This window comes from Micromonospora sp. NPDC049060 (assembly GCF_040649055.1).
In the GTDB taxonomy this organism is placed as follows: domain Bacteria; phylum Actinomycetota; class Actinomycetes; order Mycobacteriales; family Micromonosporaceae; genus Micromonospora; species Micromonospora reichwaldensis.
In genome coordinates, this window is the sequence record NZ_JBEZEV010000002.1 from 113,633 (window position 1) to 171,303 (window position 57,671).

The following is a 57,671-nucleotide window of genomic DNA, read 5'->3' on the forward strand; positions in this document are numbered from 1 at the left end:
GCGGTGGCGATCCGCGGCGCGGAGGTGCACCGCTACCTGATCTCCGGGGTCGAGGCTCCCTGACGGGGCCGGCCGGGCGTCACGGCGCCCGGCCGGCCCCGGCGGGTCAGGCCCCGGGGTGAGGCGGTGCCCTACCGCTTCGGTGGTGCCGGTGCCGGCGCCGGGGTCAGGCCCGGGGCGAGGCGGCGCAGCGAGGTGAACGTGGGAACCAACGCGTCGTAGAGCCCGGCGAAGAGTGGCAGCAGGGCGGCGTAGGTGGCGGCGGCGGCCGGATCCGGGCGTGCCGTCTCCTCGATGTGCACCAGGTGGGCGGCGACCTCGATGGAGGGGATCAATCCCAGCGCCTCCATGCCGAGCAGCGCCGCGCCGAAGCCGGAGCCCTCCCGCGTGGCGGGGAAGTGCACCGGCACGCCGAGCACGTCGGCCAGCATCTGCCGCCACAGTGGGCTGCGCGCGAAGCCGCCGCTGGCGCGAATCTCCCGGACCTCGTTGCCGGCGGCCCGCACCGAGGCCAGCACCAGCGCCAACTGCTGGCAGACGCCCTCCAACGCGGCCCGCACCAGGTGCGCCCGGCGGTGCCCGTGGGTCAGCCCCACGTACGCGCCGCGCGGCAGCGCGCTCCAGTGCGGGGCGCGCTCGCTGAGCAGGTACGGCAGCATGATCAGCCCGCCGGAGCCGACCGGCGCCAGCGCGGCCTGCGCCAGCAGCTCCTCCTCGGCGTCCTCGCCCAGCTCCGGGGCGAGCGCGTCGCCGGTCCACTCCAGCACGACGCCGCCGTTGTTGATCGCCCCGCCGACCACCCAGCGTTGCTCGGTCAGCGCGTAGCAGAACACCCCGCCGAGGGGGTCGACGCCGGGGCGCTCCACCATGACCCGCATCGCGCCGCTGGTGCCGATCGTGCAGGCCATCACGCCCGGGGCGACCGCGCCGAGCCCGAGGTTGGCCAGCGGGCCGTCCCCGGCGCCGACGACCACCTTCGTGTCCCGGGGCAGCCCGGTCGCCGCGGCGGCCTCGGCGGTGAGGCCGGGCAGCACGGTGGTGGTGGGGACCAGCTCCGGCAACTGCTCCGCGGTGATCCCGGCGACGCCGAGCGCCTCTTCGTCCCAGGAGAGCTGGTGCATGTCCATCAGGCCGGTGGCGGAGGCGACCGAGTGGTCGGTCACCAGCGCGTCGCACAGCCGCAGCAGCACCCAGTCCTTGATGCCCACCCAGTACGCCGCCCGCCCGAACAGCACCGGCTCCTGCTCGGCGAACCAGAGCAGCTTGGGCAGCGGCGCCATCGGATGGACCGGGGTGCCGGTGCGGCGGTGCAGCGCCAGCCCGGACGGGACCGCGCGCAGCCGTTCGGCCTGCCGGCTGGCCCGCGAGTCGGCCCAGGTGACCGACGGGGTGAGCGGGCGGCCGTCCGGGTCCAGGCCGATCAGGCTGTGCATCGCCGTGCCGAAGGAGAGCCCGGCGACCGGCCGGTCCAGCTCCGCCACGACCACGCGCAACGACTCCAGCACCGCCGCGTGGATGTGCCGCGCGTCCTGCTCCGCGTAGCCGGGGAAGGGTTCGTCGAGGGGGTAGCCGACCGAGTGGTGGGCGAGCAGGGCGCCGTCCAGGTCGTACGCGACCGCCTTGGTGCTTGTGGTGCCGATGTCGACGCCGATCATCACCGGGCGGAGCGGGTCGCCCACCGGTCCCACCCCCTCGTCGGCCCTGGCTGCCGCCGACGTTACCCAGCGTCCGGGGGGTCCGTAGGGGGAACAACCCGGTTTCCCGGTCGGGTCTTCCTCGGCACGCCCGCGCCCGGCGAGAATGCCGGTCGTGTGAACTTCTCACACGTCCACCGGACGGGAGGAAGTCCCGATGAGGCCAAGGCCGCTCTGCGCACTGGTCACCGCCCTCGCCACGGTCGCCACCACAGCGGTCGCCGGCGTCCCGCCGGCCGCCGCGCGGCACCATGACGGCGGCTACTCGGCGGAGATCCGCCGGGCGTCGTACGGCGTCCCGCACATCACCGCCCGCACCTTCGCCAGCCTCGGCTTCGGCGTCGGCCACGTCCAGGCCGAGGACAACATCTGCGTCATCGCGGAGAAGACCGTCACGGTCAACGCCGAGCGGTCCCGCTACTTCGGAGCGGCGGGCCCCACGGACGCGAACGTCCGCAGCGACCTGTTCTTCCGCAAGGCGATCGACGACGGCACGGCGGAGCGGCTGCTGCAGGGGCCCCGCGACGGCGTGCACTCGCCGTCCGACGAGGTCCGTGACCAGATCCGTGGCTTCGTCGCCGGCTACAACAGCTATCTGCGCCGCACCGGCGCGGCGAACCTCACCGACCCGGCCTGCCGGGGCAAGCCGTGGGTGCGTCCGCTGACCGAGCTGGACATGTGGCGCGCGAGCTGGGCCAGCATGGTGCGGGCCGGCTCGCGGGCGGTGCTCGACGGGATCGTCGCCGCCGCCCCGCCCACGGCCACCGGCCCGGCCGCCGCCCTCGACGCGCCGGGCGCCGCGGCGGTCGTCGCCGCCCGCGACGGCGCGCCCGCCGGCGTCGGCAGCAACGCGTACGGGCTGGGCGCGCGGGCCACCACGCACGGCGGTGGGATGGTGCTGGCCAACCCGCACTTCCCGTGGGAGGGGGCGGAACGCTTCTACCGGATGCACCTCAAGGTCCCGGGCCACTACGACGTGGAGGGCGCGGCGCTCATCGGCGACCCGATCATCGAGATCGGGCACAACCGCACGCTCGCCTGGAGCCACACCGTCTCCACCGCCCGCCGCTTCGTCTGGCACCGGCTCGCGCTGGTCCCCGGCGACCCCACCTCCTACTACGTGGACGGCCGGGCCCGGAAGATGACCACCCGCACGGTCACCGTCCAGGTGCCCGCCCCGGGTGGCGGCACGGTGCCGGTCAGCCGCACCTTCCACGACACCCACTTCGGTCCGGTGGTCGTCGTCCCCGGCACCTTCGACTGGACCACCACCGCCGCGTACGCGATCACCGACGTCAACGCGACAAACAACCGGGCGTTCGACGGCTGGCTCGAGATGGGCCGGGCGAAGACGGTCCGCGAGCTGAAGCAGGTCCTCGACCGGCGCCAGTTCCTGCCCTGGGTGAACGTGATCGCCGCCGACGCCCGTGGCGAGGCGCTCTACGCCGACCACTCGGTGGTGCCCCGGGTCACCGACGAGCTGGCCGCCGCCTGCATCCCCGCGCCGTTCCAGCCGCTCTACGCCAGCAGCGGCCAGGCCGTCCTCGACGGCTCCCGGTCGGCCTGTGCGCTGGGCCGCGACCGCGACGCGGCGGTGCCCGGCATCCTCGGCCCGGCCAACCTGCCGATCCGGTTCCGCGCCGACTACGTGACCAACTCCAACGACAGCCACTGGCTGGCCAACCCGGAGGCGCCGCTGGAGGGCTTCCCGCGCATCGTCGGCAACGAGCGCACCGAGCGCAGCCTGCGTACGCGCCTCGGCGTGGAGCAGGTGCGGGAGCGCCTCGCCGGCACCGACGGGCTGCCCGGGCGGGGCTACACCACGTCCCGGCTCTGGCAGACGGTCTTCGGCAACCGCGCGTACGGCGGCGAACTGCTGCGCGACGACCTGGTGGCGTTGTGCGCCGCGCAGCCCACCGCGACCGCCTCCGACGGGAGCACTGTCGACCTGCGGGGGGCCTGCGCGGCGCTGAAGGGCTGGGACCTGCGCGTCGACCTGGACAGCCGCGGCGCGCACCTGTTCACGGAGTTCGCCCTGTCAGGCGGCATCCGGTTCGCCGACGCGTTCGACGCCGCCGACCCGGTGCGCACCCCGAGCCGGCTGAACACCGCCGACCCGCGCGTGCTCACCGCGCTCGCCGACGCCGTCCGCAAGCTCGCCGGCATCCCGCTCGACGCCCGCCTGGGCGACATCCAGACCGAGCCGCGCGGCGACCGGCGCATCCCGATCCACGGCGGACGCGCCGAGGCCGGCGTGTTCAACATGATCATTGGTCCGTTGGCGCCGGGCGTCGGCTACCCGAAGGTGGTGCACGGCTCGTCCTTCGTGATGGCCGTCGAGCTGGGCCGTAACGGCCCCTCGGGGCGGCAGATCCTCACCTACTCGCAGTCGAGCAACCCGAACTCGCCCTGGTACGGCGACCAGACCCGGCTCTACTCGGGCAAGGGCTGGGACACGATCAAATACACGGAGGCGCAGATCAAGGCCGACCCGAACCTGCGCACCTACCGGGTGGGGGAGGGCCGCCGCCACTGACCCGCGATCGTTCGCGCCCGTCCGGTCACCGCGACCGGGCGGGCGCGACCGCGTTCACGGCCGGGGCAGCCGGTCCCTGCCGCCATTGGTCGGCACGCGACGCGCCGTCGGGCCTGCCCCGCGCGCCGTCGACACGCCCGACGACGCGAATCGACTCGACGAAATCCACCTATCGCCCGTTTTCGCCCGTCGTTCGGCCATTTTGCCCGTTGCGGCGTGTCCCCGTCGGCCGTTGTCACCGTTGACGGTTGTGACACCCCGGTTGGTGGCCTGCACGGCGAAGGAGTCGGCATGGCAAGGACTGATTCGACGGGTTCCACGTGGCGGTACCGGTGGGTGCACCGGCAGAACGAACGGCGGCGGCGGGAGTTCCGCAGCGCCGACAAGGCATGGCGAAGACGCGACGACGAACTGCGCCGCCTGCGTACCCTCGCCGAGGAGTTCCAGGGCTCGGCCGCGGCGGGCGCCGGCCTGGCGCTGGAGCTCGCGCCCGACGAGGTGGTGTTCTGGGTGCTGCCGGCCGCGCAGCTGGTGGAGGTGCGACACACCACCGTGCTGCCCGCGCCCGACCTGACGGTCGCCCCGGCGGCCGCGCCGCCGCGGCCCCGCAGGCCGGACGGCGTCCGGGTCGCCGACGCCGGCATGGCGGTGATCACCAACCGCCGGCTGGTGCTGCTCGGCGGTCGCGGCCGGCGCGACTGGGCGTACGGGAGGATGACCGGCCTGGCCCACGACCCGCACGCGCCGGTCACCCTCATGCAGGTGCTGGACCGGCGGCGCACCTCCGGGCTGATGCTCCCGGCGGACGTCGCCGCCGACTTCCGGTTCAAGCTGACCCTGGCCTTCGCCGACGCCATCGAGCAGCGCGGCGCGGTGCTCGACCAGCTCGACGAGGCGATCGCCGAGCACGCGCAGCTCAAGCCGTTCCGGCCGCAGATCGCGACCCCGGCGCAGGCCCAGCCCTTCGCGTTCGTGCCCGGCGGCCGGCGCACCGTGGCCGTCGCCGCCGGCATCGCCCTGCTGGTGCCCGCCGCCCTGCTGGACACCGACCCCGCCGACCCGACCGGCTCGGAGGTCGCCGTCGCCGCGACTCCCGCGCCGACCTTCGTCGCCCCGCCGGTCGCCCTCCCGGCCGCGCAGGCGAAGGTGCCGCCCGCCGCCTCGAAGCCGCGACGTGGCACCACCGCACCCACACCGACGCCCGCCCGCGAGCGGCTCTGCGGCGCCCCGACCAACCCGATGGGGTACGACTTCTGCGGCGGCGAGCGCATCCGCAGGCCGGCCGTCGAAATCTGCGACTGGTTCGACTGCGTACCCGAGTTCTGGGCCGGCCGCGGCCACCTGGTGCAGTGCGGCGACGGCTCGGTCAGCCTCACCGGCGGGCGGCGCGACGCCTGCGCCGGGCACGACGGAGTGCGCCGCACGGTCTGGCGCTGACGGCTCGGCGGGTGTCCGCACCCGGCTCCGCGGCACCCCGCGGCTCCGCGGCACTCCCGGTCGGGGCGAGGGCTCACGTGCGCAACGCTGTCGAGCTGATGTCGTAGACGATTCACCGCCCTCTGGTGGCATCAGCGGGCCGGACACCACCACCTGATGTCACAGCCGACTCAGCTCGACAGCGTCGTACGGTCCCTTCGCTGGCGGACCGCCTCGGCGCTGACCACCGAGCCGGCCACCACCGAGGCGAAGGCACGCCATCCGAGAGATTCGGGGTGGCGCGGAAGTCGCATGATGTTCCCTGTGATCTACCTGAAGAGCGACCAGCGTCGCAAGAAGAAGAGCCGTTTCGACAACTGCGACGCCTGCAACTGCGACATCCCCTGCTGCGACCTGGGGCTCTTCTCCACCCTGCTGACCCTGGGCGCGCTGGGCGCCCGGCTCGTGTCGCCCGGCCGGGCCTCGGCACCGCCGACCGTCGCCGCCGGGCGGGCGCCGCTGGTGGACCGGGCCGGGCGGGCCGCGATCCTTGGCTACCGGCGCTGGCTGTCGCACCGCTGGCCCGGGCAGTGCCGCTTCACCCCGACGTGCAGCGCGTATGGGCTCGCCGCCGTGGAGCGCCACGGGCTGGCCGTCGGCGGGCGGATGGCGGCCGACCGGGTGCGCCGCTGCCGGCCCGACGTGCCGTGCGGCACCCACGACCCGGTGCGCTGACCGGGGCGCCGGCGCCCCGGACCGCTGTTCGCCGGGGCGCCCTGAGCTGCGGGGATACCCCCATCGGCGCCTCGGGATCGGTCATGATGACAGGATGGAGATCCGCTCCGACGACGGTGCCCGGGTGAGGATCCGGCCGGTGGGCTACCAGCCCGGGGTCGGGCCGCCGGACGACCCGGACGAGGCCGCGGACTGGGACGACTGGCTGCTTGTCGAGACCGACGCCCGCACCGCCGACGGGCAGGCCTGGTCGCACCTCGAACCCTGCCTGACGGTGGCCGAGGCGTACGCGCTGGCGGGCTGGCTGCGGCAGCAGGCGGAGACGACCGGTGACCCGGCGGAGCCCCTGGCGGTGGCCCGCTTCACCGAGCCGAACCTGGCCTTCCGCGCCCGGGTGCTGCGCCGGCGCCGACTGGCGCTGACCGTCGAGTTCTCGTACGAGTCGCTGCCGCCCTGGATGCGGCGGCAGCCGCTCGGCGCGGTCTACCCGTTGACGCTCACCGTCTCCGCCGACGCCCTCTCCGTGGCCGCCGAGCAGTGGGCGCGCGAAGCCGACGCGTACCCCCGCCGCGTCGCTTCCTGACCGCTCAGTCCGGTGGGGTGAGGTCGGGGACGGTGAGTGAACCGTCCGGGCCGAGGGGGAAGCCCGGGTTCCAGGCGATCTCCCAGACGTGCCCGTCGGGGTCGGCGAAGCAGCCGGCGTAGCCGCCGTAGAAGGTCTCGCGTGCCGGCACGGTCACCTCGGCCCCGGCGTCGGCCGCCGCCGTCAGCAGCTCGTCGACCTCGCCCCGGGAGCGGACGTTCTGCGCCAGCGTCGTCCCGCCGAACCCGCCTGCGCCCCGGTCGTGCACGCCCGCGTCGGCTGCCAGCTTCTCCCGGCTCCACAGCACCAGGGCCAGGCCGCCCGCCTGGAAGAAGACGGTCTCCTCGACCTCCTGGCCGCGCCAGCCGAGCCGCTCGTAGAAGGCGCGTGCCCGGGCCACGTCGGCGACGCCGAGCGTCACGAGACTGATCCGCTGTTCCATCACCCGACGACCCTCCACCCACGACCCGGCACCGTCCACCGTCACCGTAGCGGCGAAGCCGCCGGCCGTTCCGGTTCCGGTGGCTCAGCCCCGTCCCGTCATCCGGTCGGCGAGGCGGCGCAGCGCCGGGGCGGCGGCGAGCAGCGTCTCGCGGTCCGGGGCGTCCAGCTCGGCCAGCGCGGCGGCGAGCAGGTCGCGCCGGTGCCGCCCGTACGCGGCCATCCGCTCCCGCGCCGCGTCGGTCAGCTCCAGCCGGATCGTGCGCCGGTCGGCCGGGTCCCGCTCGCGGTGCAGCAGCCCGGCGGTGGTCAGCTCGCCGACGAGGGTGCTGACCGTGTTCGGCGCGGTGCCCAGCCGCTCGGCGGCCTCGCGGACGCCGATCCCCGGGCGCCGCTGCACCAGCCGCAGCACCTCCACCTGGGCGTCCGGCAGGGCGGTGCGGCCGACCCGCTGGGTGGCCGTCCGGCGCAGCATCCGGTGCAGGTCACCGAGCGCTCCGCCGAGCAGGTCGACCGTCTCGTCCGTCACAGTCAGGCCTTCCGACGCCGAAATGGCTCTGTAGTCAGAGCTATCGTAGCCGGGCCGAGCCGTCAGTGAGGGGACCGCCATGCCGCACGCCACCGCGCCGCCCGTCCGACCGGACGAGCGCGTCGCCGCGCCCACCGGGCGGGCCGCCGTCGTGCTGCTGGTGCTGCTCGGCACGCTCACCGCGTTCGGGCCGCTCTCCCTGGACACCTACCTGCCGGCGTTCCCGGAGATGACCCGCGACCTGTCCGCCAGCCAGGCGCAGATCCAGCTCTCGCTGACCACCTGCCTCGTCGGCATGGCGCTCGGCCAGCTCGTCACCGGCCCGCTCAGCGACCGCTTCGGGCGGCGCCGGCCCGTGCTGGTGGGCGTCGCCGCGTACACCCTGCTGTCGCTGGTGTGCGCGGCCGTGCCGACCGCCGAGACCCTGGCCGCGGCGCGGCTCGCGCAGGGCTTCGCCGGCGGCATGGGCGTCGTGGTGGCCCGCGCCGTCGTGCGTGACCTCTACGCCGGCCGCGAGGCCGCCAAGTACTTCTCCCGGCTCACCCTGGTCTTCGGCGTCGCCCCGATGGCCGCGCCCGCCTTCGGCAGCCTGGTGCTGCGCTACGGGGACTGGCGTACCGTCTTCGTCGCCCTCGCGGTGATCGGCGCGCTGCTCGCCGCCGCCGTCGCGTGGCGGCTGCCGGAGACGCTGCCCGCCTCGCGGCGCAGCACCGGCGGCCTCGCCGCCACGGCCGCCGCCGGCCGCTCGCTCTTCACCGACCGGATCTTCCTCGGGTACGCGCTGGCGCAGGGCCTCGCCTTCGCCGCGCTCTTCGCCTACATCTCCGGGTCGTCCTTCGTCTTCCAGGACGTCTTCGGCGTCTCGGCCGGCGCGTTCAGCCTCATCTTCGGCGTCAACGCGCTCGCCCTGGTCGCTGCCGGCCAGCTCAACGCCCGCCTGCTGGACCGCTTCGCGCCCCGCACCCTGCTGCTGCGCCCGCTGGGCGTGGGGCTGCTGGCCGCCGCCGTCCTGCTCGCCGGCGCGCTGCTCGGCAGCCTGCCGCTGGTGGCGGTGGCGCTCTTCGTCTTCATGGGATCCCTCGGCATGGTGATGCCGAACGGCACCGCGCTCGCCCTGGACCGGCACCCCGCCCACGCCGGTACGGCCGCCGCGCTGCTCGGCACCATCCAGTCGCTGGTGGGGGCGATGGCCGCCCCGCTGGTCGGGCTGGGCGGCGAGGGCAGCGCCGTGCCGATGGCCGTGGTGCTCGCCGGGGCGGCGGTCGCCTCCCTCGCCGTCGTCGGCACCCTCGCCCGCACCCGCCGCCCCTGACCGCCGCCCCTGATCGCCGTTGCCGTCGCTGTCGGTGCGCGCGGGACACGACGGATGCGGCGGCTGAGTTGGCCGGGCGACCGGCCCGGCACCGATTGGCGTCGGGCCGGTTGCGCCGTGGCACCGGGTCACCCTCGCAGGTGCGGGATGTTCAGTAGTCGATGTTGATGGCGGCGATCTGGCGGGTGCCGTTCCAGACGATGGCGGGGCCGGCGAAGCGGGAACTGGCGTAGGTCAGCGCCGTCTTGTGGCCGGGGCTGTTGAACCACGCCTCGATCATCTGCTCGGGTGAGGAGTTGCCCGAGGACGCAAACAGGACCTCGTGGCCGCAGTGCTCGAAGGTGCCGGCGTCCAGGTTCTGCTTCACGCAGGCCTCCGCGGCGCGTTGCTCCGTCGTGCGCAGCCTGACCTCGGGCAGCCCGAGCGCGCGACGTCGCTCGTTGAGCAGCACCAGCAGACGCTGTTCCGCCGCGGACACGCCGGTGGACGTGCCGGCAGACCTGGCCGGCGACTTCGTGGTCGGCGACTTCGTGGGCGTCGGCGATCTGGTCTTCGGTGATCTGGTCGGCGTCGGCGTCGGCGTAGTGGTGGAGGCGGAGCGCGAGAGGGTCGGGGACCGGTCGAGCGCCGTCGGGGAAGGGGACACGAGCGCAGGCTCGGTCGTCCCGGAGGCCGGTGCGGTGACCGCTGTCGAGGACCGCGCGCCTGTCGCGCTCAACGGCTGCCTGCTCGGCTCGGCGGCGTAACCGGCGAGGATGAAACCTCCGCCTCCGACCACGGCGACGGCCGCGAGGACGCCGACCAGGGCCTTGGGCAGGGACACCGCTGCGACGCGGGCCTGCTGGAGCAACCCGGCGGTCTTCGCGTGGCCGCCCGCCGACGCGGCGCCCCGGGACGTGCCGGCGGTGGTACGCACCCGCTGCGTGACGTGCCAGGCGAGACCGGCCGGGAGCGGCGTGAGCGCCAGGCCGGCCAGCAGCCGCTCGGCCGGGACCAGGTCCGACGTGACGTCCGGGCAGTACGCGCAGGTTCGGATGTGCCGCGCCAACCGCTTACGCCACACCGGCGCCGGTCGGCCGTCCCAGTCGGTAGCCGTGTCGAGCAGGCCGGCGCAGCCGGGCCGGGCGGCGAGGGCCCGCACCACCAGCCGAGCGGTGTCCAACTGTGCCTTCATCCGGGCCACGCGGACGGTCACGTGGTGCGGGTCCAGTTGCAGGGCGTCGGCGAGGTCGGCACGGGAGAGGTGGCCGGCCTCGACCAGCCACCACAGGGACAGCAGGTGGCGGTGGTCGTCGTCCAGCCAGCGCGTGGCCAGGGCGACCTCGCGGCGCTGGTCGGAGAGACGGAGCCGGGTCAGGGTCAGATCCTCGAAGTCGGAACCCGGATCGATCACGCTGTCGATGTCCTCCGGCGACGCCGGTGCGGTGTGCCGGTACTGGCGGGAGGTGCGAACCTCGTTCATGGTGACGGCCACCAGCCACGACCGGAAGAGCCGCGGGTCGCGCACGCCCGCCAGCCCCCGCACGACGCTCAACATCGTGTTCTGCACGACGTCGTCGACATCCGCCGACCGGTTCAGTGCCCGGCCCACGATGTTGTAGACAAGTGGCAGGTAGTGCGAGACGAGTTCGTCCATTGCCGCCGGGTCGCCGCGACGCGCGGCGTCCACCACCGCCGACATGTCGGTCCTGACCGGGTACGCGTGATCGGTCACGCTCACAACCTCGCCTTCACGAGACATTCTCGTACCTACGTGGAGACTGGTTCGCACCTGTCCAGGTCACACAAACTCACGTCGTCGTCGGGGCGCCTCTGAAAGTACCGGCCACCAGCGCGCCCCCGGCATGCCACAGCGGCCGGTGCGACGTGGGGTGTTAACCGGTCGCCCCGGCCCGGCGGGCGCCGGTAGCGTGCCGGCGTGTCCCACCGCATCGTGACCCTCGCCCTGGTCGATGCCGCCGGCGCTGCGCTGGGCGCACTGCCGCCGTTCGACGTCCCGTCGCCCTGGTGGCAGGAGGCCGCCCCGGTCGTGGCCGAGGCCCGCCAGCGGTACGGCGTCGAGGTGGCCGTGCTCCGCCTGCTGACCGGCGACGCGCCGCAGCCGATGGGCGGCACGGTCACGTACCTCGCCCAGGTCGACGGGCCGCCCGCCACGCCGCTCGTACCGGCGAACCTCGACCTGTCGGCGGACCCGCTGCGCGCCCCCTACGCCGAGCCCGGCGGCCCGGCGCGCAGCCTCGCCTGGGCGACGGCGGAGCTGCGGCGGCTCGGCCGCCCGGCGGAGACCGTCACCCAGCAGCGCACCTGGAACCTGTCGGCGGTCTGGCGGCTCGACGGGCCGGGCGGCACGGCCTGGCTGAAGCAGGTGCCGGTGTTCTTCCGGCACGAGGCCGCGGTGCTGCGCTGGCTCGGCCGGGCCGCGCCCGGGAGGACGTCGACGCTGCTCGCCGACGACGGCGACGGCCGGATGCTGATTGAGCACGTGCCCGGCGAGGACCGCTACGGCGCACCCGTCGAGGAGCGGCTGGCGATGGCCGCCGACTTCCACCCGGTGCAGGTGCGCTCCGCCCCCGATGTGGCGGAACTGGTCGCGGCGGGCGTGCCCGACCTGCGCGCCGACGCCCTGCCGGGCTGGATCAGCGACCGGCTGGTCGGCTGGGACACCTCGCCAGTGCAGTCCCTGCTGGCGGGGCTGGAGGCGCGGCTCGACGAGGTACGCGGGTGCGGGCTGCCGGACACCCTCGTGCACGGGGACCTGCACCCCGGCAACGTGCGCGCCGACGCCGGGCGGCACGTGGTCATCGACTGGGGCGACGCGTTCGTGGGACACCCGGCGTTCGACGCGCTGCGGCTGGTGGAGGGCCTCGCCGACGACGTCGCCGCCCCGGTGCTCGCCGGGTGGTGCGCGCGGTGGCGGGCCGAGGTGCCGGGGTGCGAGCCGGAGCGGGCCGTGGAGCTGCTGCGGCCGGTCGCGGCGCTGCGCCTGGCGGCCGTGTACGCGATGTTCCTCGACGGGATCGAGGCGAGCGAGCGGGTCTACCACGCCACGGACGTCGACACCTACTTCACGAAGGCGCTCGCGTTCGTTGCCCCCTGACTCCACTGTGGTGGCGGATGCGGGACACCCGCACGCCGGCTGAGCGGGGCGGATCCGGTGGTGGGACGGCGTTCACTCAGCTTTGGCGCCCTCGCCACCCCAGGTCGCCAGCACGGCGGAAAGCTCCTCCAGCAGCGCGTCGACCTGTCCGCAGTCGTAGCCGCGCGTGGCCCTGGGCAGGTCAGTGCGCGCCTCGTCAAGCTCGGCTTTGACCTGATAGCGCTGCAACGTCCGGCCCGAGATCAGCGCGTCCTGGCCGCGTCGGATCAGCTCGTCCACCCGCGCCGGGTCGTAACCGCGCAGACCGATGGCGAAGTTGGGCGAGTCGAACCGCTCTCGGCGTAGTCGCCGGACATCCGTGAAGCGGCCTCCTCCGAAGCGAGCGAGGGCTGCCGCCACCTCATCCGCCGGCTGTCGAACCCTGTCGAGGTCGAGGAGGGTCAGGCTCGCTCGTTCATCGACCGGGCTCCGGGCGGTGAGAGGGCGATCGATGGTCGACCCGGCGGCCGGCACCAGCAACAACGACGGGGAGGCGGGCTTGCTGCCGCCAGGCGACGGCACCGATTCATCAAGGACAATCGCGTCGATCTCGGCCCACGGCACCAGCCGGTTGAGCCCGGCAACCCGCAGGGTCAGCCCCTCGGGCCCGATGAGGAACCTGAACGGCTTCAGCTCGCTGACGACGAATACGCCACCCAGCAGGGCCGTGATTCCACCGAAGAGCAATGCACCAACCGAAGGGGACGAACTGGCCGCGCTCCCGCCCAACAGCACGAGCACACCGATCGCCAGGAGAAAGGCGCTGAAAACCAGCAAGCGCCGACTCTTACGCAGCTCCATGCCCATACCTCGATCTCACGCGGACCACCGTGGGAAGCATGGCACGGGGGCACAAACGACCAGCCGCTGTGATCATCAAGGCGATGAGTTGCGCCGAGATGGCTCGCACGGTGGCATACACGGCGGCGGGAAGGATGTGTCAGCCGCCGGTTGAGCGCACAGGCTCGTCGCTGGTGTTCTTTGACAGGTCACGTGAGCTCGTACAGACACACCTGCACGCCCGGCAGTTCGGCGAGGGCCGTCTCGACGAGGGGCCGAACGTCGGCCCAGTCGAGGCCGCCGTTGCCGCAGCCGAGAGCCGGCACCGCCACCGAGCCGATGCGGTTGTCGCGCAGGACGCGTACCAGATCGGGTAGCCCGGATTCGATGTCGGCGAGGCGGGACGGCGAGCGCCAATGGCCCTTGGTCGGGAAGTTGACGACGTAGCGGTGCCGGCCCGGCGTGCCCGAGTCGTACACGAACATCCGCCCGAGACGGACGGTGCCGGCGGCGCAGGCCGCGCGGTACGCGGTGAAGTTCGCGGGATGGGCCCTCTTGAAGGCCAGGGCGAGCCCTTTGCCCATCACCCCGACGGTGTTGACCGGGTTGACGAGCGCCTCGACGTCCGCGTCGAGCAGGTCGCCGTGCCGAATGCTGATCACGAAGCCGTTGCTACCACTCGGTTGTGACACCGGACATCTGACGTGCCTCGGCTGTCAGCGCGGTTTGGGCTGGCCCTCACTCAGGCGTGGTGTCCTGCACCGCGCCGACTGTCGCGTGTCTGACACTGCCGCTCCGCCCGGGTGCCTCAGCTCGCTGGCGACGGGCGCCGCGCCGGGTGCCGACGCCGGAGCCGCTGTTTCCGCTCAGCAGGGCGAACGCCGGATTGCCGGCGAGTAGTTGCGCGTGCGCAATATCGACTTCGTAGGTTATTGACGGCGGGAACAGGTGAGCCGAGGCCGGCCGATCGGTGGAACCTCGGGGGTCCCGCTGGTAGGACTCTTGTGGGTAGGGTCCGGGGACCGCCAGTGGGGAGGTGGGAGCCGTGCGTCAGCGCGGAGGTGACCGACTGCTCGTACGACGAGCCCGCCTACCGATCTCCTGACGACAGGTCGATCCGTCCCGTCCTGGCCGGTCCACCCAGCAGAACCAAAGGTGCCGCATGCTTTCCCGCTCCACGTCCTCGACGGAATCGCCCGCACTCATCCGGGACCGGGCCACCTCCCTGGTCGAGTACCTGATGGCCGTGCGGGCGCAGCTGGAGAAGCCGGCCCGGACGGTTCCCACCGCCGACGCCTTCTGGCAGCACGACTTCCCCGCGCACGCCGCCTGCGAGGTGGGCGTCTCGACCGACGGCGCCAGCTGGCTGCGGGTCGGCCTGCCCGCCGCCACGAGACCGATCAGGACGCCCGCCGAGTTCACGCCGTACCTGGCCGGGGCGCCCTCGTACGCGGCCGAACCCCGGCTCGTCGGCGACGAGGAGACGGTCGAGAGGCTCCAGGAGCGGTTCGCGCAGTGGCGGGAACGGGAGTGGCGCCCCTGGGCCGACCAGACCCGGCGTACGGAGGCGACGCGGCAACTGCACCGCAGCCTGTTCGACCTGAAGCACCGCGTCGACATGGACGCCGCCACCCACGAACTCGTGTGGGGCCACGGCGTCATCCGCACCGACGTCGCCGGGCACCGGGTGCAGTACCCGCTGGTGGTGACCCCGGTCACCATCGAGTTCGACGCCGACCGGTCGATGGTCACGGTGGCGCCGCAGGGCGCGCCCCGGCTCCAGACCGACCCGCTGACCGGCCTCGACGAGCGCTACCTCAGTCAACTGCTCGCGCTGGCCGGCTCCGGCGGTCAGCTCGACCTCGACGTCTGGCACGACCTCGACCGCGTCGAGTTCTTCGAGCGGGCGCTGCGCCGGCTCGGGCACGACCCCGTCGTACGGGACAGCGGCGCGGCGGCCCCGGCCGGCCCGCACGTGCACGACACGGGCGTGCTCTTCGTCCGGCCCCGGCAGCGGATGCTGCGCCGCTTCCTGGAGGAACTGCGCGCCCGGCTGCTCGCCGGCGACACCGCGAGCATCGGCTCGCTGGCCGCCATCCTGGCGCACGAGCCGAGCCGGCTGGAGATGCCGCAGGACCAGCCGGCGCGGTGGGCGCCGCTGGGGGAGCGGCTGCTCATGCCGCTGCCGACAAACGAGGCACAGGAGTCCATCGCGCGCCGGCTCGCGCAGCACCGCAACGTCGCCGTGCAGGGCCCGCCCGGCACCGGCAAGACCCACACCATCCGCAACCTGATCTGCCACCTCATGGCGCACGGCAAGCGGGTGCTCGTCGTGGCGCAGAAGGAGGACCCGCTGCGGGTCCTGCGCGACGGCCTGCCGAAGGAGATCCAGTCGCTGTGCCTGGCGGTGCTGGGCCGCTCCACCGACCAGCTCGTGCAGCTCCAACTGGCCGCCCGCGAACTCTCCGACCGTGGGGCGACCCTCGACAAGCGGGGCGAGCAGCAGCGCGTCGACCGGCTGCGACGGCAACTGGAGGAGGCCGAGCGGGACCTCGGCCAGGCCCTCGGCGGCCTGCGCACCATGGCCGAGAACGAGTCCGCGCACTACGAGATCGACGGCATCCGGCTGTCGCCGAGCGACGTCGGCAACTGGCTGCGCGAGCGGGCCGACCGCTACGGGGACATCCCCGACGCCCTCGCGCCGGACGTGGCCGCGCCGCTGGGCGTGGAGGAGTTCACCGAGCTGCTCGACATCGCCCGGCGTACCGTCCGACAGGACCGCACCCAGGCGCTGCGGCACCTGCCCACGGCCGCCGAACTGCCCGCGGAGGCCGCCGTCCTCGCCGGCCGGCGCGAACTCGCCGCCGCCCGCGAGGAACTCGACCGGCTCGCCGCCGCCGGGGTCGTCCTGCCGGAGGTACGCGCGTTCGGCCGGCCGGCGCTCGACGACCTCGTCGGGCAGCTGCGTCAGGCGCTGACCCTGCTCGCCGGCCGCGAGGGGGCGTGGACCGACCGGCTGGCCACCCTGCTCCAGGCCGACCCGAACTGGCAGACCAGGTGGCAGGACCACGTCGCGGCCTGCCAGCGCGCGCTCACCGACCTGACCGCGGCGACCCGGACCCTCGCCGGCCACCAGGTGAGCGTGCCCGAGGCGCAGCGCGCCGAGCCGCGCCGCCTCCTCGCCCAGCTCGGTGAGCTGCGGCAGCGGTTCGCGACCGGCAAGGGCGTCAACCGGCTCTTCCAGAGCACCCTCGCCCGGCTCGCCGCCGAATGCCGCATCGACAGCGAGCCCCTGCGCACCACCGAGGACGTCGACATCGTCGTCGCGTACGTCACCCGGCTGCGGCTGCGTCAGGAGCTGAACACCCGGTGGACCGAGTGGCGGCAGCTGCTCAACCTCCCCGACGACCTCGGCGACCAGCCCGACCTGTGGGTGGGTCGGCTGCTCACCGACGCCGCCACCGCGCTCGACTGGGACCGCCGCCGCTGGCCCACCCTGAACGCCACCGTCCGCCGCCTGGTCCCCCGGGCCGAGCAGGCGGTCGACGTACGCCGGCTGACCGCCCTCGCCGACCTGGTCTCCCGGTGCGCGACCGTGTTCGACCACGACCAGCTCGTCGCCGACGAGCGGGCCCTCGGCACGGTGCTCCAGGAGGGCATGTCGCGCACGGACGCCAGCGAGCTGTGGCGGCTGCTCGACCAGAGCCGCCAGCACGCCGACCTCGAAGGGTGGGACGGCATCCTCGCGGAGGTACGCCGGCTCGCCGCCCTGCGCCCCGACGCGCAACGCTTCGCGCAGCTCACCGAGCGGCTGCGGCCGGCGGCGCCCGGCTGGACCGCCCAGATCGACGACGGCACCGCCGTCGCGATCGGCGGCACCGGGGCCGACTGCCCGCACCGCTGGCAGTGGCGCCGCGCGCAGACCTGGTTCGACACCGTCGTCGGCAGCGTCGACCCCGTCGCGCTGGGCCGCCGGATCGAGCAGACGCGGGAGCGGATCCGCCGGCTGACCCAGGAACTCGTCGTCGCCTCGTCCTGGCTGGAGGTGTCCAAGGCGCTCGACGACCGGCGCCGGGCCGCCCTCGCCGACTGGACCACGGCCCTGCGCAAGATCGGCAAGGGTACGGGCAAGAACGCCGCCCAGTGGCAGGCACACGCCCAGCGGGCCATGAACTCCGCCGTCGACGCCGTGCCCGTCTGGGTCATGTCCGTCGACCGGGCCATCGAGCAGTTCGCCGGCGGCGCCCACTTCGACGTCGTGATCGTCGACGAGGCGTCGCAGGCGGACATGTTCTCCCTGCCGATCCTCAGCCTCGCCGAACGGGCCGTCGTCGTCGGCGACGACCAGCAGATCGGCCCGCAGCTGTCGTTCGTCGGCACGGTCACCGGCCTGATCAACTCGCACCTGGTCGACGTGCCCTCCGCCGAGCACTTCGACCCGGAGAGCAGCCTCTACGACCACGCCGTACGCCGCTCACCCGAGCGGATCCTGCTCACCGAGCACTTCCGCTCCGTACCGGCGATCATCGGCTTCTCCAGCCAGACGTACTACGGCGGCGAGATCGAGCCGCTGCGCACCGACCGGCCCGCCGGCATCGGCGAACCCGTCATCGCCGTGCACGTGCCCGAGGGCATCCGCCAGGACCTGCCCACCTACGGCAACGTCAACGTCGCCGAGGCCGAGGCCCTCGTCGATCGGGTCGCCGCCATCGTCGCCGACCCCGCGTACGAGGGACGCACCATCGGGGTGGTGAGCCTGCTCAGCACCAGCGGGCAGGCCATCTACCTGCTCACCCGCCTGCGCGAGGTGGTGGGCGAGGAGGAGATGGAACGGCGCCGGCTGCGCGTCGGCGACCCGTACACCTTCCAGGGCGACGAACGCGACATCGTCCTCGTCTCCACGGTCGTCTCGCCGCACAACGGCATGGTCTCCGCCTTCACCAAGCGCGACCACCACCGGCGGGTCAACGTCGCCGCCTCCCGCGCCCGCGACCAGCTCTGGGTCTTCCACTCCGTGCAGCCCGCCGACCTGCGCGAGGACGACGCCCGGGGCCTGCTGCTCACCTACTGCCAGAACGTCACCGCCGCCGACGAGGCGTACGACGACCTGGAGAGGCGCTGCGACAGCGACTTCGAACGCGCGGTGCTGCGCCGCATCCTGACCCGGGGATACCGGCCGCTGCCGCAGTACCGCATCGGCGGATACCGGATCGACTTCGTCCTCCCTGCACCCGACGGGCGGCGGCTCGCCATCGAGTGCGACGGCGACGCCTACCACGGGCCGGACCAGTGGGAGAGCGACATGCGCCGGCAGGCGGTGCTGGAACGGGTCGGCAACTGCGTCTTCGTCCGCATCCGGGGGAGCGTCTTCAGCCGGGACCCGGAGGCGGCCCTGGAGCCACTGTGGGAGCGCATCGCCGAGCTGGGCATCACCGTTCCGCCGGAACCGCCCGCCCCACCGACTCCGCCGGTTCCGCCAGTTCCTCCGGTTCCACCCCGGCCAAACGGCAGTGCGGCCGTCGCAGGGAGGTCGGACACGCCCGCGCCTCGTGTCATTGCGGTTGTTCCTGTACCGCCGTATGCGCGGGCGTCGCCACCTCCCATGCCCAGGGTCGAGCCCTTCGAGCATGTCGCTGTAGCGAATCCGGACATGTCGGTCCCGGTCGTCGAACCCCTCAGAGCGGCGGTCGACGAACCATCTGTGACGCCGGTCGAGGCGACCGGTGAGCCGTCCACCCCAATCTGGCCCTCCGTGCGGTTCAACGAGCCGCTTCCCAGGGAAGTCGTCTTGGCCGGTGCGGTCGAGGAACTTGCTCCGCCTACTCCTGCCGTGGTGCTCGGCCGGCCGGCGCCCGACCCGGAGCAACTCCCGGCCCCCGAACCGGCCCCCACTGGGGCGTCGGTTGCCGTGCCGCCGTCGCCCCGTGTCGCTTCGGCCCCGGTCGTCGACGACTCGGTCGCAGAGCCTGCGCCTGTGGTAGAGGCATCGGTCGTCGTGCCGCTGTCCTCACCGACCGCCACCTCAGAGGTCTCCGTACCCATTGCAGATGCCCTGGTGGACGAGCTGCGCACCAACCTCGACCGCCGTGGTTCCCGGTCGCCGCAGTCGGTCGTAGCCGACTTCGTCGCCCGGCACCGGTTGACCCACCGCCAGATCGATGCACTGGTGGTCGCGCTGACCCGAAAGCCGTCGCACGCAGCACCTCGGGAGGACCCGCCTGCCACGATGGGCCCGGCCGTCGAGGGCGCACCAACGGATGGTGCGGAGGAGACTGCCGAGCCGGCGGAACTTTCGGAGGACCAGGCCGACGCATTGGACGTCGAGGCGGCACAGGCCGAGGACGATGCCCCCGCGGACGACGACCTTGCATGGATGTTCGGAGACGACTCGCAGGCGCCGGCAGCGAGAGCGGTCGACGACGTCGTGGGTCAGACGCTCGACGACCTCCTAGGTGACTGGGCACGTAGCGGCCAGCTGAGCCGTGCCGACGTCGCACTGCTGGCCACGAAGCGGAAGCTGTCGTCGGCGCAGCACGGCGAGTTGCTCAGCCTGTTGGAGGACGCAGGCGTCGACCTTCCACGGTCAGCGGACGTTCGTCCGAAGCAGGCTGCGCCCAAGGGGTACGAACATGACGGTGACTCGGTCGGCCAGTACCTGCGGGCAATCAGCCGTTACCCCCTCATCGGCGCGTCACGCGAGGTCGAACTGTGGTCGTTGATCTCTCAAGGCGTCACTGCTCAGGATGAGTTGGAGGCAAGAGGTGAAGAGCTGGCGCCGAGCGCCCGCTCGAGTCTCGAACGCCGCGTAGCGGACGGTAGGCGCGCACATGCGGAGCTGGTCTGCGCGAACCTGCGATTGGTGGTCTCGATCGCCAGGCAGCGCCACTACGACCGCAGCGGTGTCGAGTTCGCCGACCGGATCCAGGACGGCAACGTCGGCCTGATGCGGGCCGCCGACAAGTTCGACGGATCGATGGGAAACAAGTTCTCGACCTATGCGACGTGGTGGATCAGGCAGAGCATCGATCGGGGCATCGCAGACCGAGGAAGGACGATCCGCATCCCGGCTCACCTGCACGAGAAGATGCAGAAGGTGCGCCGGGCGATCTCGCGACTGACATTGAAGCTCGACCGTGAGCCCACCTTGGCGGAGATCTCCGAGGAGACGGGCGTGGAGCCTGGATCAGTGCAGGCGATCCTCGATCTCGATCGTCCGCTGATCAGCATCGACATGCTACTGGGAGACGAAGGTGACCTACGCCTGTCGGACATCCTGCTCGACGACGACAACCGCGACGGGCGTACCGATCCCGCCGAGATAGTCATCCACGCGATGTTCCGTACGGACGTTGCCCATACCTTGAGTTCACTCTTGCCGGACCGGGCTGTCCGCATCCTCGAGCGCAGGTTCGGGCTCAAGACCGGCGACGAGGAGACGCTGGACGCCATCGGCGCTCACTTCAACGTCACCCGTGAACGGATCAGACAGATCCAAGGCAAGTCGTTGGCGACGCTGAGGGAGAGCGAGGAGGTCGTCGCGTTGCGGTCGTACCTGGTCGACGATTCGAAGGCCGGCGAGTTCGGCGTTCCCGTGAGGAGGAAGGCGTCATGAGCGGCGTGGGGGACCAGTCTCTGGAGCAGGCCTGTGAGGCGTTCGTCGACTGGCTCGACCGACGAGTGGTGGCGGCGGGCCGTGGCGACGGCTTGAGCCGGCTCGAGGTGGCACCCTCCGGCACGTTCTGGTTGGGCCGGCTCGCCTGCGAGGACGAGGTGCGCAAGGACGTCTCCGACGACCGGTCGGAGCGTCTCGACCCGTGTGCCATCGCCATTCGGCTCCGCCCTGCGGCGGCGCCACCGTGGTCGATGACGGTGACCGTACGGGCGCGGGCGTGGGTGAAGGATCCGAAGGACGGGCCGGACCCGGACCGGCGCTGGTGGCGGACGGGCCTCGTCGAGGAGGTCGTGTCGGTTCTGGCATCCGGCGAGGGCGGAACGTTCGGCGGCAAGCAGCTCCGGGATGCCTTCGCCGCGGTGGGTGCCCCCGGTCTCTCCGCCGAGGTGCGGGTGGACGTGGAGGACTGGCATCGGCAGACCGAAGTCGTGGTGCAGCTGGTCAACACGAGCCCGGAGAAGAAGGTATCCGACCTGACCGACTCCCATCTGTACGAGACGCAGCTCGACGTCTCGGGCCTACCTGCTGTGCCATTCGAGCTGGAGGCGCTGCCGGACAGCTTCCGATATGACCGGAAGGTGCCGGCGTACGGTGTGAACGTCGGTGTCGAGGAACTGGCGGCCGGCGTGTTCCGCACGTCGGACAGCGTCAGCGTGCGGACCTACCGTCCCGACTACTGGAGTGGATCGGCCCCGCAGCCGGACCTGTCCTTCATGAGGCTCGCATCCGACCCGCTTCCTCAGCTCCAAGCCTTGGTTGACGCGCTCCACGAGTACGACCACGCCCACTGGTCTTCGAAGACCCTCGACGCGCGGCAGGCCGCCGAGGGCTGGACGCTGGACATGCGAGCCAGGGCCGACGAGTCTGCCGAGCAGGTGTTCGCGGAACTGGCGAGGCTCCGGGCCGGTCTCGCGCTGCTACGCGGTCGCTCTGAGATCCTCCGCGCCTTCCAGTTGATGAACAAGGCGATCTCCCGGAGCGCCGAGGGACGCGGGTACACCTCCTGGCGGCCCTTCCAGGTCGGATTCCTGCTCTCAGCCATTCGCTTCCTCGCCGAGCCGGAGGAGGAGGCCCGCTACGTCGACACGGTCTGGTTCGCGACCGGTGGCGGCAAGACGGAGACCTACCTCGGATTGCTCCTGACGGCGGCGTTCTTCGACCGCCTCACCGGCAAGACGATGGGGGTGACGGCGTGGTCGCGCTTCCCACTGCGGCTGCTGAGCCTCCAGCAGACCCAACGGTTCGCGGATGCCCTTGCCGGCGCGGAACTGGTGCGCCGGGATGAGGGCGTGAAGGGCGCACCATTCAGTCTCGGCTTCCTCGTCGGGCGGGCAGGCACGCCGAACAGGATCGTGCCGAAGACTGAAGGCGACGAGATCACCCCGGACAGCCCAGGCATGCCGGACAAGTACCGGGTTCTATTGCACTGCCCCTTCTGCCGGGACGAGAACCTCCAGATGCGCTTCGACCGCCAGCGGTGGAAGCTCGAACATCGCTGCACGAGCGGGAACTGCCCCTGGAAGGGGCAGGCTCTGCCGATGTACGTCGTCGACCAGGAAGTGTTCCGGTTCCTGCCGACCGTCGTGGTCGGCACTCTCGACAAGGCCGCGTCGATCGGACTGCAGCAGGCGATGCGCGGTCTCGTCGGCCCGCCGCAGAAGCTGTGCCCAGTCGAATGGCACGGCTTCACGTACGCGGAACGGTCCAAGAACCCCAACGGCTGCCTGGTTCCGGACTGCCAGGGCGGCAAGGCCCTCAAGCCGCTGCCGATGGACCCGAAGCGGTTCGGCCCCTCGTTGCGGCTGCAGGACGAGCTACACCTGTTGCGGGACAGCCTCGGCGCGGTCGACTCCCACTACGAGAGCCTGCTCGACCATCTCCAGTTCGAGCTCTGTGGCACTCGGGCGAAGATCGTGGCGAGCAGCGCGACGCTCACCGGCTACGAACACCAGGCCAAGGTCCTGTACCAGCGGGAGGGGCGCGTCTTTCCGCAGCCCGGTCCACGGGCGGGTGAGTCGTTCTGGACCGTCCCGACAGAGAAACCGCTACGCCGGTTCGTGGCCGTCGCGCCGCGCGGCGTCACGTTGGAGCACGTCAGCGACCGGACGCTCGACGCCCTGCAGCGCTGCGTCCGGCAACTCAAGGACGACCCCGCGAGCGTCTGCGCCGAAGCCGGCATCGACCGGAAGCACGTGGACATGCTGGTCAGCCTGTACGGCACCGACGTGGTCTACGGTTCGACGCTCTACGACGTGGAAGCCGCCGGGCGAAGTCTCGGAAGCAACAACACGGTCGAGGGCATCAACGTCGAGCAGCTCACCGGGCAGACCGAGTTCGACGACGTCCGGGCGATCCTGGACCGGTTGGAGAAGCCGGAGGAGGACTTCGCCGAGCGGATCCACGTCGTGGCGGCGAGCTCGATGCTCTCGCACGGGGTCGACGTGGACCGGCTGAACACCATGGTGATGTTGGGTCTGCCACTGACGACCGCTGAGTTCATCCAGACCACGGCGCGGGTTGGCCGCAGGCACCCTGGCCTGGTCTACGTCCTGCACAAGATCGGTCGTGAACGCGATGCGCAGACGTTCCGGCAGTTCACGCAGTACGTCCGGCAGGGTGACCGCTTCGTCGACGCCATTCCGATCACTCGTCGTAGTCGCCGGGTACTGGACCTCACGGTCGCTGGCGTGGTGGGCGCGCGGACGCTGATGATCCGCGAGCCGGCCAGCAAACAGCGGCTCAGCACGCCGGCGAAGCTGCGTCAGTACGCGCGTGACTCCGGGATGACGCCCGCGGCCGAGGCAGCCGCGGTGGCTTCGGTCCTCGGCCTCGACGGAGCGGAGGACTCCCTGCATCGGGAACAGATCGCCGAATGGTTGCAGGCGTGGTTCGCCGATCTCGAAGACCCCGCCACCAGGGCCACGTTCGTCAGCGAACTCGGCCCTCGATCACCGATGACCAGCCTCCGCGATGTCGAGGCCAGCGCTCCCATCCACGACTGACAGGCGGACGACATGACGGTCCTTGGATCCCGCAGCGGCAGCCAGATCCTGCGCACCTTCCTTCCCGACCAGACGGTCGACCTACGCGGCGACATCTACCGGGTCGCAGAGTGGTCCGCGCCCAGTCCCATCCAGGTCGACACCGACCTCGTACGACGCCACCTGCTTCATGAGGTCAGCGCGTGGTCGAAGGAGTTCGACAGCGGCGTTGTCGACGACCTGATGCGGAGAGCTCCTGTCGAAGTGGTCGAACTCGACGAGCGACGCGGCGTCACCGTCGAACGGTATCCGCAGGTGTGGCTCTGCCGGGCGTGCAAGCGCATCGGAAAGTCCATCGACCGGCCGTGTAAGTGCGGCCAGCGCAACAAGTGGGGCCAGCTGCACTTCGTCGGCGTCCACGAGTGTGGTGCAATCGCCGAGCCATACATCAAGAGGTGCCCGACGCACGACGATGTCAAGGTCGTGATTCCCAAGAGTGCCAAGGCTGCCGACATCACGTTCGTCTGCCCAGTTTGTAGTGCGCAGACCATGCAAGGGCTCGGCTTCAACAAGCCCTGCGGATGCGGGAATGGCAAGATCCGCTGGAACGTGCACAAGGCCCGCATGGTCTACACGCCGCGGGGCATGGTACTGATCAATCCGCCACGACCCGAGCACCGGGAGGGTCTCAAGCTCGCCGGTGGTGCTCGCAAGGCTTTGGTCTGGGTGGTCGATGGCTTGACCGTGCCTCGGCCTGCCGACGTGGTCTCCCCGCCGACCCTCGAAGAACTGATCGAGCAGCTCATGCGCACCGGTCTTCCACGGGAGATTGCGGAGGTAGCCGCGAAGAGCGCCGCCGATCAGGGAGGACTGGCGAAGGCCGGCGATCACCCGATCGACGGGCTCTCGGGCGAACGACGCGAGGAAGCAGAGCGGGAGGCGGTCGACATCGCCATGGCGCTTGCGGAGAGCCGCACGCCGACGACGGCACTGCGCAGTGCGACGCCCGGTGATGCCCTGGACGTGCGTTACCAAGACCGCTACCCGGCGGCGCTCGACCGGGCCGGGATCGACGGCCTGGACCTCGTCGACCGGTTCCCGGTGCTGAATGCGATGTACGGCTACACGCGCGGCGATGACGACCCGTCGAAGTGTCGCCTGGTGCCCTTCCGCCGGAAGAAGGGTGGCTACCGGCTCTACGGCAACCTCGCCGAGACGGAGGCGTTCCTGGTCCGCCTGGACCCGGTACGGGTCGCCACCTGGCTGATCGGGAGAGGACACCAGTTGCCGGGATGGAGCCGGGGAGACGGTGCGGTCGCGGCGCGGGTCGCGATCCTGCAGGAGGTGAGGGTGCCCTCCAAGCGTGACGATCCATCGGTCGAGTCCGCTGGCACCGACCTGCTCAAGCTGGTGCACACCTACGCGCACAGGTTCATTCGGCAGGCGGCCGTCTTCTCGGGGATCGAGCGGGACGCGTTGAGCGAGTACCTGGTGCCCGGTCACCTGGGCTTCTTCGTCTACGCAGCCGCTCGCGGCGACTTCGTGCTCGGCGGCATGCAGGCGGTGTTCGAGTCGAACCTGGACGAGCTGCTCGACGCGTTCGTCGATGCAGAGCACCGCTGCCCATTGGATCCTGGGTGTGCTCGCGGCAGCGGCGCGTGCAGCGCTTGCGTCCATCTGGGGGAGCCGTCGTGCCGGTTCTTCAACCGCTTCCTCGACCGGAAGGTGCTCTTCGACGCAAACGGCTACCTGCGTACACCGGTCAGGGCGTAGCAGGAGGCAGCCGGCGCCGCCATTCGGCCTCCACGCGGTCGGCGGCGGCGTCGGTGGCCTCGTGCTCCCAGACGTGCAACACCGTCCAGCCCAACTCGGCCAGGGCGGCGTCCTTCGCATGGTCGCGGGCGACGTTGCGGTCGAGCTTCTGCTGCCACCAGTCCCGATTGTTGCGCGGCAGGGTGCCGTGCTCGGGGCAGCGATGCCAGAAGCAGCCGTCGACGAAGACCGCCACCTTCGCGCGGGTGAAGGCCAGGTCCGGCCGACCGGGCAGGCCGGGATGAGTCACCCGAAACCGCAGGCCGCGGCGGTGAAGCTCGCGACGTAGCCGCAGCTCTGGCTTGGTGGAGGCACGAGGCATCCGGCGGAACCGAGCGGACGTTGCGGCATCGAGGGGTCTTGGCAAGGTGGACTTTCGGTCCATCTCTCCAGCCTATCCGGGTACGTCATGAAAGGTCATTCATAGTTAGGCTCTGAGGGAAACAAGCCTCCCTCATATTAGGTGCCCGTTTAATGAAGAACGTACAGGTCGCTCGGCCGTTGACCATGAAGGCCGACCATAGGGGTGCATACGCTCCAGGCTCGGTCGTGGTGGTCCGTGACGAGGAGTGGCTCGTGCGGGCGACGGAGGAGACCACCGACGGCACCTTGCTCCACGTCCAGGGCCTCGGCGAGCTGGTCCGTGACACCGCCGCCTCGTTCTACGACAGCCTCGACGTGGTGACTCCTCTGGAGCCGTCGGCCGCCCGGGTTGTCGCCGACGGTAGTCCGCGGTATCGGACCGCCCGGCTGTGGCTGGAGTCGACGATCCGCAAGACTGCCATACCGCTCGGGGAGAGTTCGCTCTCGGTGGCGACCCGCGGACTCGCCGACGTGCTCAGCTACCAGCAGGCGGCGGCCCGCAAGGCGCTGGACCGCCAGAACCTGCGCCCACGGATCCTGCTTGCCGATGCAGTCGGCCTCGGCAAGACCCTCGAGATCGGCATGATCCTCGCGGAGCTGGTCCGACGTGGCCGTGGCGACCGGATCCTGATCGTGACGCCGCGCCACGTGCTCGAGCAGATGCAGCACGAGCTGTGGACGCGCTTCGCGCTGCCGTTCGTCCGCCTCGACTCGGCCGGTATCCAACGGGTGCGGCAGAAGCTCCCCGCCACCCGCAATCCGTTCACCTACTACAAGCGCGTCATCATCTCGATCGACACCCTGAAATCGGATAGGTACGTCGCGAGCCTGCGAAAGCATCGCTGGGACGCCGTCGTCATCGACGAGTCGCACAACCTGGCGAACGCCACGACGCTGAACAACCGGCTGGCGCGGCTGCTGGCGCGGAACAGCGAGGCGCTCGTGCTCGCCTCAGCGACTCCGCACAACGGCCGAGCAGAGTCGTTCGCCGAGCTGATCCGCCTGCTGGACCTGTCAGCCGTCAGGCCGGACGGAGAACTCGTCGCGGACGAGGTGCGGCGACTGGTGGTGCGGCGGCATCGGCACAGCCCAGAGGTCGCGCAGGTCGTCGGCGCCGACTGGGCGGAGCGGCAGGAGCCGAACAACGTCCTCGTGCCGGCGACGCCAGCGGAGAACGCCGTGGCCGAGGAACTGGAGCAGACGTGGCTCTGGCCCGGTAAGGGCGGCAGCCCCTACTCGGGGAAGAACGCCTCACTCTTCCCGTGGACCCTCGCCAAGGCCTTCCTCTCCTCGCCGGCGGCGCTGAAGGAGACGATCGAGGCGCGGCTGGGCCGGCTTCGTAACGACGAGAAGGGAGACCCGGAGCGGCAGGCGCGCGAGTGCGAGGCGCTGGAACGACTGGCCGCGCTCAACGAGAAGACGCTGAAGCAGCCCTCTGCGAAGTACACCCGACTGGTGGCGCACCTGAAGGAGTGCGGGGTCGGCCGCGGCTCTCCCGCCCGCGTGGTCGTGTTCGCCGAGCGCCTGGCGACGCTGAGCTGGCTGCACCGGAACCTGCCGAAGGACCTCGGCCTGCCCGCCGAGGCCGTGCAGATGGTACGCGGTGGGGAGGACGACGAGCAGCAGCGCATCGTGGAGGAGTTCAAGCAGGAGCAGGCGCCGGTACGCGTTCTCGTCGCTGGTGACGTGGCGTCCGAGGGCGTCAACCTGCACGCGCAGTGTCATGAACTGGTCCACTACGACATTCCCTGGAGTCTGATCCGGATCGAGCAGCGCAATGGCCGTATCGACCGGTACGGGCAGAAGCACCCGCCGCGGGTGACGGCCCTGCTGCTGGACCCTGCGAGCCGGCGCTTCGCCGGTGACGTGCGGATCCTCGCGAAGCTGGTGGAGAAGGAGGACGAGGCCCACACCGCGCTAGGCGACGCCGCCTCGCTGATGGGCTGCTACGACGTCAAGGGCGAGGAGGACCAGATCCGTGACGTCCTCGCCGGCAACAAGCAGCTCGACGACGTGGTGCGTCCGGTGGGAGCGGTGGCGGCCGGCAACGATCTGGCGGCCATGTTCGCCCAGATTTTCGAGGGGTCGAGCGGGCAGCCCGCCGCCCAGCCGGCCGAGGACCAGCCGGATGAGGGCCTCGACCTCGACTCGGGCCTCTACGCCGACGACGTCTCCTACCTGGAGGACGCGTTGCGGGAGGCGTTCATCGACCCGACGGCGCAGCCGAGCCGCGGTGGTGTCGGCTGGCGTCGAGACGAGGCCTTCGGCACGGTAGAGCTGAGCCCGCCGCCGGACCTGGCACAGCGCCTGGAGGTGCTGCCGCAGGCGTATCTCGCTGAGCGCAAGGTCACCGAGCGGCTGGTGCTCGCCACGACCCAGGCACGCGGCAAGGATCGACTGGCCGCCGCACGCCGAGAAGACAAGATCTCCTGGCCGGACGCCCACTACCTCAGCCCTTTGCACCCCGTGCTGGACTGGGCAGCCGACCGGGCACTGGCAGCGCTGGGTCGGAACGAAGTCTTCGCCGTACGCGGCACCGTCGAGGCTCCGACGGTGCTGCTGCTGGGCACGCTGACCAACCGGCGCGGCCAGGTCGTCTCCACCGCCTGGCTGACAGCGGAGTTTCCGACACCGGCGAACCCGTCCTTCACGCTGATCTCCCCCCACGAGTCGGCTCGGGCGGCCCTGTGGGCCCTTGGCTGGGACATCGCACGTAACAACCCCGCGCCTGTCACGGCCGTCGAGGAGCTGAGCAAGCTGGTGGCTCCTGCCGTCCATCAGGCGGAGAGCCATTTGCTCAACGTCTTCGAGGCGGCTGAGCGGGACGCGGCACAGCGGGTCGAGGACTGGACGCGGCGGCTCGACAACTGGGACGCAGAGGCCGACGTGCTCATCCAGCGCAGCGACCTCAAGCAGCGCAGGACGAGCGTGGAACAGGAGAAGGCGCTGGTGCAGGCGATGGCCCCCGACCGGCAGCTCGTACGGCCGCTGCTGGTGGTCGTGCCGGACATGGAAGGTGGCAAGCGGTGAGCGGGTCTGACGCGATCATCGTCGGTGAGGGTTGGATCTCGGAGCACTACTTCACCACCGAGGCGAAGGGCGAGTCGTTCCGCGCGGAGGTCAAGAAGCGCCGGGACGAGTGGGACGCCGAGGCGAAGGCGGGCCGGAAGACGCCGCGGTCGCGGTTCGTCGACGCACGCCAGAAGCTCGAGGCCGAGCTGGCGAAGCTAGCCGAACTGCTCGACCCGAGCGAGCGCAGAGAGGTACGCGAGGGCCGCGACACCGACGGCCGCAGCCCCGACGCGGTGGCGGCAGGGGTGCACCGTCACCTGCTCGACGTACTGGAGTTGCGGGGACACGGCCTCGTCCTCGACCAGGGTGGACCGCTGTGGCGGGTGTCGTCACCCGGCATCACCGATCGCGCGCCGCTGGTCGTGGTCTCCGCACGACCGGTCACCACCGTCGAGGAACTGCTGGTTCGCGACGCAGTGACGCTGCCCGAGTCAGTAAGGCTCACCGACGACGGGGACGAGCTGAAGTCCGCGGCCCGACTGGTGTCGGCGCTCTTCGTCGCCGACGACGCTCCCGACCTGATCCTCGTGCTCGCCGGCCGATGGGCGCTGCTCGCCGAGCGGGAGCGCTGGGCCGAGGGACGCTACCTCGCCGTCGACGTGCAGCTCGTCTGCGAGCGCAACGACGGCAAGAAGGGCGGTGAGATCGACCGTGCCCTCACCTGCCTCTGCGCGCAGTCGATCGCACCGGACGCCGACGGCAAGCTGTGGTGGCACAACATCCTCGATGCCTCCGTCAAGCACACCGTCGGCGTCTCGAAGGACCTACGCGACGGTGTTCGCCTGTCCGTCGAGATCATCGCCAATGAGGTCGTCAACCGCCGGCGTGACCAGGGGCTCGACCCGCTGCCGGCAAGCGAGGCCCAGCCGCTGGCGAAGCAGTCACTGCGTTTCCTCTACCGCATCCTGTTCCTCCTGTACGCCGAGGCGTCACCCGAGCTGGGCGTGTTGCCGGTGGGTGCGCCGGAGTACGACCAGGGCTACAGCCTGGACCGGCTACGGGAACTGGTCCAGGTGGAGCTGGCCACGCCGCGCGCCCAGAACGGCACCCACCTCTACGACTCCCTCGGCGTGCTGTTCCGATTGGTCGACTCTGGCCATCCCCTGGTCGCGACTGTCGTTCAGGACGAAGACAGCGAGGGATCTGCGATCGCGCAAGGCCTGATATTCAACGCCCTCAAGGCGGACCTGTTCCGGCCGGAGGCGACCGCGCACATCGACGCTGTCGGGCTGGGTAACCAGGCGATGCAAAAGGTCCTCACCCACCTGTTGCTCAGCAAGGAGGCGCGGGGCAAGGACCGGGGCTTCATCTCGTACGCGGAGCTGGGCATCAACCAGCTCGGCGCGGTCTACGAGGGTCTGATGTCGTACACCGGGTTTTTCGCCGAGACCGATCTTTACGAGGTCGCCAAGAACGGCGACGATTCCAAGGGCTCGTGGGTGGTGCCGGCCGAACGGATCGAGGGCATCTCGGCGGCCGACTTCGTGAAGAAGCCGCACCCGGTGACCGGCGAGTTGCAGCCGGTGGTGCACGAAGAGGGCTCGTTCGTGTTCCGCCTGGCCGGACGTGAGCGGCAGCAGTCGGCGTCGTACTACACGCCTGAGGTGCTCACCCGCTTCACCGTCGGGCAGGCTCTGGAGGAGCTGCTCGACCAGGGCGGGCAGTCGACCAGGGCCGCCGAGATCCTGGAGATGACCGTCTGTGAACCGGCGCTCGGATCGGGCGCGTTCGCCATCGAGGCCGTGCGGCAGCTCGCCGAGGAGTACCTGAAGCGCCGCCAGGACGAGCTGAAGGAGCGGATCGACCCGGACGATTACCCGCGCGAACTCCAGAAGGTCAAGGCCTACCTCGCGCTGCACAGCGTGTACGGGGTCGACCTCAACGCCACCGCCGTCGAGCTGGCCGAGATCTCGCTCTGGCTCGACACGATGGTCGAGGGCCTGTCGGCACCGTGGTTCGGGCTGCACCTGCGCCGCGGCAACTCCCTGGTCGGCGCACGCCGCGCGGTGTACCAGCGCAGCCAGGTCAGCGGCAAGTCGTGGCTGGGCGAGGTGCCCCATGAGGTGCCACTGACCGCACTGGTTGAGGACGTGCAGGCGGGCCGGGTCGCCAGCGACGGCATCCACCATTTCCTGCTGCCCGCCGAGGGATGGGGTGCCGCCGCCGACGCCAAGGAGGCTGCCGCGCTCGCACCCGATGCGGCCAAGCGCCTCAAGGACTGGCGACGCGGCGTGAAGGCGAAGCCGACCAAACAGCAGGTCGACGCGCTCGTCGAGCTGGCGCATCGGGTCGAGATGCTGTGGCAGATCGCCTACCGCCGCCTACAGATCGCCGAGCAGGAGATCTGCCGCGCCATCCCCCTGTGGGGCGCGGAAGAGCTGTCGTCGGGTGGTGCGGTGCAGCGCGACCAGATCGAGGCGGCGCTTGCCGACGCCGATGGCGCCTACCGGCGGCTGCGCCGGGTCATGGACGCGTGGACGGCCCTTTGGTTCTGGCCACTTACCGACGAGCCGACCAGGGTCGACGGGGTACGGCTCGGGCCACCCACCTTGGCGCAGTGGATCGCCGGCTTGCAGGCACTGCTTGGCCGCAGCCCAGAGTTGCGTAAGCCATCGCTGCCGCGGCAGACGCTGACGGGCGGCGCGGCGTGGAACGAGCTCAATACCGCTGAGAAGCTCGAAGTCGGCTTCGCCAATGCCCGTCCGGTAGCCGACGCGCTGCGCGAACATCCGTGGCTCGTGGTGTGTGAGCGGGTTGCAGAGCAGCAGGGCTTCTTCCACTGGCACCTGGACTTCGTGGCGGTGTTCGCCAAGGGCGGCTTCAATCTTCAGGTCGGTAACCCGCCGTGGGTGCGCCCCGACTTCGACGAAAAGGCTGCACTCGCCGAGATCGACCCTAGGTGGGAATTGAGTGGAAAGCTTTCTCAGGTAGCCGAAGCCCGGATGCGAGCAGAAGCGTTCTCCTCGCCCGTTTCTCGAGAATTCTACATAGACACGGCCGCCAGCCTCATTGCGGCCCGGGATCTCGTATCGGCTCCAGTGCAGTTCCCGTATCTGCAAGGACTGCGTCCCGATCTCTACCGATGCTTCATGGAGCAGGCATGGCGCAATGCTTCCCGCCGAGGAGTTGTCAGCCTCATCCACCCCGAGTCTCACTTCACGGATGAGAAGGCGGGCCGCCTACGCGAGGTGACGTATGGGCGGCTGCGCCGGCACTGGCATTTCGTCAACGAACTCCAGCTTTTCGATATCCACCATCTCGTCAGCTATGGCGTACATGTCTACGGTGAGGGCCGAAGTGCGCCTCGTTATCTTACGGCTAGTTCCATGTACCACCCCGACACGGTCGCCCGGTCGCTCGAACATGACGGCTCCGGACCGGAGCCAGGGCTTAAGGATCCAGATGGCAAGTGGGACCTACGCCCACACCGAAGTCGGATCACCGTCGTCTGCGATGAAACCTTGGCTAGCTGGCATGCGATCTTGGAATCGCCCGACGTTCCGGTCCGGCAGGCGCGGATGGTCAATGCCGTAAACCGCTCTACTGCCGCCGTGCTCGACAAGCTGTCTCACTCCCGCCGTATCGGCGAATTGAAGATCCACTTCTCTGCAGGGTGGAATGAGAAGAACGACCGTACCAAGGGTTACTTCGAGTTGGAGTGGGGTGTGCCCGACTCGTGGAGTGACGTAATCTTGCAAGGGCCGCACCTGTTCGTGGCCACGCCCTTCTACAAGACGCCGAACAAGACGATGCGGCACAACCAGGACTGGTCAGCGGCCGACTTCGAGAAGTTGCCGCCAGATGCCGTCCCAATTACGGCCTATAAGCCGGTCGGTGACCGGCATCGCTACGATCGCGACTATACCCATTGGGGTGACGCCGATCCGCGTCCAGCCCGCGACCTCTACCGCATCGCCTGGCGCCGTATGGCCGCCAACACGGGGGAGCGGACTTTGATCGCTGCAGTTGTGCCGCCGGGAAGCGCACATGTCAATCCCGTCCATACCCTGGCTTCACAGGACGGCGACCCGATAAAGCTCGTGGCCATCAGCGCCTTCACGTCGTCGCTAGTGCTCGACTTCTTTGTGCGCAGTGCCCCAAAGTCCGAGATCCTCTACGGGACGATTGGCAACCTTCCGATTAACATCGGTCACCCGCTTGTCGACGGTCTCGTTGCACGTGCGTTGCGACTGAACTGCATTACTTCCGCCTATGCTGACCTCTGGCGTGACTGCTACTCGTCCGACTTCATGGACGACGGATGGGCAGGTGGCTTTGAGCACGCGCGGCGCCGGCCCCTCGGCGGCGTCGGGCCAGTGTGGAACGCCGAAACTCCGCTTCGCATCGCCGCCGATCGGCGGCAAGCGCTCGTGGAGATCGATGCGCTCGTCGCGCTCATGCTCGGGTTGACCGCCGACGAGCTGTGCACGATCTACCGCACCCAGTTCGCCGTGCTCTACGGCTACGACCGCAACGTCTACTACTACGACGTCAACGGGCGGCTCGTGCCCAATTCGGTGTTGAGCGTGTGGCGGAAGAAGGGGGACCGGATCACCGAGGAGGAGCGCACCGCGACCAACCAGGCGGGGAACGCGTACACCTACGAGCTACCGTTCATGACGCTGGATCGGGAAGCGGACATGCGGGAGGCGTACGCCCACTTCGAGCGGCTGCTGAAGGAGCGTTCGTGACCGCTCTGCTCCCCACGCTCCAGGCGAGCAGTATCCGGCAGAGCCTCGTCGACTACCTGACTACGACCTTCGGGCTGACCGACGGGGATGCCCGCGACAGCCTGGACCGGTTCCTGTCGGATCCCGAGTCCGGCATGTTCAAGGGCCCGTACGTGCGGCTGCGGCTGCCGTTCCGTCCCGCCGACGAGGGTTGGCGCGACACCCTGGAGTGGTACGAGGGCTACCCGCCCTACGGCCACCAGGCGGCAGCGTTCGCCCGGCTCGCGTCGTCGGCTGGCGGTCAGCCGCGCCGGCCTCTGCCGACCCTGGTCACGACCGGCACCGGTTCGGGTAAGACCGAGGCCTTCCTGTACCCGATCCTCGATCACGTCCTGCGCGCCCGCAGCCAGGGCGTTAAGGGGACGAAGGTGCTGATTCTCTATCCGATGAACGCGCTCGCCAACGACCAGGCGGCGCGACTGACGAAGCTGCTCACGACCCACGCCGAACTGGCCGACGTCACCGCCGCCCTCTACACCGGGCAGTCCGGTCCGACCCGCACCGCCGTAACGCCCGACGGACTCATCACCGACCGGGGGATCATCCGGGACACCGCGCCGGACATCTTGCTGACCAACTACAAGATGCTCGACCAGCTGCTGCTGCGTGCTGAGGACCAGGAGCTGTGGCGACAGTCGGCGACGAGCTTGCGTTATCTCGTACTCGACGAGTTCCACACCTACGACGGCGCGCAAGGCACCGACGTGGCGATGCTGCTGCGCCGCCTCGGACTGGCACTTAAGAGTCACTGGAACGACGACGACCCGCAGCTCGACGGGGCCACCCGCAACCGCCCGCTTGGGCTGATCACCCCGGTAGCGACGTCGGCGACGCTCGGCGACAAGGGCGACCCAGCGGTGATGCTCGACTTTGCTCGCACCGTGTTCGGCGAGCGGTTCGACGCCGACGCGGTGGTCACCGAGACGCGGCTCAGCCTCGACGAATGGACGGGTGACGCCGCCGAGGCCGTGGCCGCGGCCGGCTTCACCCCCGCCGACATCGGCGCGCTCGACGTTGCCGCCGCAGTCGAGGCCGTCACGGCGCTCGGACACAACCCGACCGGAGAAGAGGTCACCCCCACCGTCCTCGGCCTCCTCTACGGCGTAGAGCCCGAGCGGTTCGCCGACGCAACCCCGGAGCTGCTCTTGGCGCTCTGTCGCGCGCATCCCCTCGTCAGGGACCTCGCCCAGGAGGCGGAACATGCCGTCGCGCTCGACGCCCTGATGGCGCGCGGGCTCGGCCACGTCAACGGCAACACCGCCCGGGCCGAAACCCTGCTGTCGTACCTGCTCGCCATGCTCGGCCATGTCCGGGCCGTCGTCGGTCGTGACGCCCTCTCCGTGGACGTCCACCTCTGGGTGCGCGAACTCACCCGTATCGACCGCGCCGCCGCTGCGACCACCCGGTTCCGTTGGAGCGACGACGGACCGCCGGTCGCCGGCACCGACGCCGAAGAAGCCCGGCCGTCGTTTCCTGCGATCTACTGCCGGCACTGCGGTCGCTCTGGCTGGGGGATCGGTCTCGCCCCCGTAGGCCACAGCCTCGCGGCTGAGGACGACGGTATCCGTCGCAACCACGCGTCCAGGGAAGGGCGCTTCCGGCCGCTGCTGTACGCCCCCGCCGAAGCCGCCGTCCACATCGACGAGGGTAAGAAGATCGAGGGACTGGTCTGGTTCTCCGTACGCAACCGGGAACTCCTCGGCGACGTAGCCGAGGACGACCGGGACCTCCGGGACGGTTGGGTGCTGCCGGTACTCACCAACCCCGGGCAGGACGCCGACGAGCAGAGCCGCAAGGACACCTGTCCGTCCTGCGGACAGGAGGACGGCATCCGGTTCCTCGGCAGCGCCGTCGCCACTTTGCTGTCGGTGTCGCTCTCGACCTTGTTCGGCTCGCCGGCCATCGACGCCAGCGAGAAGAAGGCCCTGGTCTTCACCGACTCCGTGCAGGACGCCGCCCACCGGGCCGGCTTTGTACAGGCCCGCTCCCACACCTTCACCCTGCGCTCGGTGCTACGCGAAGCAGTGGCGGAGGGCGCACTCACGCTCGACGCGCTCGTGAACGAGGTGATCCAGCAGGCGGGCGACGACACCTTCACCCGATACCGCATCATCGCCCCCGACTGTGCCGACCGCGAGTCGTTCACGCCCTTCTGGCAGGCGAAGACCCTGCGGTCCGTGCCCCCGGAGGTGCAGGCGCGAGTCCGCAAGCGTATCGCCCTCGACGCCGCACTGGAGTTCGGTCTCAACTCGCATCTCGGCCGCACCCTCGAACTCACCGGTTCCGTCGCGGTCGAGGTCGAAGCAGGTAAGGCGGCGCGGATGGCCCGGATCGCCCGCGCCGCGCTACAGGCCGCGTCCTGGCAGGACAAGCTCGGCTCCGAAGGCACCGATGACGCCGCGCTGGTGCAGTGGGTCCGTGGCGTGCTGGAACGGATGCGGGCCCAAGGCGCCATCGATCACCCGTGGTTCACCCGGTATCGGATGGAAGACGGGCGCCGCTGGTCGATCTGGATCGGACGCCCCCGTAGCGACGGCATGCCGGCGTTCCCCCATGGCCGCCCCGCCCCGGCATACCCCAAGGTGGGGGGTTCCAACGAACCGGTCCGCGGCGGCGGGCTCGACGCGGTCACCTCGCCGAAGTCTTGGTACGCCCGCTGGACCTCCCGGGTGCTCGACATCTCGCCGCTCGACGGCGGACGCCTCGCCCGCGGCTTGTTCGATCGACTCGCCCGGGAAGGCCTGCTCACCACGACGACGAGTGACTCCGGCGCGACCGTGTACGCGATTCCACCGTCAGGGGTCGTCGTCGCTCCCACCAGCGAGGCCGATCTCGACGAAGGGCGGCATCTCCTCATCTGCGGCACCTGCCGTGCCGCTACGCCGGGTACGGTCGCTACTGTCGAACAGCTAGTCGGAGCCCCCTGCCTCAACGTCCGCTGCGGTGGTCACCTCGAGACCAGCAAGCTGCCCGACAACTTCTACCGGCGTCTCTACGCCTCACCGGACATGCGCCGGATCGTCGCCCGCGAGCACACCAGTCTCCTCGACGACGAGACCCGGTTGAAGTACGAGGACGGCTTCCGGGACGCCGCCACCAGTCCGCAAGCCCCCAACGTGCTCGTCGCCACGCCCACCCTGGAGATGGGCATCGACATCGGCGACCTGTCTGCGGTGTTCCTCGCCTCGCTGCCCCGCACCGTCGCCTCCTACCTCCAGCGCGTCGGGCGTGCCGGGCGTCTCTCCGGGAACGCGCTCAACCTCGCCTTCGTCGCCGGCCGCGGCGAGCACCTTCCCAAGCTCGGCGACCCGCTCTCCGTCGTCGACGGCGAGGTCCGGCCGCCCGCCACGTACCTGGCGGCAGAGGAGATCCTGCGGCGGCAGTACACGGCCTACCTGGTGGACGGCTTTGCTAGGAAAGCCAGCTGGCGAACTCCGAGGTCGGCGGTTGGCGCCATCGGATCGTGCGCACCGGGCACGTTCCTCGGCGACCTCGTGCTGCACGCCGAGCAGACTGTGGACCAGAACCTGCCCCGGTTCCTCGCCACCTTCAATGAGCTGCCGGAGGAGGTCGCATCCGGGCTGCGCGACTGGTTACGTCCCGCCAACGGCCCGAGGACCAGCGGTTTCGCCGACCACGTTCGGTTGGCCAGTCGGCGCTGGCAGGCCACCGTCGAGACCCTGACGCGCCGCCAGAAGGACATCGACGCGCTCCTGCCCGAGCTGGAGGCACGCTTCCAGTCACCAGCCAAGACCGACGACGACGAGCAGGCCCTGCGATCTGCCAAGGCCACCCGGAAGCTCACCGCAGGCCAGCTCGCCCACCTGCGGAGCATCTACTGGATCAGCGTCCTCGAAGAGTACGGGCTGCTGCCCAACTACACCCTCCTCGACGACACCGTCACCCTCGACGTCGGGCTGTCCTGGACCGATCCCGACAGCGGCACCCACGAGTACGGCAGCGCCCGATTCGAGCGCGGCTCCGCACAGGCCCTCGTCGAGTTCGCCCCTGGAGCGACCTTCTACGCCCGCGGCTGGGAGATCGAGATCGACGCGGTCGACCTTGGCCTCGACGGTGCCTCCATCCGCACCTGGGCCTTCTGCCCCGACTGCGGATATGCGGTCGACGTTGCGGAGTCCGGCCGAGAACTGCCGGTCTCCTCGTGCCCGCGCTGCGGCAGCACCGGAATCGGTGACACCGGCCAACGCCTGGACGTGGTCGAGCTGACCCGCGTGTCGGCAGAAGTGCGGCGCGACGAGGTAGCGATCTCCGACCGCAAGGACGAACGCGGAAGGGTCGCCTTCCAGATCGTCCCGACCGCCGACGTCGATCCCGCCAACGTCACCCGTCGCTGGTTCGCCGAGAGCACCGGCCTCGGCTGCACCTACCTGCGCACCGTCGACCTGCGATGGCTCAACATGGGCCCGTCCGGCCATGGAACGACCCGCACCATAGCCGGCGCAGAACGGCAGGGCACGCTCTTCCGTGTCTGCGCCGGCTGCGGCAAGAAGGACACCGAGTCCGGGCGAAACCGGCCCCACGAGCACCGGCCCTGGTGCCCGTACCGGAAGTCGCCGAAGGAGACGACCAAGACCGTTGCGCTGTCCCGGACGCTGCGCACCCAAGGCCTGCTGATCCGGCTGCCGCAAGCGGTCAGCCTCGGCGACGACTTCGCCCTGCCCAGCCTCTCCGCTGCACTCCTGCTCGGCCTGCGTGAGCAGATGGGGGGCCACCCCGACCACATCCGCGTCGAGCACGTCGTCGATCCGACGCTCTCGGACGGCAGCGACAACCACGAAGCACTCCTGCTGCACGACGTGGTTCCGGGCGGCACCGGTTACCTCGCCGAGACCGCCGACCCGGCACGCCTGCGCGATCTGCTGGTCCTCGCGTGGAACCGGGTTCGTGACTGCGAATGCCGGCACGAGGAGCGGCTCGCCTGCCATCGATGCCTGCTACCCTTCACAGCTCCGGGCGCCATCCGGCGGGTCTCGCGGGCGTCGGCAGAGCGGCACCTGCGTACCCTCCTCGGCTTGGCTCCCGACGCGGAGACCGCCGAAGGAACGACCTGGACGGTGACCGAGGTGCCACCCCACGAAGAGCCCGAATCGCACCTGGAGCGCGCGTTCCACCGGCTGATCGTCGGCCGGCTGCGGAGGAACGGCGCGGCGGTCACGGAGGTGCCCGGACCGAGCGGAAACATCGTGCGCTTCACGCTGCCGGGCGCACACCGCCAGTGGACGCTCACCCCGCAGGTCAACGTCGCCGGCTCCCGGCCCGACTTCCTGCTCGAGACGAACGACATGAACGTGCCCGAGGTCGCCATCTTCACCGACGGCCGGGCCTACCACGCCAGTGTGGCGGTGAACCGGCTAGCAGACGACGCCCGGAAGCGCGCAGACCTGCGGGACGAAGGGCTAATCGTCCTCGGTGTCACCATGCAGGACGTCGCCGCCGAGGACGGCAGTGGATCCGCCCCGGACTGGTACAACCCCGGACTGGCCGGCAACCTGATGAACATCCCGCAGTTCCAGGCACCGCCCGAGGCCTACAAGTCGCTCGGGAGGGGGCCCGTCGACTGGCTCATCGACTGGGTCGTCGATCCGAACCCGGCGGCGGTGCGGGCCGTGGCCCGAGCGGTACCCATGTTCGTCTCCAGCAAGGCACAGCCCGTCCAGGTCTCCGAGACGGTGACGCTGGAGGAGGTCGGCCGGGCGGTCCTGGTCGACGAACACCTGCCGGCCGGTGACCGACGTGTGTTCGTCCACCGCGCGGGCGGGCTCGCTGTCGTGGTCGAGATGTCGTCGACCATGGTCGTGCAGGTCGCCGCCGTCCTCGACGACCGTGACGAGGTCCTCGACGACGCCCACGCGAAGGCGTGGCGGGCGTGGCTCCGCTTCTCCAACGCCCTCGCGCTTCGCGACTGGCCGACCGTCGTCACGACGACGAGCCTGGTCGCTGGACCATCGGGCACCGCCTCCCTCGAAAACCTAGCCGGACCTGGCCGTCCGATGGGTGCGTGGGCGGACGTCTACGACGCATCCGCCCCCGGCGACGAACGCAACCTCGTCGCCGCCCTCGCCGCCCAGGCCGGCCTCGCTCCGCCCGTGGTCGGTGCCGAAGGCCCCGACGGCATCCCGCTCGACCTCTCCTGGCCCGACCAACGGGTCGCGGTTGCGTTCCCGCACATGCCACGCCAAGATCGAGTCGATCTTGCCGCTGCGGGTTGGCGCGTCCTCGATCCCTCGCCCGACCTCGTGGCCGCCACCCTGGCCAGCGCCGCCCCTGAGAAGCACGGAGACGGTTGATGCCGACGATCATCATGGGCAAGCTCGCCAGCAAGATCGACGGCTCGATCCGCGGCAAGGCGATGACGTTCCTGCAGAAGCTCGGCGCCGACGACACGACCCCGGGCTTGCACGTCGAACCAATCAACGACTGCGTCGACCCTCGGGTGCGTACCGGTCGCGTTGACGACTTCTGGCGAGCGGTCATGTTCCGGCTCGACGGGGACGGCGAGACCCACTACGTCATCCACGGCATCTGGGCGCACGACGACGCGATCGCCGTCGCTCGACGTGTACGGCTCAAGGTCAACCCCATCAACGGCCTACCGCAGATCGACGAGATCGCCCCGCCGACCGCGGCCTTGCCCGCCGCCCCGTTGGCGGCGGAACAGCCGGCGAAGCCGCTCTTCGTTCGCCTGGGGCACGATTCCGTCGATCTCGTCGAGACCCTCGGCCTGCCCGACGACATCGTCGATCGGGCGATGGCTGCCACCGACGAGGACGCCGTGCTCGATCTCGCCCAACGTCACGAAGGGTGGATCGGCAGCATCCTGGTCGACCTCGCCGCCGGCGACACGGTCGGCTCGATCGTCGCCCGCATGCAGCTCGAGAAGACCGCGCCGTCCGGCGACGCCGACGCCGACGTCCTCCAGTCCCTCAGGCGACCCGCCGCTGCGCTGCAGTACGCGTTCATCGACGACCAGGACGAGCTTCGCAGGGTCATCGAAGGGGGTGACTTCAGTGCGTGGCGGATCTTCCTGCACCCCGAGCAGCGTCGCTACGTCGACCGCAGCTACAAGGGCCCCTTCCGTCTCTTCGGTGGGGCCGGCACCGGTAAGACGGTGGTGCTCATCCACCGCGCTCGCGCCCTCGCCCAGCGCGGCCCTGGTGCGCGCATCGTCCTGACGACCTTCACCACGAATCTCGCCGAAGCTCTCGGCGACGGTCTCACCCAGCTCGACCCGCGCGTGCGCCAAGCCAAGGCGCTCGGCCAGCCGGGCGTCCACGTGGCTGGCGTCGATGCCCTTGCCGCCGCGGTGCTGCGCGCTGCTGGCAGCGGTCTCAGCGCGGCGATGCGGGAAGTGCTCGGCGAGGATCGCGCCGCCCCCCTGGCACGTACGGTGGGCACCCGGTGGCGGGAGATCGTCGAGTCGACCGGCACCACCCTGTCGCACGAGCTCTGCAACGAGACGTTCTTGTCCACCGAGTACGCCCACGTCGTGCTGCCGAACAGGATCCACGACGAGGCGGGCTACCTCCGGGTACGCCGTCCCGGGCGCAGCGTCGCCCTCGACCGCGCAAAGCGGTCGGCCGTGTGGGCGTTGATCTCCGCGTATCGATCCCAGAGCCGTATCGACGGAAGCCTCGACTTCACCGAGGCCGCTGCCGTCGCTGCCACCTACCTGGCGCAGCAGAGCAACCGCCCCGCCGATCATGTGCTCATCGACGAGGGGCAGGATCTCTCTCCCGCCCACTGGCTGTTCCTGCGTGCCCTTGTCGGGGAACACGCCGACGACCTGTTCATTGCCGAGGATTCCCACCAGCGCATCTACGGCACACGGGTCGTCCTCGGTCGATACGGTGTCGCCATCGTCGGTCGTTCCCAGCGGCTCACCTTGAACTACCGCACCACCGCGCAGAACCTGCACTACGCGATGAGCATCCTCGACGGCGGGCAGTACGTCGACCTCGAGGAAGAAGGCGAAACGACGGGCTACCGGTCCGCTCGAACCGGGCCGGCACCCGCCATCGAGCCGGTCGATTCACTCACCGCCGAGCTCCGGGCCGTCGTCGACCACGTCCGTGCCTGGCTCGACGCCGGAGACGCCCCCGAGACCGTAGCGGTCCTGGTGCCGGACCGGTTCCATCGAGACCGCGTGGTCACCGCCCTCACCGAGGCGAACGTCCCTGCCCGCGCCGTCGATCGTGAACGGCCGCAAGCCGAGCGGGTGCCGGTCATGACCATGCATCGCGCGAAGGGTACGGAGTTCTCCAAGGTCGTCCTCGTGACTGGCAACCCGTCGCCCGCCGAATTGGCACGCCTCGAGTCGTTGGACCCGTCCGAGCGGGCGGACGCGCAACTGCGGGCCAGGTCCTTGAGGTACGTGGCAGCCACCCGAGCCCGAGACCGACTGGTGGTGGTGACTCGAGGCTGATCGTGGAGGGTCCGAGAGGCATGTGCCTCCGTCAGCAGGCCATTGAACGATCGAGACCGTGGCGGCAGCTACGCCAAGTCATAGCTGCGCACACGGTCGAGAGGGCACGCGAAGGAGCTGAGCGATGCCGACCATCGGCGACTACCTCGATCTGAGCGCCGGGCAGGCGGTGAACCAGTGGAGGTCGATCCTCCGACGGACTCCCAGGCCTGGTGCTAGGCAAGAGGACTTCACTCCCGTCGAGACCCTCCTGTGCCTTGCGGCCAGTCTCGTCTTCAACCATCGCCGGTACCGTGGATCGACCGCCCACCTCGCCGAAGAACCCATCCCTACGCTCGCCCGGCTGTTCAGGCGCCCAAACGGAAGTTTGATCGCCAAGATGGGAAACCTCGATGGCGGCCTGGCCCACGGGGCTCGGTACGAGGTCCATGTCGCATCGACCCTCCTCGCCGACCCCGGGCGGCTGGAAGCGACCTACCGGCTCATCCTCGAAGCGGGCCGCGAGGCAGGGATTGGGCCGGACGAGCTGCCGGACTTCCTCGGCCTGGAAGGCGGTGACGGGCTGCACCTCCTCGGGCAGGAAGAGCTGACCCACTCGGATCTGGAGATGGCGGTTCAGGAGAAGGTCGCCAGCTGGTCCCGGAAGGCACCGGACCTTCCGGAGCGAGTGACCGAACGACTCCTCATGGCTTCGGTGCGGGTCGGGCAGCATCGGTTCGCGCGCGACGTCCTCCATAACCATGGGCATCGGTGCGCCTTCTGTGGCCTGGGCGTGAAGACGAAGGGCCGCGCGGCGCAACGGATGCTCGTCGCCAGTCACATCAAGCCCTGGAGGGTGAGTACCTCCGCCGAGCGGCTCGATCCGCAGAACGGGGTCGCTGCATGCCCCACGCACGACGTCGCCTTCGACACCGGGCTCCTGGCGATCGACCATGCGCTCCGGGTGCACGTCCGCCCAGACGTGCAGGAGGCGGTCCAAACGGATCCAGCGGCGCGCTCATCGTTCGGGAGCCCGCCGCTGTCACGTCGTCTGCTTCTGCCAGAGGGGGCTGCGGCACCTGGGAAGCGGTATCTGGACTGGCACTACATGAACGTGTATAGCGACACTCGTGACTAAGGGGCCTACCATCCCGAATGATCGCATGGGCCTGGGCGAGTCGGGCCCACGACCGCCTCGGCATGTCGTGCTGTCGGTAGCGGCTGATCGCCACGCTCCGCCGTGGGGGAGAACCCCACGCTCGGCTGATTCTTGTCCATGCGATGGAGCCCACGTCGTGTACCCGCCCGACACCGTCTTCGCCCCGTGATCTACTACAGTCCCAGCATGCCCGCCCGAGCTGTCAGGATCTCTGCCGTCGATCTCTTCTGCGGCGTCGGCGGACTCTCGCAGGGACTGCAAGATGCAGGAATCCGCGTTGCTGCCGGCGTTGACCTCGACCGTACGTGTGACTATCCGTATCGACGGAACATTCGGGCGCCGTTCCACAGGCGGGACGTCCGTGACCTGACCGTCGAGGAACTCTCGGCCATGTGGCCTGCAGGTGCCATCCGTGTGCTTGCTGGGTGCGCGCCGTGCCAGCCGTTCTCGTCGTACCGGCGCGGCGTCGACACTTCGAACGAGGCCCAGTGGCCCCTCGTGGACGAGGTGCGCAGGCTGGTCCAAGGCACGATGCCCGAAATCGTCACCATGGAGAACGTCCCTCGGATCGGCGGGACGCGTATCTTCAAGAACTTCGTCGAGCAGCTGCGCGACTTCGGATACCACGTGGACTTCGCGTCCTGCTACTGCCCGGCCTACGGGGTGCCGCAGCATCGCCGCCGTCTGGTCCTGGTTGCCTCGTTGCTCGGTGACATCGCTGTGCCCAAGGGTGCCGTCGCTCCTGTCCAGTACACCACCGTTCGTCAGGCGATCGGAGGCCTGCCGCCCATCGGACACGGCGAGACCCACTCTGCGGACCCCCTCCACAAGAGCCGCACGCTGACACCGCTGAACCTCGAGCGAATCAAGCGGTCCAGCCCTGGCGGCAGCTGGGAGGAATGGCCGGAGGAACTGCGCGCTCCTTGCCACCGAAAGGCGTCAGGTGCAACGTTCCGGAACGTGTATGCCCGCATGAAGTGGGACGAGCCATCGCCCACGATCACCACCTTGTCGTACAGCTTCGGAGCCGGGCGGTTCGGGCACCCCGAACAGGACCGAGCGATGACACTGAGAGAAGCTGCTATCCTGCAGAGCTTTCCCGAGGACTACGAATTCGCCCAGCCGGGCGAGCCGGCACAGTTCGCGCCGCTCGGGCGTCTCATCGGAAATGCGGTGCCGCCACTGCTGGCGAAGGCTGTAGGAGCGGCGGTCGTGGAGCATGTCGCAGCGGTAAAGGGTGCCGTGCACAAGGTTTCGCGTGCTAGAACCTTGCCGCTAGAGGGCTGAGGAGACCAGCGACTGCCGCAGTGTCATCGATAGGCAGCGCCATTGTGGCCGGGCGCTGGGATCAGCTAACGTTGAATCCCTTCCGTTGACTGCGATCGCACTGCCCCTGATCATAGCGACCCCTTGAGGGTGCTCAGTCTCCTCCTGCTTTGTAGGGACGCGCAATAGCCTAACGGTAGTGCTACTCATTCATAATGAGATCCGCAGGCTTCGGATCTGCAGGGTCATCACTTGGATCTTCCTCATCTTCCAATTCGATGCCTAGGTCAAAATCTGAAAAATCGATTGCCCAGCGCTTAAGTGCCCAGTCCGCGAGACGCTCTTGTCGGGCTAGCACTTCCTCCGGGGTCCAATCGGCAAGGCGGGCTAGTTCCTGCTCTTGTGCGAGTGGTGCTTGAGCGTAGCAAGCCGTCGCCGCAATGCCAGGTCCAGCGGCTCCACGCTTATTGGGAAAGTCTTTGTTCGAGTAGGCGCTATTGTCCCTTGTTAGGACGAGGTTTCCCAAGGCGTGCGTAAGTTGCCGTCGTTCGTTCCTGTCGAAGCGTTTTTGCCAATATGATGAATTGGCGGCCTGTGGCAGGATATGTTCGATTGTCTTTTCGCGCTTGCTCTTTTCGAAGAAGGTGTAATTGATCTCTGGTGTTGCCCCGCCAAGCAGATTCAGTTCGTACTCGTAGAGGAAGAATTTTAATGCTCCCCAGCGGTACCAGTTGAATTCAGTGTCTAACAGCGACTGGCGGACGTAGGTGTCATTGGCGTAGTCCAAGGCAAGCGCGCGTAGCGCGGTTTCGACGGACGAAGGCGTGCGTTTTCCGATGTACACCTCGTGTGCAAGGCGGTAAAGCCGTGTTTGCGCTGCGTCGGCGCGATATCCTCCGATGAGGTAGGTGCGCACGGCGAAACGCTCACACAAATCGAGCACCTTTAAATAGGTCTGACCATCGCCAGGGGATCGCTCACGGAGTGCGAGCATAAGTGGCTGGAAGACAGCGACCGTACCTGCTCGCGACAAGCGCTCGTGGGCGCTGCGCGCCTTACTTGCGAGCGGTCCGAAATCTGCAAAGGCCTGAATTTTGGGTCGGAGCGAATCGGCGTACGCGCGCGCTGCTCTAGCTAGCGAATCAACGTAGTCTCCGATTTCTCGAATCAATAGTTCTGGCTTGCCGAGGTATTGTTGCCTCGGAAAGTGTGCCTTGAGTGACTTGGTGCCCCTCCATCTAGTTGGGACCGGGTCGACTGCAGCGAGCCAGTGAGCGCGGAGGAATTGGTCCTCACCGGCTGGCGATACCATCGCTACCTCTAGCAGAAGCCGGTAGATCGTGGACCAGGCAGCGTTAATGCGATCTGCCAGGGCCTCCTGCTGTCCAATTGGGAGCCTGGCGGCCAAAAAGAGCAGGTAGTTCTTGACCTTCTCAAGCTCTGTGAGGGGCTTGCCACGGTCATTAAGCGTCTCGAAAATGACGCCTACTTCCGCCTGCTGGTTCAGTGTGTATAGCGTGAAATGCAACCCGGTCACGACGAGGTTTCGCAGCGAAAACAGTGCGTCCACGTGGTCGTCTGACTTGGAGGCCAGTTCCTCCACGTGCTGTCGTATCTGCAGTGCTGCGCGCTGAAGCCTCTTGGCTGAAAGCGTCTCTGGCGGGGGCACGGGCGTGTCGTTGAGTAACGCCGTCCACACGGCTACGGAGTCGGGGCCGACTTGGAGCTTGTTGCGAGGTACGCCCTTTTCCGAGATGAGGAGGAACTGGCGCCGTAGGCCCTGGGCGGCATCCTCGCGCCCAGCCACCTGGAGGGCACGGCGCAGCTCGTTTAGTAGTAGGCATAACGTTGTCAGACGCTGCTGTCCGTCGACGACATCCGCTCGCACGAGGGCGTTCGACTCGTCGTCGACTAAGGGCTCCCCGCCGCCAAGCAAAACAATTGTACCCGTGTAATGAGTCTTGCCGGGTTCTAGGAGGCTGAGGTCGTCGAGGAAATCCTGCACCTGCTCTTGCTCCCAGGCGTAGCCGCGTTGGTAGTTCGGGATGCTTAGCAGGCGCGGTCGGAGAACCTCGGTCGCTGACACCGTCAAGCTCATGTGGACACTCTAGGGGATGGCTCGCCCTGTAGCCATCCCGCAATCAGGGCTCCTAGTCATCCATGTCGCCTAGGGCGAGCCAGCCGAACAACTCCCGTCTGAGTATCGGCGTTGCCCTCAGGGTGCACCTGATTGCGGTCCGATATAAGAGGGGAAGGGCTATCAAGGCGCTGGCGGCGACGTCTTGGACACCGTTCAAGCGTCGACGCACTCGTCTGCCTCACCGTAGAGGTCGGCCATCCGCATCACGTCCAAGATTCGAACCTCGGCGAACGCGCCGTCGCCACGCCGAAGACGTGGAAGATTCTGACGGGGTGTCGTCATTGCGGACATGCCCAACTCCTCGACGCATCCTGCCGTCGCGTTGTCTGCACATGAAGTGAACCCGCTGTGCCTGTGCTCAGGTCACCGCGGGGCTGGCCGCAGTCAGCGCTTGGGCACGTTCGGCTATGTCAAGCAGCCGCTCTCGCAAACAGGCCGAGGGTGTCTTCGAGCAGGGCTGGCGTGATGCCAAGTGTCACGGACGAGTTCACGTCGTGCCGGGTCCCGTCCTGATCCACCAGTTGAGCTCCTGCCGCTCGTGCGATGGTCACTCCCGCAGTCATGTCCCAGGGACGGTTGGACAGCGTGAGTGCGGCATCAACCTTGCCTTCGGCCAGCCAGGCCAGGTCAAGCGCCGCCGAGCCAGTCATCCTCACACGCTGCACGGACTCGGCGAGCTGCGTGGTCAGCGCTAGCCGGAGTCGGTTCTTGTCCGTCGCACCCTCGCCCACCGCATAGTCGCCGATCGCTACGATCGCCTCGCTCAGCCGGCTCGTTTGGCTCACCCGAATCGGCTTGCCGTCGACCGTTGCGCCGTCGCCCTGCGCGGCGGCGTAACGGTTGCCGAGGAAGGGCAATTCGATGACCCCGAGAACCGCCTCGCCGTGGTGCAGCAGCCCGAGCGACACCGCGCAGAACGGGATGCCTCGCACAAAGTTGGCGGTCCCATCGATTGGATCGAGCACCCACTGCAGCTCACCCGACCCGCTGAGGCCGTCCTCCTCGCCGAGGAACCCGATGTCGGGAGTCGCGATACGGAGAAGCTCGCGGACGCTGCGTTCGATCTCGTAGTCCAAGGCGGACGCCATGTCGCGGTCGCCCTTGGTCGTGAGCGCGCCCGGTGGCTTACGCCGCATGTCCTCGGCCGCCCGTGCAACCGCCTCGATCGCAACAGGCAACAGTGGTCCGTAGTCGCTCACAACTGCTGCCCCCGTCGCCACTGCGTCTCGAAGTGCTGCTCGAACACCGGATACAGGCAGCCGCGAGCCTGTCTCCGCCTGGCGACGAACGCGGGGGAGTCGACCCCTCGGCTCTCCGCCAAGTACGGCTGCGCGACGCAGAGATCGTCGACCAGGATTACGTTGAAGCGCAACGTGTCGTCGTAGACCGCCAGTTCCATGCGGTCCTGGAGCCCGTCGGGCAGCCGGTCACGCACACGCATCAGCGTTTCGATGTTGAGCTTCGTCAGCCCGGACAACTGCCCTGCCGGAAAGCCTTCCTCCGCCTCGCGTGCCTGGACAGCCTGCCCAGACGGATCGAGGAACAGAAGGCGGACGTGCGCACCGGCCTCGACCAGGTCGTGCCAGCGGCGATCCGGGTAACCCTGAGACAGGAGGTTGAGCGACAGGCCCACGGCGCGCACGGTGCTCGCGCCGCTGAGCAGTTGATCAGGCGGAAGGTTGGTCGAGAACTCGGAGCGGTTCGGGTGGACGGCGATGAGGTCTCCGATCCGCGCCTCATCCAGGTTGCCCGCGCCGGACGGGTCGAGAATCGCCGAGAGGGCGAGGATCACGTCGCCGGGTGGGACCGTGCTCGTCTCCCAGTTGGTGACGTCGTCTCTGGTGGGCCGCCAGGTCAGCGTCCGGGCCAGCACGGCGGCGAAGTCTCCGACGCTCAGTCCGAGGGCTTGACGAGTCCGCGCAACCTGCCCACACGCGGCGGCTCCAAGGTCGAGCCCGTTTCCGGAGGCCGGAGCCGGCAGATTTGCGTGAGGAAGCGCTGCCGCGAACCGGCGTCGAGCCTCGTCGGCAGCCTGAGCGAGGGCAGTGTCCAGGGCCGCCTGCATCTCAGGGCGGGGGTTCACGCTCTTCCCGCCGGCTTCCCACTTGGAAACGGTCCGTTCGGCCACGCCCAGGTGCGCGGCGAAGTCACGGATGCTCATGCGGAGTGCATAGCGGAGTGCCTTTGTCTCGCGGCCGGTCCATCGCTGCACGGGTGTCATCGTGCCGCCTTCGATCACGTCGAGAACAGTCATCATGCACCTTACCGGCAGTAGATGCAGTGCAGTTACCGGCCAAGTGCAGTGCGTGGTCGTTCTGCTCTTTCCGCAGCTCAGAAATGGTGGACGCATGGCCCGGGGCGGGTGCTGGCTCCGGAACTGCGTCGATTCCCGAACGACACAGCTCCGCTCCCGCCCACCCCGGCGCCACTCCAACCGTTGGCAAGGGGCCCTTCCTCTACCGAATCCGTTGACAAGGGCACCTTCCTTACACCCCCGAGGAGTTGGGCGTGAGCGAGCAGGAGGTGGTCGGGCGGTGGCTGCGGCTCGTAGTGGCGGACGCGGAGCTGTCGCCGTACCTCATCGGGGTCGACCTGGGGCGGCTCGGCGCGCACCTGGCGGCAGGCCTCGCCGCTGCCGCCGAAGGCCAGCCGGCGACGGACCCGTGGCGCGGGTTCGGCCTGTCGGAGGAGCAGCACCGGCGCGTCGTCGACTACCTGGCGGGGGTGCTCTGGGCGCTCGACGAGCCCGACGACCGGATCGCCCGCGCCCGGCGGGCCTTCGCCGGGGAGGTGGGCGCGTGAGCATCGCCGCCGCCTGGGAGGCAGCCGTCGAGCGGGGCGCCGACGACTTCTGGTGCACGCTGGAGGACCGCCGCCCCGGCCTGCTGCCCGAACGGGACGCGCCGCTGCTCTTCGCCGGGCTCGGCCGCCTCACAGTCGGCGGCGACAACCCGGCCGGGCAGGCGGCGCTGCTGGCGGTGCTCGGCCGCGCGTACCGCCAGCATGGCCTGCTGCCGCACGCCGCCACCATCGGCGACGCGTTGCTCGCCGCCGTCGCCCGGCGCGCCCGCCCACTGTGGACGTCGCGGCTCGCCGACGCCTGGGAGCACGCCGGCCGCCGCGCGGACGAGGCCGTGCGGCGTGCCACCGCCCGCGCCGAGGATGGCCCGGCCTGGTGCCCCGCCGAGGTGATCGGCCACGACCGGCCGTGCGACACGATCGCGATCCTGACCGTACGCCCCTGGCAGCGCCTGCCCCACCGGCCCGGCCAGGCGGTCGGAGTCTGCACGCCGCGCCGGCCCGGCCGCTGGCGCTGGCTCTCCCCGGCCAACGCCCCGCGCCCCGACGGCACCGTCGAGCTGCACGTCCGCGCCGTCGCCGCCGGGGCCGTCGCCCACAGCCTCGTCCACGACGTACGCCCCGGCGAGCTGTTCCACCTCGGCCCGGCGCGCGACGCCGGGCTGTGCCTGGACCCGTCCGCGCGGCGGGACCTCCTGCTCGTGGCCGGCGGCACCGGGCTGGCGCCGCTGCGCGCCCTGGTCGAGCAGGTCGCCGCCGCGCCCGACGGCCGGCGGGTGACCCTGGTCGTCGGCGCGCGCACCTTCGCGGACCTGTACGACGCGACCGCCCTCGACAAGCTCCAGCATGCCCACGGCTGGCTGACCGTCGTGCCCGCCTTCAGCCACGACCCCGGCGCCGAGCCCGCCGAGCAGGGCGACGCCCTCACGATCGCCCTCGACCACCGCCGCCCCGATGACGACGTGTACGTCTGCGGCCCGCCCCCGATGCTCGCCGGCGCGCGGCTGCGGCTGCTCGCCGCAGGGGTGCCCGCCGACCGTATCCACCTGCCGGCGGAGCTGGTGCCCTGATGGCCGTCTACCGCAGTCGCCACGCCCTGCCCGGCCCGCTCACCCCCGACCGGGTCCTCGACGTCGCCCTGCCGCGTACGCCGCTCGGCCGGCGCGGCTACCGGGTCGACGAGGTCGACGCCCTGCTGTGCCGCCTCGCCCACGAGCTGCGCGACCGCACCCGCCAGCTCGACCTCACCCGCGCCGAGAACCACCGCATCAAGGAGGCGCTGCGCACCTGGCAGACCCGGCACGCCGAGGAGCGCTCGCTAGCCCGGCGGGCCGCCCATTGAACGGTCGCCGTCCCGGCGGCGGATGCCCGGCGGCACTGATCCTGGCGGTCCCGAGCCCTGGAAACCGCGAATGACCTTCGGCCCCGGTAGCCTCCCGGGATGCCGGACTCCACTCTCGACGGTCTGCTCGCCACCTTCACCGAACCGAAGCCGTTCAACCGGGACACGGCCGACCGGGCACCGCTCGCGCCCGGAACACACGTCGTCATCCTCGACGGCGACATCGTCTATGTGGGTGAGACGGGGCGGACTCTTCGGGAACGACTCCGAGCCCACCTGCGGGGCAACCGGGGCTCGTCGGTGCTGCACAAGCAGGTCGGCGAGCTGCTCGACGGTGAACTCGGCCGGCAGGCGACCACCGACGAGATCGCCGCGTGGCTCGGCCGGTGCGAGATCAGGTGGCGGGAGACGGATGAGCCGAAGGCGCTCAAGGAGGCCCTGCTAACCCGGATCGCTCCACGCTTCAACCAGCTGTTGCCCGGGCAACAGGTCACGTCCACGGGTGCCGCGAGCCGCTTCGCACGGCTGGCGGAGCTTTCGTACTTCGACTCCGTGGTGGCGGCCAACCGGGCCTACCTCGACGCGGTCGTGCCGGACGCGGCGGCCACCGAGCGGGAGTACTGGGCACTTTCCTGCCTGCCCGGCACCAGGACGGACCCGCCACGACTGTCGGCAATCTCCTTGAAGACGATGGAGACGTTCGTGCTGCACGAGCCGACCGAGCCGGCCGCCGACGCCCGGGCCGAGGGTTTCATGGTCGTCCGCAAGTCGGTGCTCGACGCGCGCTGGACGCCCGCGGCCTTCCGGGCGGCCCATCCCGGCATCACCCGGTGGCCGTCTGACTATGTCGATGCCGGACCCGACCAGGAGTGCCTCGCCGGTGGCGTCGACGACCTGATCGCGGTGCTCGGGGACGAGCGTGTCGTCCTCGCCGCCCGTGCCCTCACCGAACCACTACTGCGGTCGCGGACCCTGCACGCTCGGGGACACAGTCAGCCACTCGCCGATGCGGTGCTCGGCCGGCACGAACACACCGACTGGGTCTACCCGGTTGACGGAGACGGCAGCCCATCGGGAGATGTGTGGGAGTACTTCCACAGCGGCGCGGTGGCCGACCTGCGGCTCGCCGCCGGCTACCACCAGATCGCCGCCGGCGACCGGATCTGGGCGTACACCACCAAGCCACCCGCTCGTCTTGTCGCGGCGGGCGTCGCCTGGGACGACCCCTATCAGCAGGCGACGGAAGGCGGGTCGGAGTGGCGGGTGCCCATCCGGTGGGATGCCGAGCTGACCCGGCATCTGCGCAGCAACGAAGAGAACCTGCCCGGGGTGCCAACCGGGTCGGTGCGTGGCGTGCGGGGGATGAGCGCAACCGAGCGCGCCCGGCTCGTTGACGCGCTGGAGGCGGTCGGCGCGCCGGAGCCCGATGCCCTGCCCGAGGGGCGTCGCCGGAGGCTCGTGGAGGTCACTGCCCGCCAGGGGCAGGCCGACTTCCGGCGCCGGCTCCTGGAGGCGTACGGGGGACGCTGCGCGATCACCGGCTGCGACACCGGGGCCGCCCTCCAGGCCGCTCACATCTCGCCGTACGACGGACCCGCCACGAACCGGGTGACCAACGGTCTGCTGCTCCGGGCCGACGTGCACAACCTCTTCGACCGGGGCCTCATCTGGGTCGACGAACAACTCCGCGTTCGGGTCAAGGCGGAGGCCGCGCATTACGGGAGCTGGCACGGCGAGGAGCTGCGCCTGCCGACCCGGGCGGCGGACCGTCCGAACGCCGCCGCGCTGCGCGCCCACCGCCGGGAGGTGGCCGGAATGCCGTGAGACCCCCTGGTTCGACATCGATCTCCGTGAGATTGTCTATGTCGGAGCGTGTGCGACAGGACACGAGGGGTGATCGATGTGCGTGTTGCGGACGGGCCGTCGCAGTGGTCGATCGAGAAGTTCGGGTTCGCCCAGGCGGTGACGCTGCGCAAGCGCGTTCCGGCGGCCCTCAAGCGGGCCGTCGAGCGCGCCATGGACGCCCGGGAGGCGTCCGAGATGACCAGTGACCATGCCTTCGGATCCGTGCGCTGGCTGGTCCAGTACGAGGAACTGCACCAGCACCTACGGGAACTGCCCGACGTGACGGACCTGCGGCCACCGGGTGCCCAGTTCAGGATCACCGTCTGCTCGGGGCACTTCCTGCTGCCCTGGCACTACTCCACCAGGAGCGACCTCGAGATCGCACGGGTCCGACCGGGGCGCACCTTCAGTCGCTTCGCCCGCGACCTGCTCGACTTGTACGGCCCGAAGCCGCGCTACCAGCAGGACACCCTGCCGTTCATGCCGCTCAACGACCAGGAATCCCGCGACCGGTCGGAGTTGCGGGAAGCAGCCGAGCGACTTTCCGTCGAGCCGAAGGTGCTGCTGGTCGGCTATGCCTGCAACTCGGACGCCGGGCTGCTCCGCGTCTCCTGGGGCGAGGCGGGACTACGGCAGAACGACGAGCTGGAGTGGCAGCACGTCGAGGACCTCCCGCTACCGGGTGACGCCTCCCAGGGCCGGCGCGGCTTCGCCGCCTGACCGCGACGCCGCCCCGGATCGCCTGACCGTGACGGCGGTGAGGTCGGCGGCAGCCATCGCGTCACGCCTGCCCGGCAGCGGGGCCGGGAGTCGCTTGCTGGAAGCCGACCTTCGCCTCGGGAAACGAGTCCCGCAGCGTGGTGAGGGTGGGCTCGGTGTTGCGGCCCCACACCTTCCGTACCACCCACGTCCGGCCGTCCTGCACCAGAGCGTGTTCCGTGAACCAGCGGCTGACCTTCACGCCGGGGTACTGATCGGCGAGCGCAACCCGCACCTCATCCTCGCCGTGGTGCTCGCCCTCGATGGGCCGGAACCGGCCCGGCGACAGCGCGCCGCCGATCGCCGCCGCCGGCACCCCTCGCTGGATGAGCTTCTCGATCATCAGCCGCACTGCTCGGCGCTTGTTCTCGTCCGGCAGCACCTGGCCCTCGACGATGATGTGATACCTGGTCCAATCCCGGTTGTCGGTGCCTCGCCGTTCCTGCTCAGCGACCTTGCGACCGACCCGGATCTGGTAGTCGGCCGCCTCGGGCAGTGGGATGACCTGCTGGATGTCCAGCAGGACCCGTCCGTCGATCCGGTACGGGATGAGCCGGACGCAGCGTACGTCCATGCCGTCGAAACGGTTGAGCCACAGCACGGCGGTGGTCAGCTCCCGCCCGAAGTCCGCCGAGACGAGCAGAATGCGCACGTCGGAGGAGATGATCGGCGCCTCGTCGCTGTCTCCTAGATCGAGCCAGGCGAGCAACTCCGATCTGGCGTCGACGTCCTCGTCCGACCGGATCCGGGAAAGGTGGTCCTCGTAGGCCGCGACGACCTCGTCGAAGCTCATCGCCGAGACCATCGCTGCGTACCGGAGAGCCTGAAGCTCCATGTGCCCGCCGTCATCGGTGCGCTTGAGTTCGATGACCACCAGATGCCCGGTCTTGTCCACGGCCAGCAGGTCGATCCGGCGCCTCGAGTCCTCCCAGTTGCCGAACTCCTCGGCGACGACGAGCAGGTCCGGGCTCAGCACGGCGATGTCGTCACGCAGCAGCCGTTGTAGGTCGTCGCGTTCGTAGATGCCGAGGGCGGCAAAGCGGGCCGCGTCGTGCCGGCGCAGGCGGTCGCCGTCGATTTCATACAGCGGCACTGGTACTCCTTCGGTGGGACGCGGGTCAGGCCGGCGACGAGCCGGCAACGGGGGGTGTAGGTGCGGGCTTGAGCTTTGACCGAGCGTGGGCAGATCGGTGTTCCGTCCGCTGCCGTCGTGCCCGCGACCCATCGATACGGAGGTGTCCGGCGCGGCTCTGCGAGAGGCGGCCGACATGATGGGCAAGCGTAATTGATGCCTATTCCCCGGGTGTGGCTTTCGATGAGGTCGATCAGTCCGCAGTGGATATTGACGAGGCCGCCCGGTCGGGCGAGAGCTTGGTGATCACTAGGATCGGCGCCTGTGATGATCAAACGACGGCTCCCAGCAGTCCTGTTAGGACTGTTGGTGGCCTTCCCGACACTGGGCGTGCCTCCCGCCTACGCCGACGAGCACGAGACCGAACCCGTCGAGCCGCCCAAGGTGGAGCTGGTGCTCGACGTCAGCGGCTCGATGCGCGCCAAGGACATCGGCGGGCGCTCCCGTATCGCCGTGGCCCAGGAGGCGTTCAACGACGTCGTGGACGCGCTGCCCGAGACGACGGATCTCGGCATCCGCGTCCTCGGCGCCACCTACGGCGGGGACGACAAGAAGGTCGGCTGCCAGGACACCCAGCAGCTCGTACCGGTCGGCCCCGTCGACCGGGTGAAGGCCAAGAACGCCATCGCCACCCTGCGCCCGACCGGCTTCACCCCCGTCGGCTTGGCCCTGCGCGAGGCGGCGAAGGACCTCGGCTCCGGCGAGACCACCCGGCGCATCGTGCTCATCACCGACGGCGAGGACACCTGCGCGCCACCGGACCCCTGCGAGGTGGCCCGCGAGCTGGCCGCCCAGGGCACCCACCTGGTGGTCGACACGCTCGGCCTCATCCCGGACGAGAAGGTACGCAAGCAGCTCGTCTGCATCGCCTCGGCGACCGGCGGGACGTACACCTCCGCGCAGAGCAAGGACGACCTGACCCGGCGGATCAAGCAGATCGTCGAACGGGCCAAGGACACCCACACGAAGACGCCGGCGAAGGTGGCCGGCACCGACGTCTGCGCCAAGGCGCCCGTGCTCACCCCCGGTGTCTACACCGACCGGGAGCGCTTCGAGGAGCACCGGTGGTACCGGATCCCGGTCCAGCCGGGGCAGGAGCTGCGGGCCTCGGTGAGCATCGGCCTGGACCGGCCGTTGAATCGGGACTACGGCGTACTGCTGCGGGCCACCGCCACCGACGGGCGGGAACTGGTCCGGGGCAACGACGCCGGCAGCGGTCGCACCGACGTGCTGTCGACAGGCGTGCGCTGGTCGGCGGCGGACGACGAGGACGAGGAGGAGTCGGCGGACGACGACAAGGGCGGCGTCTTCACGGAGTCGACGGAGAAGGCTCCCGAGCCCACCGTCGTCTGCCTGGTGGTCAGCAACTCGTTCTCCGCGAAGGCGGGCGCCGGTGCGGCTCCGGGCATGCCGCTCGAACTGACAATCGACCTGGTCGACGCGTCGCCCGCCCCGAACAGTCCGGGTCTCGGCCGGGGCTGGGTGCTGCTGGGCGTACTCATGCTGGCGGGCCTGCTCAGTGGGTTGATCGTTGGTTGGCTGACCCGTTGGTGGGTCGCGGTCTGGAGGACCCGATGACGAAGGCCCCGATCTCGGCCCGCCGGGCGGCGGTGCTGCTCGCCGCCACCGGCATCGCCGTCGCGCTGCCGGCCGCCGCCGGCGCGGAGACGCCCACCCCGTCGCCGGGGGCCGCCACCATCAACAAGGCCGGAACCTCGTTCCTCACCGCCGCCGGGATCAGCCCCGGCCAGCCGGTACGGGTCGGCGCCTCCGTGGGCGACTACCTGTACTGGTCGTTCACGGCTGCGGCGGGGGACACCCATCACGTCGCGGCCACCGTGTCGCTGCCCGCCGCGGCGAGCCGGAAGGGCGACTCCACCTGGACGATCGAGGTCTTCGACGGGCTGCGCCGCCGGCAGGCGTGTGTCGCGGGGGCGCAGACCCCGGTGGCGTCGAAGAGTGCCGCCACCGTCGAACTCGACTGCGAGCTGCGCCAGGTGCGCTCGTGGGCCGAGCCGTGGTCGGGTGACCCGTTGCCGGGCACCTACTACGTCCGGCTGTCCGGCATCGAGTTGCCGGAGCAGGAGCTGGGCCTGCCGATCGAGGTGAGCCTGCTGGTCGGGGTGGAGTCCGACGGCGACACCGAGCCGGAGGGTGGCGACCTGAAGGAGCCCCTGGTCCCGGCGGTGAACCCGGGCAAGGTGCTCGCCGGCGATCCGACCGCCAGCACTCCGGCTCCGGGGGCGGCCGGTGACGAGGAGGACGGCTGGTTCGACTGGGTGCGGTGGCCGGGCCTGTCGTCCCGCTGGTACTGGACCGTCGGCGGCGGCATCCTGGCCGCCGTCGCGGGCGTGGTCGGGTTCGCCCTGACCCGCCCCCGCCAACGCGTCGGCTGACCGTACGCGCGGTCGCAGCACAAGGGCACGAACGAGACGGACGACGTCGGCAGGGCGGGCATGACCGAGCGGGTCGTGCCCGCCCTGCTCCGCGTCCGGGTCGACGGGTCAGCCTCCCGGCGGCCGGTAGGGCATGTTCAGCTGGAGCGCCCCGTCCATGTCCTCCGGGGTCAGCAGGGGGTTGACCCGGGTGTCCAGGCCGCCGGCCGCCCGGATCGTGGTGGCCAGGGCGACGGCGGTCTGCTGGTCGGGAAGATCGCAGATCACGTACGCGTCGTGCGGGCCGAGCCCGAAGTGGAAGGACTCCACCCGGCCACCGGTGTTCTCGACCAACGCCTGGATCACCTCGGCGCGTCTCGTCCCGCCTTCCCTCATCAACCCGTTGATCCCCTCGACCGTGTAGGTCGCCATGAACAGGAACTTCGTCATCCGCGCGTCACCTCCGTATCCCGGCCGCGGGTACCCGACGTGCCGGCGACTAGTCCTGCCCGCCCTGCCCTTGACGAGGGCGTGGGACAACCAGGGGGGTACGTCACCCCGGGCGCGCGCAACCCGGGTGGTAGGCCCATCGCCAACTCCGGCATGACGACCCGTGACCACGCCGGTACATACGCTGCCG

Annotated in this window: 35 protein-coding genes (1 of these 35 cut by a window edge); 23 read left to right on the forward strand and 12 right to left on the reverse strand. The window is 70.0% G+C overall.

Annotated features, from left to right (window positions below; all coding sequences use genetic code 11):
• A protein-coding gene (locus tag AB0B83_RS01580; RefSeq protein ID WP_132233662.1) for an antibiotic biosynthesis monooxygenase family protein crosses the window boundary here: on the forward strand, window positions 1-63 show its 3' end. It extends 222 nt beyond the left edge of the window; only the last 63 of its 285 coding nucleotides appear in the window; its start codon lies beyond the left edge, outside the window; the stop codon is at window positions 61-63.
• Window positions 64-131: 68 nt separating this feature from the next.
• On the opposite strand, the gene AB0B83_RS01585 is transcribed toward AB0B83_RS01580, so the two are convergent.
• A complete protein-coding gene (locus tag AB0B83_RS01585; protein ID WP_357576495.1) occupies window positions 132-1,679 on the reverse strand; it encodes a gluconokinase in 1,548 nt (515 codons plus the stop codon).
• Window positions 1,680-1,851: 172 nt separating this feature from the next.
• Between AB0B83_RS01585 and AB0B83_RS01590 the strand changes: the two genes are divergently transcribed.
• The 4 genes from AB0B83_RS01590 to AB0B83_RS01605 all read left to right on the forward strand — a co-directional run bounded on the left by AB0B83_RS01590 (window position 1,852) and on the right by AB0B83_RS01605 (window position 6,964).
• Window positions 1,852-4,230 (forward strand): acylase, encoded by a 2,379-nt coding sequence (locus AB0B83_RS01590; RefSeq protein ID WP_357576496.1) that lies wholly within the window; start codon window positions 1,852-1,854, stop codon window positions 4,228-4,230.
• Between the two features lie 291 nt (window positions 4,231-4,521).
• Window positions 4,522-5,667 carry a hypothetical protein gene (locus tag AB0B83_RS01595; RefSeq protein WP_357576497.1) on the forward strand — a complete coding sequence of 382 codons (1,146 nt, stop codon included), beginning with the start codon at window positions 4,522-4,524 and terminating at the stop codon, window positions 5,665-5,667.
• Between the two features lie 294 nt (window positions 5,668-5,961).
• Window positions 5,962-6,381, forward strand: coding sequence for a membrane protein insertion efficiency factor YidD (gene yidD, locus AB0B83_RS01600; RefSeq protein ID WP_357576547.1), 420 nt, complete (start codon window positions 5,962-5,964; stop codon window positions 6,379-6,381).
• Window positions 6,382-6,475: 94 nt separating this feature from the next.
• The gene (locus AB0B83_RS01605) at window positions 6,476-6,964 is read left to right on the forward strand and encodes a hypothetical protein (protein WP_357576498.1); all 489 of its coding nucleotides are present in this window, start codon (window positions 6,476-6,478) and stop codon (window positions 6,962-6,964) included.
• Between the two features lie 4 nt (window positions 6,965-6,968).
• Here the strand turns inward: AB0B83_RS01605 and AB0B83_RS01610 are convergent, their stop codons facing one another.
• A complete protein-coding gene (locus AB0B83_RS01610) occupies window positions 6,969-7,406 on the reverse strand; it encodes a VOC family protein (RefSeq protein WP_357576499.1) in 438 nt (145 codons plus the stop codon).
• Between the two features lie 84 nt (window positions 7,407-7,490).
• A complete protein-coding gene (locus tag AB0B83_RS01615) occupies window positions 7,491-7,880 on the reverse strand; it encodes a MarR family transcriptional regulator (RefSeq protein WP_327031153.1) in 390 nt (129 codons plus the stop codon).
• 133 nt (window positions 7,881-8,013) lie between these two features.
• Between AB0B83_RS01615 and AB0B83_RS01620 the strand changes: the two genes are divergently transcribed.
• The gene (locus AB0B83_RS01620; protein ID WP_357576500.1) at window positions 8,014-9,246 is read left to right on the forward strand and encodes a multidrug effflux MFS transporter; all 1,233 of its coding nucleotides are present in this window, start codon (window positions 8,014-8,016) and stop codon (window positions 9,244-9,246) included.
• Between the two features lie 151 nt (window positions 9,247-9,397).
• Here AB0B83_RS01620 and AB0B83_RS01625 read toward each other — a convergent pair whose 3' ends face one another.
• Window positions 9,398-10,960, reverse strand: coding sequence for a sigma-70 family RNA polymerase sigma factor (locus tag AB0B83_RS01625; protein WP_357576501.1), 1,563 nt, complete (start codon window positions 10,958-10,960; stop codon window positions 9,398-9,400).
• 204 nt (window positions 10,961-11,164) lie between these two features.
• Between AB0B83_RS01625 and AB0B83_RS01630 the strand changes: the two genes are divergently transcribed.
• Window positions 11,165-12,343 (forward strand): aminoglycoside phosphotransferase family protein, encoded by a 1,179-nt coding sequence (locus AB0B83_RS01630; RefSeq protein ID WP_357576502.1) that lies wholly within the window; start codon window positions 11,165-11,167, stop codon window positions 12,341-12,343.
• 72 nt (window positions 12,344-12,415) lie between these two features.
• Here AB0B83_RS01630 and AB0B83_RS01635 read toward each other — a convergent pair whose 3' ends face one another.
• Complete coding sequence (locus tag AB0B83_RS01635) at window positions 12,416-13,183, reverse strand: hypothetical protein (protein ID WP_357576503.1); 768 nt, start codon at window positions 13,181-13,183, stop codon at window positions 12,416-12,418.
• Window positions 13,184-13,371: 188 nt separating this feature from the next.
• A complete protein-coding gene (locus AB0B83_RS01640; RefSeq protein ID WP_357576504.1) occupies window positions 13,372-13,824 on the reverse strand; it encodes a macro domain-containing protein in 453 nt (150 codons plus the stop codon).
• A 500-nt stretch (window positions 13,825-14,324) separates the two neighbouring features.
• Between AB0B83_RS01640 and AB0B83_RS01645 the strand changes: the two genes are divergently transcribed.
• From AB0B83_RS01645 to AB0B83_RS01655, 3 genes are read left to right on the forward strand one after another with little or no spacing between them, the layout of a single operon-like run.
• Window positions 14,325-20,774, forward strand: coding sequence for a sigma-70 family RNA polymerase sigma factor (locus tag AB0B83_RS01645; protein WP_357576505.1), 6,450 nt, complete (start codon window positions 14,325-14,327; stop codon window positions 20,772-20,774).
• Window positions 20,771-23,836 carry a helicase-related protein gene (locus AB0B83_RS01650; protein WP_357576506.1) on the forward strand — a complete coding sequence of 1,022 codons (3,066 nt, stop codon included), beginning with the start codon at window positions 20,771-20,773 and terminating at the stop codon, window positions 23,834-23,836. The genes AB0B83_RS01645 and AB0B83_RS01650 overlap by 4 nt, the downstream gene beginning before the upstream one ends.
• Before the next feature lie 12 nt (window positions 23,837-23,848).
• The gene (locus AB0B83_RS01655) at window positions 23,849-25,588 is read left to right on the forward strand and encodes a hypothetical protein (protein WP_357576507.1); all 1,740 of its coding nucleotides are present in this window, start codon (window positions 23,849-23,851) and stop codon (window positions 25,586-25,588) included.
• Here the strand turns inward: AB0B83_RS01655 and vsr are convergent.
• Window positions 25,578-26,012, reverse strand: coding sequence for a DNA mismatch endonuclease Vsr (vsr, locus tag AB0B83_RS01660; protein ID WP_357576508.1), 435 nt, complete (start codon window positions 26,010-26,012; stop codon window positions 25,578-25,580). The genes AB0B83_RS01655 and vsr overlap by 11 nt on opposite strands.
• Window positions 26,013-26,134: 122 nt before the next feature.
• Here vsr and AB0B83_RS01665 point away from each other — a divergent pair, with 122 nt between their 5' ends.
• The 6 genes from AB0B83_RS01665 (at window position 26,135) to AB0B83_RS01690 (ending at window position 44,660) form a co-directional block, all read left to right on the forward strand.
• Entirely contained in the window at window positions 26,135-29,020 is a 2,886-nt protein-coding gene (locus AB0B83_RS01665) for an SNF2-related protein (protein WP_357576548.1), read from the forward strand.
• Entirely contained in the window at window positions 29,017-33,753 is a 4,737-nt protein-coding gene (locus AB0B83_RS01670; protein WP_357576509.1) for a class I SAM-dependent DNA methyltransferase, read from the forward strand. Before AB0B83_RS01665 ends, AB0B83_RS01670 begins: the two co-directional genes overlap by 4 nt.
• The gene (locus AB0B83_RS01675) at window positions 33,750-40,100 is read left to right on the forward strand and encodes a DEAD/DEAH box helicase (RefSeq protein ID WP_357576510.1); all 6,351 of its coding nucleotides are present in this window, start codon (window positions 33,750-33,752) and stop codon (window positions 40,098-40,100) included. Before AB0B83_RS01670 ends, AB0B83_RS01675 begins: the two co-directional genes overlap by 4 nt.
• A complete protein-coding gene (locus tag AB0B83_RS01680) occupies window positions 40,100-42,235 on the forward strand; it encodes a UvrD-helicase domain-containing protein (RefSeq protein WP_357576511.1) in 2,136 nt (711 codons plus the stop codon). Before AB0B83_RS01675 ends, AB0B83_RS01680 begins: the two co-directional genes overlap by 1 nt.
• Window positions 42,236-42,359: 124 nt before the next feature.
• Window positions 42,360-43,352, forward strand: a complete 993-nt coding sequence (locus AB0B83_RS01685; protein WP_357576512.1) for an HNH endonuclease — start codon at window positions 42,360-42,362, stop codon at window positions 43,350-43,352.
• Between the two features lie 207 nt (window positions 43,353-43,559).
• The gene (locus AB0B83_RS01690; protein ID WP_357576513.1) at window positions 43,560-44,660 is read left to right on the forward strand and encodes a DNA cytosine methyltransferase; all 1,101 of its coding nucleotides are present in this window, start codon (window positions 43,560-43,562) and stop codon (window positions 44,658-44,660) included.
• Window positions 44,661-44,841: 181 nt separating this feature from the next.
• Here AB0B83_RS01690 and AB0B83_RS01695 read toward each other — a convergent pair whose 3' ends face one another.
• The 3 genes from AB0B83_RS01695 to AB0B83_RS01705 all read right to left on the reverse strand — a co-directional run bounded on the left by AB0B83_RS01695 (window position 44,842) and on the right by AB0B83_RS01705 (window position 49,033).
• Window positions 44,842-46,737 carry a DUF262 domain-containing HNH endonuclease family protein gene (locus AB0B83_RS01695; protein WP_357576514.1) on the reverse strand — a complete coding sequence of 632 codons (1,896 nt, stop codon included), beginning with the start codon at window positions 46,735-46,737 and terminating at the stop codon, window positions 44,842-44,844.
• A gap of 452 nt (window positions 46,738-47,189) precedes the next feature.
• Window positions 47,190-47,978 carry an inositol monophosphatase family protein gene (locus AB0B83_RS01700; protein WP_357576515.1) on the reverse strand — a complete coding sequence of 263 codons (789 nt, stop codon included), beginning with the start codon at window positions 47,976-47,978 and terminating at the stop codon, window positions 47,190-47,192.
• Window positions 47,975-49,033 (reverse strand): DUF5919 domain-containing protein, encoded by a 1,059-nt coding sequence (locus AB0B83_RS01705; protein ID WP_357576516.1) that lies wholly within the window; start codon window positions 49,031-49,033, stop codon window positions 47,975-47,977. The genes AB0B83_RS01700 and AB0B83_RS01705 overlap by 4 nt, the downstream gene beginning before the upstream one ends.
• Window positions 49,034-49,287: 254 nt before the next feature.
• Here AB0B83_RS01705 and AB0B83_RS01710 point away from each other — a divergent pair, with 254 nt between their 5' ends.
• The 5 genes from AB0B83_RS01710 to AB0B83_RS01730 all read left to right on the forward strand — a co-directional run bounded on the left by AB0B83_RS01710 (window position 49,288) and on the right by AB0B83_RS01730 (window position 53,485).
• The gene (locus tag AB0B83_RS01710) at window positions 49,288-49,581 is read left to right on the forward strand and encodes a hypothetical protein (RefSeq protein WP_357576517.1); all 294 of its coding nucleotides are present in this window, start codon (window positions 49,288-49,290) and stop codon (window positions 49,579-49,581) included.
• Entirely contained in the window at window positions 49,578-50,648 is a 1,071-nt protein-coding gene (locus AB0B83_RS01715) for an FAD-binding oxidoreductase (RefSeq protein WP_357576518.1), read from the forward strand. Before AB0B83_RS01710 ends, AB0B83_RS01715 begins: the two co-directional genes overlap by 4 nt.
• The gene (locus AB0B83_RS01720; RefSeq protein WP_357576519.1) at window positions 50,648-50,920 is read left to right on the forward strand and encodes a DivIVA domain-containing protein; all 273 of its coding nucleotides are present in this window, start codon (window positions 50,648-50,650) and stop codon (window positions 50,918-50,920) included. The genes AB0B83_RS01715 and AB0B83_RS01720 overlap by 1 nt, the downstream gene beginning before the upstream one ends.
• Before the next feature lie 99 nt (window positions 50,921-51,019).
• On the forward strand, window positions 51,020-52,744 hold the full coding sequence (locus AB0B83_RS01725; RefSeq protein WP_357576520.1) for an HNH endonuclease: 1,725 nt from the start codon (window positions 51,020-51,022) through the stop codon (window positions 52,742-52,744).
• A 78-nt stretch (window positions 52,745-52,822) separates the two neighbouring features.
• Window positions 52,823-53,485: a hypothetical protein gene (locus AB0B83_RS01730; RefSeq protein ID WP_357576521.1), complete on the forward strand. Its 663-nt coding sequence runs from the start codon at window positions 52,823-52,825 to the stop codon at window positions 53,483-53,485.
• Window positions 53,486-53,546: 61 nt separating this feature from the next.
• On the opposite strand, the gene AB0B83_RS01735 is transcribed toward AB0B83_RS01730, so the two are convergent.
• The gene (locus AB0B83_RS01735; protein ID WP_357576522.1) at window positions 53,547-54,617 is read right to left on the reverse strand and encodes a hypothetical protein; all 1,071 of its coding nucleotides are present in this window, start codon (window positions 54,615-54,617) and stop codon (window positions 53,547-53,549) included.
• A 306-nt stretch (window positions 54,618-54,923) separates the two neighbouring features.
• Between AB0B83_RS01735 and AB0B83_RS01740 the strand changes: the two genes are divergently transcribed.
• Both AB0B83_RS01740 and AB0B83_RS01745 read left to right on the forward strand, forming a co-directional pair.
• Window positions 54,924-56,234 carry a VWA domain-containing protein gene (locus AB0B83_RS01740; protein ID WP_357576549.1) on the forward strand — a complete coding sequence of 437 codons (1,311 nt, stop codon included), beginning with the start codon at window positions 54,924-54,926 and terminating at the stop codon, window positions 56,232-56,234.
• The gene (locus AB0B83_RS01745) at window positions 56,231-57,052 is read left to right on the forward strand and encodes a peptidase (RefSeq protein WP_357576523.1); all 822 of its coding nucleotides are present in this window, start codon (window positions 56,231-56,233) and stop codon (window positions 57,050-57,052) included. Before AB0B83_RS01740 ends, AB0B83_RS01745 begins: the two co-directional genes overlap by 4 nt.
• A gap of 108 nt (window positions 57,053-57,160) precedes the next feature.
• Here AB0B83_RS01745 and AB0B83_RS01750 read toward each other — a convergent pair whose 3' ends face one another.
• A complete protein-coding gene (locus AB0B83_RS01750; protein WP_357576524.1) occupies window positions 57,161-57,481 on the reverse strand; it encodes a GYD domain-containing protein in 321 nt (106 codons plus the stop codon).
• Between the last annotated feature and the right edge of the window lie 190 nt (window positions 57,482-57,671).

What these genes read in the sequence shown, in the direction of transcription:
- AB0B83_RS01590 (WP_357576496.1), top strand. Translation starts at nt 1,852, where the DNA reads ATGAGGCCAAGGCCGCTCTGCGCACTGGTCACCGCCCTCGCCACGGTC.
- AB0B83_RS01595 (WP_357576497.1), top strand. Translation starts at nt 4,522, where the DNA reads ATGGCAAGGACTGATTCGACGGGTTCCACGTGGCGGTACCGGTGGGTG.
- yidD (WP_357576547.1), top strand. Translation starts at nt 5,962, where the DNA reads ATGTTCCCTGTGATCTACCTGAAGAGCGACCAGCGTCGCAAGAAGAAG.
- AB0B83_RS01605 (WP_357576498.1), top strand. Translation starts at nt 6,476, where the DNA reads ATGGAGATCCGCTCCGACGACGGTGCCCGGGTGAGGATCCGGCCGGTG.
- AB0B83_RS01610 (WP_357576499.1), bottom strand. Translation starts at nt 7,406, where the DNA reads ATGGAACAGCGGATCAGTCTCGTGACGCTCGGCGTCGCCGACGTGGCC.
- AB0B83_RS01615 (WP_327031153.1), bottom strand. Translation starts at nt 7,880, where the DNA reads ATGCTGCGCCGGACGGCCACCCAGCGGGTCGGCCGCACCGCCCTGCCG.
- AB0B83_RS01620 (WP_357576500.1), top strand. Translation starts at nt 8,014, where the DNA reads ATGCCGCACGCCACCGCGCCGCCCGTCCGACCGGACGAGCGCGTCGCC.
- AB0B83_RS01635 (WP_357576503.1), bottom strand. Translation starts at nt 13,183, where the DNA reads ATGGAGCTGCGTAAGAGTCGGCGCTTGCTGGTTTTCAGCGCCTTTCTC.
- AB0B83_RS01645 (WP_357576505.1), top strand. Translation starts at nt 14,325, where the DNA reads ATGCTTTCCCGCTCCACGTCCTCGACGGAATCGCCCGCACTCATCCGG.
- AB0B83_RS01650 (WP_357576506.1), top strand. Translation starts at nt 20,771, where the DNA reads ATGAGCGGCGTGGGGGACCAGTCTCTGGAGCAGGCCTGTGAGGCGTTC.
- AB0B83_RS01655 (WP_357576507.1), top strand. Translation starts at nt 23,849, where the DNA reads ATGACGGTCCTTGGATCCCGCAGCGGCAGCCAGATCCTGCGCACCTTC.
- vsr (WP_357576508.1), bottom strand. Translation starts at nt 26,012, where the DNA reads ATGGACCGAAAGTCCACCTTGCCAAGACCCCTCGATGCCGCAACGTCC.
- AB0B83_RS01665 (WP_357576548.1), top strand. Translation starts at nt 26,135, where the DNA reads ATGAAGGCCGACCATAGGGGTGCATACGCTCCAGGCTCGGTCGTGGTG.
- AB0B83_RS01680 (WP_357576511.1), top strand. Translation starts at nt 40,100, where the DNA reads ATGCCGACGATCATCATGGGCAAGCTCGCCAGCAAGATCGACGGCTCG.
- AB0B83_RS01685 (WP_357576512.1), top strand. Translation starts at nt 42,360, where the DNA reads ATGCCGACCATCGGCGACTACCTCGATCTGAGCGCCGGGCAGGCGGTG.
- AB0B83_RS01690 (WP_357576513.1), top strand. Translation starts at nt 43,560, where the DNA reads ATGCCCGCCCGAGCTGTCAGGATCTCTGCCGTCGATCTCTTCTGCGGC.
- AB0B83_RS01695 (WP_357576514.1), bottom strand. Translation starts at nt 46,737, where the DNA reads ATGAGCTTGACGGTGTCAGCGACCGAGGTTCTCCGACCGCGCCTGCTA.
- AB0B83_RS01705 (WP_357576516.1), bottom strand. Translation starts at nt 49,033, where the DNA reads ATGACTGTTCTCGACGTGATCGAAGGCGGCACGATGACACCCGTGCAG.
- AB0B83_RS01720 (WP_357576519.1), top strand. Translation starts at nt 50,648, where the DNA reads ATGGCCGTCTACCGCAGTCGCCACGCCCTGCCCGGCCCGCTCACCCCC.
- AB0B83_RS01725 (WP_357576520.1), top strand. Translation starts at nt 51,020, where the DNA reads ATGCCGGACTCCACTCTCGACGGTCTGCTCGCCACCTTCACCGAACCG.
- AB0B83_RS01740 (WP_357576549.1), top strand. Translation starts at nt 54,924, where the DNA reads ATGATCAAACGACGGCTCCCAGCAGTCCTGTTAGGACTGTTGGTGGCC.
- AB0B83_RS01745 (WP_357576523.1), top strand. Translation starts at nt 56,231, where the DNA reads ATGACGAAGGCCCCGATCTCGGCCCGCCGGGCGGCGGTGCTGCTCGCC.
- AB0B83_RS01750 (WP_357576524.1), bottom strand. Translation starts at nt 57,481, where the DNA reads ATGACGAAGTTCCTGTTCATGGCGACCTACACGGTCGAGGGGATCAAC.